We start from the raw sequence: 55,246 nt of genomic DNA, 5'->3' as shown, positions 1-55,246 counted from the left end.
GCCCACGGCATCATGACGCTGAACGACTTCAAGTCGATGGAAGGGGACCGGCGCACGGGCATCCGCTCGCTCCCGGTCCAGCTCGGCGCCGACCGCGCCGCCCGCCTCGCCTGCCTGGTCATGGCGGCGCCGCAGGCGGTGGTGGTGATCCTGCTCTTTGCCTGGGGGGCGCCCTGGCACGCCGCCCTCGTCGCCGCCCTGCTCGCCGGCCAGGGGCTGCTGATGCGCCGCTTCCTCGGCGATCCGCACCGGTGGGCCGCCTGGTACAACGGTACCGGCACCCTCCTCTACGTGCTCGGCATGCTCACCGCGGCGCTCGCCCTGAGTGGGGGTCCCGCATGAGCGGCCCGGCGACCTTCGGCTGGGGCACCATCGTCCGCCTCGGCCTCGTCCAGACCGCGCTCGGCGCCATCGTGGTGCTGATCACCTCGACCCTCAACCGCGTGATGGTGGTGGAGCTGGCACTGCCGGCCGCCCTGCCCGGCGGGCTGGTGGCCCTGCACTACGCCGTGCAGGTGCTGCGCCCGCGCTGGGGCTACGGCTCGGATCTCGGCCGCCGCCGCACGCCCTGGATCGTCGGCGGCATGGCGCTGCTGGCGCTCGGCGGCGCCGGCGCCGCCCTCGGCACGGCGCTCGTCGCGAGCCATCCGGCGGCGGGTTACGGGCTTCTGGTCGTGTCCTTCCTCGCCGTCGGCATCGGGGTCGGGGCGGCGGGCACCTCGCTGCTCGTGCTGCTCTCCACCGGTGTGGCGCCCCATCGCCGGGGGGCCGCCGCGACGATCGTCTGGATCATGATGATCGCCGGCTTTGTCGTCACCGCGCCGACCGCCGGGCACCTGCTCGATCCGTTCTCGGGCTCCCGCCTCGTCGCGGTCTCGAGCGGCGTGTCGCTGATCGCCTTCCTGGTGGCGCTCGGCGCGCTCTGGGGCGTCGAGCCGGCGCGGGCCCCCGCCTCCTCCTCCGCCGGAGACGCGCCGCCGCGGCCCTTCGCGCGCGTGCTCGCCGAGGTCTGGGCCGAGCCGGAGGCGCGGCGCTTCACGGTCTTCGTCTTCCTGGCGATGCTCGCCTACAGCGCGCAGGAGCTGATCCTCGAACCCTTCGCCGGCCTCGTCTTCGCGCTGTCGCCGGGCGCCACCACCAAGCTCTCGGGCCTGCAGAACGGCGGGGTGCTCGTCGGCATGATCGTCGTCGCCCTCGTCACCGCCAACGGGCGCGGGCCGCTCGCCTCCTTGCGCCTGTGGACCGTCACCGGCTGCCTCGGCTCGGCCGCCGCGCTCGCGGCGATCGCGGCCTGCGGCTATGCCGGGCCCGGCGTCCCCTTGCGTCCCTGCGTCGTCGGGCTCGGCCTGTTCAACGGCATCTTCGCGGTGGCGGCGATCGGCCAGATGATGGCGCTCGCCGGCAGCGGCGGCGCGCCCGACGGCGAGAGCCGCCACGGCACCCGCATGGGGGTGTGGGGCGCGGCGCAAGGTGTCGCCTTTGGGCTCGGCGGCTTCCTCGGCGCGGCGGGCGTCGACCTCGCGCGGCTGGCCTTCGGCACCGTGGTGCCGGCCTACGCGACGGTGTTCGTGACGGAGGCCGCGCTGTTCCTGGTCGCCGCCGGGCTGGCCGCCCGGATCGGGCGGCCGGAACGGGATGCGCGGGCGATCGAAAGCCTGTCGGTGCGGCACGCCGTCTAAGAACAGATCCGGCCGGACCCGGCCCGGACAACCCGGAGGCACGGCCATGGACGAGGGAATCGTCGACGCGGTGGTGGTGGGAGGGGGACCGGCCGGGGCGACGGCGGCGACCGATCTCGCGCGGCTCGGACGCCGGGTCGTGCTGCTCGACCGGGCCGGGCGCATCAAGCCCTGCGGCGGCGCGATCCCGCCGCGGCTGATCCGCGACTTCGCCATCCCCGACGAGCTGCTGGTGGCGAAGATCCGCTCCGCCCGCATGGTCTCGCCGCGGGACCGCGCGGTCGACATGCCGGTCGGCGAGGGTTTCGTCGGCATGGTCGACCGGGGGCCGTTCGACGAGTGGCTGCGGGTGCGCGCGGTCCTGGCCGGCGCCGAGCGGGTGACCGGCACCTACCTGCGCCTGGCCCGCACGGAAGACGGTCCGGTCACGGTGCATTACCGGGATGCAGCGGGCGGCGAGGCGACGATCCGCACCCGCCTCGTCATCGGGGCCGACGGCGCCAATTCGGCGGTCGGGCGCCAGGAGATCCCGGCGCACGGCAAGATGCGGCAGGTCTTCGCCTACCACGAGATCGTGCGCACGCCGCCGGCCGGCGCGGGCGCCGTCGAGGCGACGCGCTGCGACGTCTACTACCAGGGCGTCCTGTCGCCGGATTTCTACGCCTGGATCTTCCCGCACGGCGACACGCTCAGCATCGGCACCGGCAGCGCCCGCAAGGGGTTCTCGCTGCGCGGCGCGGTCGGGCGGCTTCGCGCCGCCACCGGACTCGATCTCGGCGAGACGGTCCGCCGCGAGGGCGCGCCGCTGCCGCTCAAGCCGCTCTCCCGCTTCGACAACGGCCGCGACGTGCTGCTCACCGGCGACGCCGCGGGCCTCGTCGCCCCGGCCTCGGGCGAGGGCATCTACTACGCCATGTTCGGCGGGCGCCTCGCCGCGGAAGCAGCCCACGACTTCCTCGCCAGCGGCAAGCCCCGCGCGCTCGCCCAGGCACGGCGCCGCTTCCTCAAGGCGCATGGCCGGGTGTTCTGGATCCTGCGGCTGATGCAGGGCGTCTGGTACCGCAACGACGCGTTGCGCGAGCGCTTCGTCAGCATCTGCCGCGATCCCGACGTGCAGTCGCTCACCTGGGACGCCTACATGAACAAGGAACTGGTGCGGGCCAAACCCGCAGCGCATGCTCGGATCTTCTTCAAGGATCTCGCCCACCTCTTCCGCTGGGTCTCGCCGTGATCGAGAACTTAAGCGGGGGCTGGGGCCCGATCGTGGTGGCGGCGGTCTCGGCCATCGTGGTGGCGGCGGCGGGCGCCTGGCTCACCACGCTGGGTCCCTGGTACCGCTCCTTGCAGGTGCCGTCCTGGAAGCCGCCCGACTGGGCCTTCGGCCCGGTCTGGACCACCATCTTCACGCTCGCGGCAATCGCCGGCGTGCTGGCCTGGAACGCGGCGCCGGAGGGGCCCGAGCGGGTCTGGCTGCTGGCCGCCTTCGCGGTGAACGGCGTCCTCAACATCGCCTGGAGCGGCGTGTTCTTCCGCCTGCAACGGCCGGACTGGGCGCTGATCGAGGTGGCAGCCCTGTGGCTGTCGGTGGCCGTGCTGATCCTGGTGGTGGGGCGGCATACCGGCCTCGGCGCGCTGCTCCTCGTGCCCTACCTCGTCTGGGTCGGGACCGCCGCGATGCTCAACTGGTCGATCGTGCGGCTGAACGGGCCGTTCTGATCCCCCTCACGCAGCATCCGCCGGGATCGGCACAGATCCGACGGACCCGGTACCGCACCCGTTGCTTGGGTCGCAAAAAATTCGATTGTTCTAGACCGGATCTCCGCAGATGCGACATCGTGAACCGTGGGGCGATTTCGGCGAATGCCACCCTATGTCCCGAGTTTGCAGGATTGGACTCCCCCGTCTGCTCGGTAATTTCCACGATCGACTGCGCATCGTCGATGCGGTCAGGAGGATTGACGCGTGCCGGACCTCCTTGCCAGCGGCCACATCGTCGACGCCGCGCTGCTGATCGTCGCCGCGGAGGCCGTCCTGATCGTCCTGTGGCGCCGCCGGGGCGGGCCTAAGCGGGGGGCGCTCCTCGTCAACCTCGCCTCGGGCGCCTGCCTGATGGTGGCCCTGCGCGCCGTGCTCGCGGGCGCGTCCGGATTCTGGCTCGCCGCCGCGCTCGCGGGGGCGGGCGCTGCCCATGTCGCCGATCTCTGGCTGCGGCTGCGCTCCGCCGCCCACTAACCCCGGAGGATTGTTTCATGCGCCGCCAGCCCGTCACCCGTCGTCGCACGCTCACCGCCCTGCTCGGCTCCGGCGCGCTCGCCTTCGCGGCCGGCACGGCGCTGGCGCAGCCGGCCTCCTCCGACCTCGTGGAGAAGGGCCGCTACCTCGCGACGGCCGGCGATTGCGTCGCCTGCCACACCGCGCCGGGCGGCAAGCCCTATGCGGGCGGCCTCACCATCAATTTCCCCGGCGGCATCGGCAAGCTCGCGACGCCGAACATCACCCCGGACAAGCAGACCGGCATCGGCAGCTGGAGCGACGACGACTTCAGACGCGCGATGCACCAGGGCATCACCAAGAACGGCAGCTACCTCTACCCCGCCTTCCCGTTCCCCTGGTACACCCGCCTGTCCGACGAGGACGTGGCGGCGATCAAGGCCTACCTGTTCTCGCTCGAGCCGGTGAACGCGCCGCGCAAGCCCACCGACATCGCCTTCCCGTTCAGCATCCGCGAGGGGCTGCTCGCCTGGCGCCTCGCCTTCTTCACGGAGGGACGCTTCAAGCCCGACCCGAAGGCGAGCGACGAGGTCAATCGCGGCGCCTACCTGGTCGAGGGCCCGGGCCATTGCGGCGCCTGCCACAACGGCAGCAAGCTCGTCGGCGCCTCGCAGTGGAGCGGCTACCTCGAGGGCGGGACGATCGACGGCTGGTACGCCCCGAACCTGTCGGGCGACGACAACCAGGGCCTCGGCAAGTGGAGCGAGGACCAGCTCACGACCTACCTCAAGACCGGCGCCGCCCCGGGCCGCGCCGGCGTCGTCGCCGGGCCGATGCGTCAGGTGATCGAGGAGAGCCTGAGCAAGATGACGGATGCGGACGTGCGCGCCATCGCGATCTACCTCAAGACGCTGGCGCCCAAGCCGACCTACACGCCGGACGTGAAGTCCGACTTCAAGTCGGCCTCCGCGGCGCCGGGCGCCGACACCTACCTCAACCGCTGTGTCGCCTGCCACCGGCCGGACGGCCAGGGCCAGCCGGGCGCGATCCCGCCGCTCGCCGGCAACGGCGCGGTGCTGGCCAAGGGCCCCGAGACGGTGATCCGGGTGATCCTCGGCGGCCTCGACGCCAAGGGCGAGTACGCGGCGATGCCGGCGGTCGGCGTCGGCATGACCGACGCGGAGATCGCCAACGTCACGAACTACGTCCGCCAGACCTTCGGCAACCAGGCCCCGCCGACCGCCGAGCCCGGCCAGGTAGCGAAGCTCCGTGCCGAGACCCAGACGATGCTCGCGGGCAACGCCCCCTGCGAGACGGTGTCGAACCCGACGCTCGCCGAGGCGCTGAAGACCGCGGATGCGGCAGGCCAGCTCAAGGACCTGAAGGCCGAGCAGATGCTGCCCCGCGTCGCGACCCTGCTGCCGGCCGTGCGCCAGGCCGCGCCGCAGGCGAGTTCGGCCGACCTCGTCAACGGGCTGACCGCCACCTTCTGCCAGGTCGCCGACCACGACAAGACCGGGCTCGACTGGCCGACGACGATCGGCAGCTTCTCGGGCGTGGTCTACGGGCAGCTGAAGAGCCCGAGCCGGGCTGAGAAGTAGGCGGCGGGGGAACGGATCTTCCGTCCCGCCACGCTCGTCGCCGGTCTCCGAGAGCCTGACCGGCGCCACGCGAGACGGGACGATCACCCGCCGAGCCGCACCGCCACCTCGTTGCGTCGCAGGAACGGCAGCGCGAAGGGCGGGTCGTACCCCATGAAGAACGGTGGCGCGGCCGGAGACCGGCCGGCGGCGCGCAGCACCTCGGTCAGGATGCGCTCCTGCGCGGCGCGGGCCTCCGGCGTGATGCGGCCGGAGAAGCGCAGCGCCGCGATCCGCTCCGGCGGCACCTTGACGAGGCGCACGCCGGGCTCGGTCGGCTGCGGCGCGCCGGCAGCCGCGACGGCGTGCGGCAGGAAGAACCGCATCGTGCCGCCCGTCCCCTGCTCCACCGGCACCGTCATGGCGATGTGCCGGCCGCCGGCCTCCACCGGCGCGGTCATGACTGGCGCCGTCATGGCGATGCGGTCGCCGGCCTGGTTCGCCCCGGTGATGTAGCGGAAGAGGCGCCCGAACGCCTCGCCGTCGCCCTGGCCGCGCGCGTCGGTCTCGACCGCGAGCCGCGGCTCGTAGTCCCGAATCTCGACGCCGCGATCGAGCCGTTCGACCACCGCGTAGCGGGGCTGGTCGTAGAACGCACGGATCCCGAACACCCCGAGGACCGATTCGATCAGCGTGACGGCGTAGTAGAGGATCTTGTCCATGGCAGCGAATTCTTGCGCGGTCAGAGCGGGAGCGGGAGCGGGTGGTGGATCAGCACGACGGCGCGCCCGACATGGTCGTTGCTCGCGATCTCGCGGGTGATGAACTGCGCCACGTCCGCCCGGGCGATCAGCCCGTTCTTCCACGAGGACGGCCGGTCGAGCACCTGGTAGCGCCCGGTCGCGGGCCCGCCGGTGAGCACGCCGGGGCGCACGAAGGTCCAGTCGAGCCCGCTCTGGCGGATCCGGATCTCCTGGGCGTCCTTGTCGTCGTAGGCGCGGCCGAAGACGAGGCGGAACGGCAGGCGCTGCAGCGGGCCGATCGCCGCGCGGCTGTCGCCGGTGCCGAAGCCGGTGACCGCCACCAGCCGGCGCACGCGCGCCTTCTCCATCGCCGGCACGAGCACGTTGGTGGCGTCCGAGAACAGCCGCACCGGCCCGAACAGGTCGCGGACCGGCACGCCGAGGGCCTGGACCACGGCATCGACCCCGTCGAGCGCGGCCGTGACGTCGGCCGTCGACAGGGCGTCGCCGGGGAAGCGTTCGAGATTCGGATCGGACAGCTCGATCTTGTTCGCGGATCGCGCGAAGGCCCGCACCCTGTGCCCTGCGGCGAGCGCCGCCTTGACCGTCTCCAGGCCGATGCCCTGGCTGGCGCCGATGACGAGGAGATGGGGCATGGATGCGTCCTGGGGGAGCGAGAAAGTCGGTCGACCCTAGGAAGCGTTCGGGCACGCGATGGTTGCTGGCGCTGGGGCAGATTCCGTCACGGGTGCCGCCGTTGCGGCGATAGGACCCGGACGTCAGGCGCTGAGGAATGCCCAGCCCGCATCGCCCCAGCTCCCCCACTCACGACCTCAGGATGAGGGCGCGAGGAGGATGGAGGAATATATTGGGGCCGGCGATCAGGCGCTCCTCGAACTCAGCTTTGCGAGTCACGCAGACGATCAATGATCGATGCAGGTGCTCGACATCGCTCTCTCGATGCCGTTCTCTATTCGAAGCCTGCCCGACTTCTCCAGCCGGGCAGGCGTCGCGATCTCACACCCGCGCTTCCTCGAAGGCCCGCACCCATTCGGCGCAGATCCCCGAGCGCACGATGTCATCCAGGCCGAACTCGACGATCGGGATCGGCATCATCCGGCTCTTGACCAGGTGGATCACCGTGCGAAGCCCCGAGGTCTCGCGCAGGTCGGTCTGGGAGACGTCGCCGTTGATGATGACCTGGGTGTCGTCGCCGATCCGGGTCAGGAACATCTTGATCTCGGCGGGGGTGGTGTTCTGGGCCTCGTCGAGGATCACCAGGCAGTTCTTGAAGGTACGGCCGCGCATCACTTCGAAGGGCACGACCTCGATGTCGCCGGCCTTGACGGCGATCTCGAAGGCGCCCTCGCCCATGCGCTCCTTCATGGTCTCGGTCAGGGGGGCGACCCAGGGGGCGATCTTGTCCTCGAGGGTGCCGGGGAAGAAGCCGAGGGAGCGGCCGGAGGGCACGTTCGGCCGGGTGATGACCACCTTGGCGACCCGGCGCTGGCGCAGCTGGTCGGCGGCGCGGGTGCCGGCGATGTAGGTCTTGCCGGTGCCGGCGGGACCGAGGACGATGACTTGCGGGTGGGACCCGAGGGCTTCCAGATACTCGGCCTGACGGGCCGTCATCGGCTGGATCGGTGGCGGGTTGCGCTCTTCCTCGAAGCGCGTGCGGTGGACGCGGATCGGGCGGTCATCAACCAGTTCAAGTCGTGCGCGTCGTCTCTTCACGGATCAACACTCCCACTGGACTTGCGGTGCCGATATTGGTGTGCCCTCTCGTGTCCCTGATCTCCTGTGTTCTTGTGACGACTCAAAGCCTCGCGGGCTGCAACGGTTCCGGTCGGGGTTGACGCAGGCGGTGGACAAGTCCGCCTGTTTCACCCGACAAGGTAAGCAGTCGATGATGAACGAGCAATTGTCGCGCCGCACCATGCCCCTGCGAAACCGGAGGGGACGCGGATGGGGCGACGGATTGTGATGAAAACCACACAGAGGTGGAGGGGATGGGCGCGGAAGCGGTACGAGCGACGGCGGGGCGGGCGATGAGGACAGGCTTGCCGGATGAGATCGCCACCTGATCGCCGCTCCCGGTTGGCCCGCGGACGGTGCCCGCGGGACCGCTTCAGCCCGGCTGGACGAAGCTGTCGAGGACCATCTTCCGGCCGGCCTTGTCGAAGTCAACGGTGAGCTTGTTGCCGTCGACGGCCGCCACCGAGCCCGGTCCGAATTTGGTGTGGAAGATGCGTGCGCCCGGCTCAAAGGCCGACGGGGTGCCGGTGGATTTGGCCACCAGCGTGCCCTCGATCTGCTGCGGCCCGCGCCGGCCGGGCGAATTGTTCCGCCCTCCCCCGCCGAACCGATCCTGATTGTAGCGATCTTGGCCGGCAGTCTGGGCCTGGGCCCGCTGCCAGCCGGGGGTGGAGTAGGACGAGCCGAAGGCCGGGGCCTGCCGGTCGAAGCGCGAGGGCCCCTGCGAGAAGCTGGCCGGCGCGTCGAGCACCGCGACGCTCGCTTCGGGTAACTCGTCGATGAAGCGGCTCGGCACCGTCGAGGACCACAGGCCGTGGATGCGCCGGTTGACCGCGAAGGAGATCTTGGCGCGCTTGCGCGCCCGGGTCAGGCCGACATGGGCGAGGCGCCGCTCCTCCTCCAGGCCCGCCCGCCCGCTCTCGTCGAGGGCGCGCTGGTTCGGCATCAGGCCGTTCTCCCAGCCGGGCAGGAACACGGTGTCGAATTCCAGGCCCTTCGCCGCGTGGAGCGTCATCAGGCTCACCCGGTCGCCGCCCTCGGCCTCGTTGGCGTCCATGACGAGGGAGACGTGCTCGAGGAAGCCGGCGAGGTCCGGGAACTCCTCCATCGAGCGCACCAGCTCCTTCAGGTTCTCGAGCCGGCCGGCGGCGTCGGCGGTGCGCTCCTTCTGCCACATCTCGGTGTAGCCGGACTCTTCCAGGATCGTCTGCGCCACCTCGGTGTGCGGCTGGTCCTCCAGGAGCTTGGCCCAGCGGGAGAAGCTCTGGCACAGCGCTCGCACGGTGGAGCGGGGCTTGGGCTTCAGCTCCTCGGTCTCGCTCATCATGCGGGCGGCCTGGAGCAGCGGCACCTTGGCGCGGCGGGCGAGCCCGTGCAGAGCCTGGAGCGTCGCGTCGCCCAGGCCGCGCTTCGGCGTGTTGAAGATCCGCTCGAAGGCGAGGTCGTCGGAGCCGTTGGCGACGATGCGAAGATACGCCAGCGCGTCCCGGATCTCGGCCCGCTCGTAGAAGCGCGGGCCGCCGACCACCCGGTAGGGCAGGCCGAGCTGGACGAAGCGGTCCTCGATCTCGCGCATCTGCGCCGAGATGCGCACCAGCACGGCGATCTCGGCGAGCTTGTGGCCCTTGGCCTGCAGGCTCTCGATCTCCTCGCAGACGAGGCGCGCCTCCTCCTCCGAGTCCCAGGCGCCGGTGACCGTGACCTTCTCGCCCTCCGGGCTGTCGGTGCGCAGGGTCTTGCCGAGGCGGCCCTCATTATGGGCGATCAGCACGGAAGCCGCGGCCAGGATGTGGCCGGTCGAGCGGTAGTTGTTCTCCAGCCGAACCACCAGGGCACCCGGAAAATCGTGCTCGAAGCGCAGGATGTTGTCGACCTCGGCGCCGCGCCAGCCGTAGATCGACTGGTCGTCGTCGCCGACGCAGGCGACGTTGCGGTGCCCTTGCGCGAGCAGGCGCAGCCAGAGATACTGGGCGACGTTGGTGTCCTGGTACTCGTCGACCAGGATGTAGCGGAAGCGCTGCTGGTAATTGGTGAGTACGTCCGGATTCTCGCGCCACAGCCGAAGGCAGAGCAGCAGCAGGTCGCCGAAATCGACGGCGTTGAGCGCCCGCAAGCGCTCCTGGTAGGCGGCGTAGAGCCCACCCCCCTTGCCGAAGCCGAAGGCCGAGGCTTCGCCCGCCGGCACCTGCTCGGGGCCGAGGCCGCGATTCTTCCAGCCGTCGATCGTGCCGGCGAGGCTGCGGGCGGGCCAGCGCTTCTCGTCGAGATCGGCCGCGGCGATCACCTGCTTCAAGAGCCGCAGCTGGTCGTCGGTGCCGAGGATCGTGAAGTCGGAGCGCAGGCCGACCAGTTCGGCGTGGCGGCGCAGGATCTTGGTGCCGATGGCGTGGAAGGTGCCGAGCCACGGCATCCCCTCCCCGGCCGGACCGATCAGCGTGCCGATGCGCTCCTTCATCTCCCGGGCGGCCTTGTTGGTGAAGGTCACCGCCAGGATGTCGAAGGGCCGGGCGCGCCCGGTCGAGATCAGGTGGGCGATGCGGGTCGTCAGCACCCGGGTCTTGCCGGTGCCGGCGCCGGCCAGCACCAGCACCGGCCCCTCCGTCGCCTCGACGGCGCGGCGCTGCTCGGGATTGAGCCCCGTGAGGTAGGAGGCGTCCTGCGGCACCACCGCGGCGCGGGCGCGGGCGGAGATCGAGGTGGGGGCAGTCCCGGCCGGGAAGTCGCGAGTCATGCCCGCATCACTGGACCAAAACGCGAACGGCGTCGAGGGTGGGGAGCGCATACGTCTCGGGTGCGAGGCCGGAACCTTGCGAGAGCCCCGGCGTCGTTCCCGCAGCGACCAACCCGACAGGGAAAGGACCCCGATGCGCGCCCACGCCCTTCTCATCCTCGCGCTCGCCGCCGCGCCGCTCCCGGCGCTGGCGCAGAACCAGGTGCCCGCCAACCGCTCCCAGCAGGCCGTCGAGGGGATCAACCGCTCGATCACGTCCGGTGCCGAGACGCGGAGCATCCAGCAGCAGAACCGGTTCGAGACCAACCAGCTCCAGGGGCAGATCCGGAGCCAGCAGGCCACGCCGCCGCCGCCCGCGCCGATCGTGGTCCCGCGGCGCTGACGCGCTACACTGTCGGTTGCGCGGCGCCGACGCGCCACAGTGTTGGTTCCGCGGCGCTGACGCGCCGCCCGGGCCTCAGTGCCTGACCCGCGCCCCGGCGGCTGCGAAGGCGATCGCCTCCGGTCGCGGGTGGCTGCGGTCCGGAATGCCGATCACCCGGCCGAGATCGTCGGGCCGCGGCAGCCGGGCATGCGAGCCGAGCATGACCGAGAGGTTGGCCTGGATGTCCTCCGGGAACGGCGCCACGCGCCGCGTCATCGGGTCGACGTGGAGGGACAGGTTCTCCGAGGTGGCGGCGACCCAGCCCTCGGTGGCGTGGCGGATCTCGGAATAGAAGTGGATCCGCTTCTCGTCGAAGGCGATGAGCTGCAGCGTCACCCGCACCCGATCGTCGAGGACCAGCTCGCGGCGGTAGCGCACGTGGACCTCGGCGGCGAAGGTCGTGCCGCGCCCGGTCTCCATGTAGTCGGGCCCGAGGCCGACCACGCCGAACGCCTCGTCCACCGCCCGGTCGAACAGGACGTGGTAGTAGGCCATGTTCAGGTGGCCGTTGTAGTCGATCCAGCCCGGCTCGATCGCCATCGTGGACGACACGAACGGCGCGAAGAAGAAGACCGAAGCGGGACGGTCGTCAGCCATTGTGGGGCTCCCGGTGAGCGCAAGCGGGATGACAAGGGCGCCCAGGGACGTACCACGCTTGGGCGAGGGATGCATCCCCGGATGCGTTGCACCTTGGGGCAAGGTGTCAGCCCCGGAGCGCACTTCTCCGTGACCGGGCGCCCGGATATGCCGGCCGGGACACGGCTGCTAGAGTGGCCGGCAAAAGGCCGGTCCGCCCGGTCGCCACACCGTCCGGGAGACCCGCCATGAACGCCCCAAGCCCTGTTCCCACCCGCGAGCGCCCGTCCCCGGAGACCGTGGATGCCGTCATCCGCGAGCTGACCTCGCTCTTCGGCAACCGCGTCGTCACCTCGCAGGCGGTGCGCGAGCAGCATGCCAGCACCCTGACCTGGGTGGCCAACCAGCCGCCGGACGCGGTGGTCTACGCCACGAGCACCGAGGACGTGCAGGCGGTGGTGCGCGTCTGCGCCGCCCACAAGATGCCGGTCGTCGCCTTCGGCACCGGCACGTCGCTCGAGGGCCACGTCAACGCGCCGTTCGGCGGCATCTCGATCGACATGAACGGGATGAACAAGGTGCTGGCGGTCCATGCCGAGGACCTCGACTGCGTGGTCCAGCCCGGCGTGACCCGCAAAGCCGTGAACGAGCACCTGCGCGACCAGGGCCTGTTCTTCCCGATCGATCCGGGCGCCGACGCGTCGCTGGGCGGCATGGCGGCGACGCGGGCCTCGGGCACCAACGCGGTGCGCTACGGCACGATGAAGGACAATGTCTTGTCGCTCACCGCCGTGATGCCGAACGGCGACATCGTCCGCACCAGCCCGCGGGCGCGCAAGACCTCCGCCGGCTACGACCTCACCCGGCTGCTGGTGGGCTCCGAGGGCACCTTCGGCATCATCACCGAGCTGACCCTCAAGCTCGCCGGCATCCCGGAGGCGATCTCCGCCGGCGTGTGCCCGTTCCCGAGCATCAAGGCGGCCTGCGACGCGGTCATCGTGACGATCCAGTCCGGCCTGCCGGTGGCGCGGATCGAGCTCCTCGACGAGGTCCAGGTCGCGGCTTGCAACGCTTACTCGAAGCTGACCCTGCCGGAGACCCCGCTGCTGCTGGTCGAGTTCCACGGCACGGATGCCAGCGTGCGCGAGCAGGCCGAGCGCTTCGGCGAGATCGCGGCGGAGTTCGAGGGCGGTCCCTACGAGTGGGCGACGAAGCCGGAGGACCGCACCCGGCTGTGGCAGGCGCGCCACGACGTCTACTGGGCGGCGGTCGGCTTGCGGCCGGGGGCGCGGGTCATCGCCACCGACGTCTGCGTACCGATCTCGCGGCTCGCCGAATGCGTCGACGAGACCAAGCGCGACATCGTCGAGAGCGGCATCACCGCGCCGATCGCGGGCCATGTCGGCGACGGCAACTTCCACACCTCGCCGCTCGTGATGATGGACGATCCCGACGAGATCGCCCGGGTCACCGGCTTCATCGAGCGCCTGGTCGCCCGCGCCATCGCCATGGAGGGCACCTGCACCGGCGAGCACGGCATCGGCCAGAAGAAGATGCGCTTCATGGAGCTGGAGCACGGGCCGGAGGCGCTGAACCTGATGCGGACACTGAAGCGGGCGATCGATCCGGACAACATCATGAACCCGGGGAAGGTCGTGGCGGTGTAGGCGGCCTTCTTTCCACGATGAGATCGAGCTTGTAAGCGGACGTTCGTCACAAGGCTCTCCCTTTCCCGGACGACTGAAACGAAGTGGAAGGAGATCCGGGATCCAGCGCAAAAAGTCGCGAAGCGTCTTTATGTCTGCAACGGTGCAGCATACAGAGCCGCTTCGCGGCACTTCTTCTGCTGGGTCCCGGATCTCCTTCCGCTTCGCTGCAGTCGTCCGGGAGAGGGGTGAGGCGGAAATGCACTTTGTTTAATTGTTCAAGTCGGCTGACAAATCACGCTATTCCGGGTTCATCGTTTCGAACAGCGCGATTTTCCACGCACGGCGCCAATTCTTGAGCGCGTATTCGCGATGTCGGGCATCAACGATGAGTGCATACTGCTCGTGCCAGACCAAGTTTAGTACGCCATAGCGAGTCGTGAATCCGGGCGTATGAGCCTGCTGATGCTCATAGATGCGACGGCACAGATCAGCCGTCGATCCGAGATAGAGCGTGCCGTTGCGCCCGCTCGCCAGCATGTAGACGAAGCCGCCCTTCGCCATGCGCGCACCGCCCTTTCCCGGACGACTGCAGCGTAAGCGGAAGGAGATCCGGGATCCAGCGCGAGAAGTGCCGCGAAGCGGCTCCATCTATCAGCACAACGCCGACACAGCCGCTTCGCATCCGGATAAACCCGAAAGAACGAACCCTACGGCAACACCACCACCTTCGTCCCCACCTTCACGCGATCGTACAGGTCGATCACGTCCCGGTTGGTCATGCGGATGCAGCCCGAGGACACCGCCGCGCCGATCGTCTCCGGCTCGTTCGAGCCGTGGATTCGGTAGAGCGAGGAGCCGAGATAGAGCGCACGCGCCCCGAGCGGGTTGTCGTTGCCGCCGGCCATGTAGCGCGGCAGGTCGGGGCGGCGCTTGATCATCTGCTCCGGCGGGCGCCAGGACGGCCATTCCTTCTTCATCGTCACGGTCTTGGTGCCGGCCCAGGAGAAGCCCTCGCGGCCGACGCCGACGCCGTACTGCACGGCCTCCTGGTTCGGCAGGATGTAGTAGAGCCGGCGCTGGCTGGTCGAGATCACCACCGTGCCGGGCTTGTAGGGGCTGTTCCAGCCGATGGTCTGGCGCGGCACGCCCTGCTGGCGAAACACCGTCAGGAAGTCGGCGATCGGCCCGCGCTCGAGCAGGCCGATGGCGTGGGCCGGCGCCGCGAGGCTCAGCAGGGCTGTCGCCGCCAGGATCGGCCTCAAGCGGCGCCGCGGTGCGGTCAGACGGGTCATGGTCCCCTCCCGTTCGAAAAACATCGAACGGGTTGGCCGCCGGGCTGTGGCGAAAACAGGGCGGAAACAATCGCCGCCCGACCCGTGGTGCTAATCCGCCACAGGCCGCGCGATGACACTGTCGCCTATTCGGCCGCCTGCCGAAGCGGCACGAAGCCGATCGGCTGGCGCTGCGGGCCCTCCTGCTTGAGGGTGCGCAGCATCGTCTCGTAATCCTGCTCCATCTCGGGCGTCACCGAGGCGCGGGTCTCGCGCAACGCCGCGTCGAAATGCGCCTGCGTCACCCGCTCGCTCGCCAGGTTCTCGCGCAACGCCATCAGGCCGGCCCGGCGGGTCAGGTCCTCGAGGTCGGCGCCGGTGAAGCGGGTCGTGCGCTCGGCGAGCCCGTCGAGGTCGACGTCGTCGGCGAGCGGCATCGCGCGGGTGTGGATGCCCAGGATGTGGCGGCGCCCGGCGATGCTCGGCACCGGCACGTAGACGAGCTCGTCGAAGCGGCCGGGGCGCAGCAGGGCCGGATCGACGAGGTTCGGCCGGTTGGTGGCGGCCATCACCACCACGCCCTGCAACTCCTCCAGGCCGTCCATCTCGGCGAGGATGGTGTTGACCACCCGCTCGGTCACCGCGGGCTCGCCGAGGCCGCCGCCGCGGACCGGGGCGAGCGAATCGATCTCGTCGATGAAGATGACCGTCGGGGCGACCTGGCGGGCGCGGGCGAACAGGCGCGAGACCTGCTGCTCGGATTCGCCGTACCATTTCGAGAGCAGGTCCGAGGACTTGGTGGCGACGAAGTTCGCCTGCGCCTCCCGGGCCACCGCCTTGGCGAGCAGGGTCTTGCCGGTGCCGGGCGGTCCGAACAGCAGGAAGCCCTTGGCCGGGCGGATGCCGATGCGGCGAAACGCCTCCGGGTTGCGCAAGGGCAGCTCGACGCCCTCGCGCAGCTTGGTCTGCACGTCGCCGAGGCCCCCGACATCGTCCCAGGTGACGTTCGGGACCTGGATCATGATCTCGCGGAGCGCCGAGGGCTGCACCCGCTTCAACGCGTTCAAGAAATCCTCGCGGCAGACCTGGAGCTGCTCCAGGATCTCGTGCGGGATGCCCTCCTTGAGGTTGATCTGCGGCAGGACGCGGCGCAAGGCGTCCATCGCCGCCTCGCGGGCGAGCGCCGAGAGGTCGGCGCCGACGAAACCGTAGGTGGTCCGCGCGATCTCGTCGAGATCGACGTTGTCGCCGAGCGGCATGCCGCGGGTGTGGATGGTCAGGACCTCGCGCCGGCCGGGCTCGTCGGGCACGCCGATGATGATCTCCCGGTCGAAGCGGCCGGGGCGCCGAAGCGCCTCGTCGATGGCGTCGCGCCGGTTGGTGGCGCCGATCACCACGATATTCTGGCGCGGCTCGAGGCCGTCCATCAGGGTGAGCAATTGCGCCACGATGCGCCGCTCGACCTCGCCGCGGACCTCCTCGCGCTTCGGGGCGATCGAATCGATCTCGTCGATGAAGATGATGGCGGGCGCGTTGCGCTGGGCCTCGGAAAAGATCTGGCGCAGGCGCTGCTCGGATTCGCCGTACTGGCTGCCCATGATCTCCGGGCCGGCGATGTGGAAGAACTGCGCCTCGGTCTCGTTCGCCACGGCGCGGGCGAGCAGCGTCTTGCCGGTGCCGGGGGGCCCGTAGAGCAGCACGCCCTTCGGGGGATCGATGCCGAGGCGCTGAAAGAGCTCGGGATGGCGCAGCGGCAGCTCCACCATCTCCCGCACCTGATCGACGGTGGTGCCCAAGCCGCCGATGTCGTCGTAGGTGACGTCGGCGCGCCGCACCTCCTTCGGCTCCTCGTAGAGCGGGCGCAGCTCGACCTCGGTCTCGGCGGTGACCTGGACGATGCCGCGGGCCGGCTGGGTCGAGACCACGACGAGGCGGATCTCCTGCAGGCCATAGGCCGGCAGGCTGAGCATCTGGCGCAGTTCCTCGGGCACGTCCTCGCGCTTGAAGCGCGAGGGGACCGAGGTCGAGATCACGTCGCCTGAGACCAGCGGCCGGCGGTAGAAGGTGCGGCGCAGGGCCTCGCCCGAGCCTTGCAGGCGCAGGTTCTTCTGGGCCGGGGCCAGCACCACCCGGGTCGCCGGACGCACCTCGGCCTTGCGGATCTCGACGTGGTCGCCGGAGCCGACGCCGGCATTGACGCGCTGGAGGCCGTCGAGCCTGATGATGCTCAGGCCCTCGTCCTCCTGGCCGAGCGCGATGGCAAGCGCCGTGGTGTGGCGCTTGCCGATGATCTCGATCGGCTGGCCCTCCTGAAGCCCGAGGCTCTGGAGCAAGGCTGCGCTGACACGGGCGACGCCCCGGCCTACATCCTCCGCCCGCGCGTTCGCGACCTGCGCTCTGACGTCGCCTGCTTCGTCCGCCATCGGAGTGACCTCGCTCCTCGGGGCCGGGACGCGAAGCCCCGCCGCGGGCGGCCGCGCCGCCTCCCCTGCCGCAACACCGGCGTCCCCTGAAGAGCGGGGGCGCGTCGGCGGGAGAACGTCCGCTCGCCTGAAATGTTGCGGCCGGGTTAGACCTTAGGGATCACGCCTTGAGGGTCAGGGTGCCGAGATCGCCCAGCCCCCCCTCGGGCAGGAGGCCGCGCAAGGTGGCGGTGAGGGCGTAGCCGGTGGCCGTGCGTTCGATCTCGTAGAGGTGGTAGCCGGCGCAGTGCTTGAGCGCGCCGCCGCGGGCCGAGGCCGAGGGGGCGCCGATCACCGGCACGCGCCGCCCGCCGGGCGCCATCAGGAAGGCGACCGAGCCGACATGGTTGTGGCCGTGCAGCACGAGGTCGGCGCCGACCCGGCCGATCATCGCCTCGAAGGCGTGGGCGTCGGTGAGGTTGCGCCCCGCCTTGGCGCCGCCGACATGGGGGGGATGGTGGATCATCACCACCCGGCACGGCCGCTCCGGCTCGGCGGCGAGATCCGCCAGCAGCTTTTCGGCGGCCCGGATCTGCTCGGAGCCGAGGCGCCCGCTCGCCACGAAGGGCGCGGTCGGAATCGCCGAGGACAGGCCGACGAGGGCCAGCGGTCCGCGCCGGCGCAGGTAGGGAAACGTCTTGTCGCGTCCGGCATCGTCCCGGGTCCAGGGCCCGACGGCGTCGAGAAGGCCCCGGAGCGAGCCGCGCACGTAGGCGTCGTGGTTGCCGGGCACGAAGCTGACGAAGCCGGGCTCGCCCAAGGCCTCCATGAAGGTGCGGGCGGTCTCCCACTCGCTCGGCAGGCCGATGTTGCAGAGGTCGCCCGTGCAGGCGATGTGGTCGGGCGCGGCGGCACGCAGGTCGGAGACCAGCGCGGCCAGGATCTCCATGTCGTGGGTGAGCTTGCGGCCGCGGCTCCAGTTGACCCAGCCGGTGGCGCGCTTGCTCATCAGCTGACGCAGGCGCGGGCGGGGCAGCGGCCCGACATGCGGATCGGTGAGATGGGCGAGGCGGAACGTCATGGAGGGCAGGAACGCATGGGATCGGATCGGGTCCATCGCGCCGGGGTCGCGCACGGTTCCCCGTAGCAGCGGACCGGGCCGTCACGCATCCCCTTCGCGCTCATCATCCCCTCCGGCCCGGTGGCACACCACGCAGAGCTTGTTGCCGTCGAGATCGCGGAAGTAGGCGCCGTAATAGGCCGAGTGATAGTGCGGCCGCAGCCCGGGCGGACCCTCGCAGGTGCCGCCCGCCGCCAGCGCCAGGGCGTGGCACCGGTCGACGCTCGCGCGCGAGCGGGCGGTCAGCGCCGTCATGTGCCCGTTGCCCGGATTCGGGGCCTCGCCGTTCCACGGCCGACCGACGATCACGAGGGGCCGGTCGGCGTCCCGCGGCATCCAGCCGGCCCAGCCGTTCGCCGGCTCGTGGAAGCGGAGCTTCAGGCCCAACTCCTCGAACAGGGCGGCGTAGAACGGAACGGCGCGGGCGAGATCGGCGGTGCCGAGGCAGACATGCGAGATGACGCTCATGATCGTCTGGCCGCTCCCTCGATGGTCGATGCCGGATCCTCAGATCCCGGCGTACATCCGCCCCGGGTTGAACAGGCCGGCGGGATCGTGCGCGGCCTTGAGGCCGGCGGTGATCCGCATCAGCGGCTCGGACAGGGGCTCGAAGACCGGCACCGCCGCCCGCACGGCATCGGGCGCGCGCACCAGCGTCGCGTGACCGGCGCCGCCGAGGGCCGCCCGCACGTCGCGCGCGCCTGCATCCCCGGTCGCCGGCGTCGCGAGCCAGACGAGGCCGCCGCCCCAGTCGTAGAACCAGCGCGCCGGACGGGCTGCCGCTACGGCCGCCGCGACGGCGGGGCCGCGGTTCGGCGCGGTCGAGAGGCGCCAGACCGCCTCGTCGCCGCCCGCGAAGGGCAGCACGTCGCGCACCGCGCGCCACAGGGCAGAAGCGGGTTCTCCCTCGATCGCGTCCGGCTTACCGACGCGGCGCAGCAGGCGCGTCAGCTCGCCGAGGCGGTAGTCGACCGAAGCCGAGAAGCCCTCGATGCGCAGGAGCGTGCGCGCCGGGCCGTCGATCCCTTCCGGCAGGTGGGCGGCGCCGGTGATCTCGAACGGCGAGCCGAGGCACAAGCTCATCGCCTCGACGGCGCGGGCATCGTCGAGGCCGGCCAGCACCAGGGTGGCGGTGCGCTCGGGCACCGGCAGCACCTTGAAGGTGACCTCGGTGAGGAAGCCGAGCGTTCCCCAGGAGCCGGCCATCAGCTTCACGAGGTCGAGCCCGGTGACGTTCTTCATCACCCGGCCGCCGGACTTCACCGCCTCGCCGCGCCCGTTGATGAAGCGCACGCCGATCAGGCTGTCGCGAGCGGCGCCCCCGGCGATCCGCCGCGGCCCCGAGATGTTGCCGGCGGCCACCGCCCCGATCGTCGGCGCGCCGGAGGTGCCCAGCAGCGCGCGGTGGTCCATCGGCTCGAAGGGCAGCATCTGGCCGCCCTCGGCCAGCCGCGCCTCGACCTCGGCGAGCGGCGTGCCGGCGAGAGCCGCGATGACGAGCTCGGCCGGCTCGTGGAGGGTGATGCCGGTGAGGCCCGCCGCCGAGAGCGTCGCCTCGTCCTGCGCCGGCCGGCCGATCCCCGCCCGGGTGCCGCCGCCGACGAGCCGCAGCCGCTCGCGCCGCGCCGCCGCCTCACCGATCAGGGTGGCGGCCTCGGCCTCGCTTCCGGGCTGGTAGATGCGCATCGCGGGCTCGCTCGGGCAGGGCCGCGCCGGATGCGCGGGGATCGGGGCGCGGATCATTGCGGGCAACCGGGGCGGGTTGCAAGCGGGGGCGACGGCGTCAGGTGAGGTCGATGCCGAACCGGTCAGCCACGTCGCGCAGCGCATTGGCGTCGGGCAACAGGTCGACCATCAAGTCGATCCTGTGAGCGACGGTTCGGCTCGCGTGAATGCCTTCGGCGGTGAGAACCGCCTTCACGATCTTTTCCGCAGCTTGTGAGCAGAGATATGGTGCATTGCGGGATCGCATGTTCGCGAGAATGCGCGCATCGGCGAGATCGGCTGTCGCGATCCGCAACAGAGCAGCGGCCGCCTTATCGGCTGACATTCAGGCGGATGCCCTCTTGGGCAAGCACATAACCGATCGTGTTCGGCACACCCCAGACCGCGTCGAGATCGCCCCGCGTCGCCGTCAGCACATCCGCTCGAACCCCGCTGTCGCGCTGGAGCCGCTAGCCGAAGATCGGATCGAGCAAGGCTTCGTCGACATCGTCGGGGAGCACGACGAGCAGGTCCCAGTCGCTATCGGCCCGCGCCTCGCCCCGGGCGCGGCTTCCGAACAGCCAGATGACGAGCGGGTCCGCATGGCGGATGATGCGAGAGACGAGCGGCCTCAGAGGCTCCGGGACGTCGGCGCGGCGGGCGATGTCGGTCATGCGATCCTCGTACCCGATCGGGCGACGAGACCGGGTCGGTCGCAAGCCCCTACTCCGCCGGCACGACACGGCCGAATCGCGCCAGCACGGCCGCCCGCAGGCCCGCGATGTCGAAGCACCAGACGAGCGCGCCGTAGACGAGGCCGCCGGTGACGATGCAGGCCGGCAGGGCGAGCCAGGGGGAGAGCCCGCGCAGCGGCAGGATCGCCACCGTCATCGCCCCGGTGGCGAGCAGGACGGCGAGCGGATCGCGCCAGGACATCCGCAGGCGGCCCGGCCCGGTGAGCGCACGGATCCCGAGGAACAGCATGGCGGCGACGAAACCGAGCGACTGCGCGGCGGCGATGCCGTGAGGGCCGTAGGGCCCGGCGAGGGCGAGCGCCGCCACGACGTTGACGAGCGCGCCGATGCCGCCCGCCGCGACGAGGGGCAGCGTGCGGCGGCGGATCTGGAAGATCGGGTTGAGGGCGAAGTTCATCAGCGCCAGGGCGAGGAGGCCCGGCAGCAGCAGCAGCGTGTAGGTCACGAAGTGGCCGCGGAAGGCCTCGGGCACCGCGATCGCCTCGAGCGCCGGGGCCAGCGCCCAGAATCCGGCGGCGCTCGGCAGGATCAGCGCCAGGACCACGGCGCCGTTGCGGGCGACCTGCTCCTCGCCGGCCTCGTGGCCGTGGGTCTCGGCCGCGAGCACGGCGATCTGGAACAGCAGGAGGTCGAGGGCGGCACCGAGCGTGCTGAAGATCCGCCCGCCGATATCCGCCGCCAGCGAGAAGTAGCCGGCCTCGGCGAAGCCCGCCGCCCCCGCGACCGCCCAGCGGTTGGCGAAGGGCATCAGCTGGTAGACGAGGTTGGCGGCGACGATCGGCAGGCCGTAGCCCATGAACAGCCGGAGCGAATCCCGCCGGCGGGCACTCTCGTGGGCGCTCGGCGGGTCCGCGAAGGCGCGCCGGACGAGGAGCGCGGCGAGGAACTGGCTCAAGCCCCCGGCGAGCATCACCGCGGCGGCGTCCGCGGTGGCCCAGGCGGTGCCGACCATCAGCGGCAGGGTCAGGGCGTTCTTGACGAGAACCAGGCGCAGGTAGAGACCGCCGACGAAGCGGGCCCGGGCCAGCGCCGCCGCGTAGTCGAACAGGCCGAGGCCGATCGCGGCCGCCGCCGCGGCCGCGGCGAGCAAGGCCGGATCGCCGACGAGGGGGCGGCCGGCGAGGGCGAGCAGGGCTGCGCCGAGGAGCCCGATCACGGTGGCAAGGTAGGCACGGTCGAGCATGGAGCGGATCCATGGCTCGGCCTGCCGGACGCGCTCGGAGTAGAACCGGGTCGCCGAGAGGCGCAGCCACTCGAACAGCAGCGTGTTGAGGGCCACCGCCCCGGCGGTGCCGAGGGCGAAGCGACCGAAATCCGCCGGCCCCAGGATCTGCGCGATGAGCAGACCGAGGGCCAGGTTCATGACCGCGTTGACCACGAAGGCCGCGATGACCGCCATTGGGGTGGGTGCTCGTTCGGGGGCTGGGTGGGTGTGGCGCGATGCAGGAGGATCTGCGGAAAAAACGGTCTGAGTGTAAAGCGCGGCCCCCCTCCTCTCCCCGCGGGCGGGGAGAGGGCCGAGCCACCGTTCAGGTGGCGCGGCTAGCCCGCAGGGCCAGGGTGAGGGGGTGTTGCCGGAAGAGGCTCATTCGTCGAGACCCGCTCACCCTCGCTCCGGCTGCGTCTCCGCTTGCCGCGGACCCGACGAGGGGCCCGCGGCCCTCTCCCCGCCCACGGGGAGAGGAGAAGTCCGAGCCTCATCGGGAAGCCGAGCTGGAGTTCCTACCCCACCGCCCTCGCACGTGGCGCCACCCGCCCCTCCTGCCCGACGACCTCCCGGTACACCCGCTCCAGCCCGTCGAGATGGCGCTCCAGGGTCAGGGGATCGGCCCAGAACAGGTCGTAGGCGCTCCGGCCCATCCGCATCGCCGTCGCATCGTTGGACAGGTGGCCCATGGCGTCGGCGAGGGAGCGCGGGTCGCTGGAGCGGAACCACAGCCCGCTCTCGCCGTGGCGCACGGACTCGCGACCGGCGCAGACGTCGCTGACGAGGACCGGGGTGCCAAGCGCCAGCGATTCGAGCACCGTGAGGGGCTGGCCCTCGTACCAGACCGAGGGGAACACCAGGGCGCGGGCCCCGCGCAGGACCGCCTTCACCTGGTCGGGGCTCTGCCAGCCGAGGAAATGCGCCTCGGGGAAGCGCGCCTCCAGCTCCGCCCGGACCGGGCCGTCGCCGGCGAAGACCGCCCGCATGCCGGCGAGCCGCGCCGCCTCGGCGAAGATCTGCGGGCCTTTCTCCGGCGAGATCCGGCCGACGAACACGAAGTCCCCCGGCGGGCCCGCCCGGTGGCCCAGCGGCGCGACATCGACCGGGTTCGGCACGTCGTGGTAGCGCATCCCCTCCGGAAGGTACGGCGCCAGCGCCTCGCGCTGCAGCCGGCTGATGGTGATCATCGCGTCGATGCCCTCGACGAGACCGGTGCGGCGCATCAGGGCGTGGCGGGCGGCGCGCATCAGCTTGCGCGGATAGGTGCGCGAATCGCAGTTACGCGTCAGGCAGGCCGGCCCGTTCGGGGTCCGGTGGCAGGTCATGGCGAGCGGATAATCGTAGAAGCCGCCATTCGGGCAGGCGAGGTAGTATTCGTGCGCGGTGTAGACCACCGGCGCGGCCGTGCCCCGCAGCACCGGCCCGATCGAGGGCGAGAGCGCCTTCGCCCAGGCATGGACGTGGATCACCGTGTCGCGCGGATCCGATTCCTCGATGAGGGCGCGAAGCTCGGCCGCGGCGGGCCCGTTCCACAGCCATTGCACGCCGAAGCGCGCGAGCGAGCGGGCCTGCGTCACGTCGGTCTGGTCGAGCAGCACCGTGCGCACCCCGGCCTCGGCGAGGCGCGGATCGGCCGGGCCGACGGCGGCGAACAGCACCACCTCGTGGCCGCGGCGGGCCAGCCCGATCGCGCTCTCGAGCGAGACCTTGGCCTGGCCGCCGTTGATGTAGGCGTGGTCGGCGACGAGGACGATTCTCACGCCTGCTCTCCGCAGGGTGGGCCGGCACCATCGTGCAGCATCGGTCGGGCTCCCTTCGGGCGTGGCGGATCCGGAGCCGACGATGGATCCGACCCCTTAGGAATCGCCTAAGCGCCGCGGAGGCGTCGGCCTTGCGCCACGCCCCTCCCCGAGCCATTCGGCTTAAGACCATGCGTTCCCCCTCCCCCGCCTCCGCGATCCTGCTCGCCGCCCTCGGCATCGGCCTCCTCTCGCTGATGGATGCCACCATCAAGGGCTTGTCCGATCGCTACGGCGTCACCGGCATCGCCTTCGCCCGCTACCTCGTCGGCACCCTCGTGATGGCGGGCGTGCTCGCGGCCTTGCGCCCCGGCTGGCCCTCGGCCGAGACCTGGCGCGCCAACGGTCTCCGCGCGGCGCTGGTCGTCGTGACGGCGCTCTGCTTCTTCCACGGCCTGTCGGTGCTGCCGCTCGCCGAGGCGCTGGCGCTCTCGTTCCTGAGCCCGATCTTCATCGCGCTGTTCGCCGCTTTGCTCCTGCGCGAGCGGGTGCGGCCGCCGGTCTGGGCCGGGCTCGTCGTCGGCTTCGCCGGGGTCGGGATCGTGGTGGCGGGGCAGGTCGGCACCGAGGGGCCGCGGGCGGCGGGCTCCGCCTGGGGCATCGCGGCGATCCTCGCCTCGGCGCTGACCTACGCGCTCTCGATGGTGCTCCTGCGGGCCCGGGCCCGGCACGACCCGGTGGTGACCATCGTGGCGATCCAGAATGCCGGCCCCGCCGCGATGCTGGCGGCGCCTGCGGCCTGGACCTGGAGTCCCGTGGCTGCGCCCGACTGGGCGCTTCTCGTCCTCGTCGGCCTGCTCGGCGTCGCCGGCCACCTCGTGCTCAGCCGCGCCTACGCCAGGGCCGAGGCCTCGCGCCTCGCCGCGATGGAATACACCGCCCTCCTCTGGGCGATCGGCCTCGGCTACGTCGCCTTCGGGGAGGTTCCGGGGGTGGCGACGCTGGCCGGCGCGGGTCTGATCCTGGCCGGGTCGGCGCTGGCCGCGCGGCGGTGAGCGGGGGCCTCGTCGCGTGCCTCGGCGATCCGGACACCCTCCGTGTCATTCCGGGGCCGCGTAGCGGAGCCCGGAATCCAGAACCTCAGTTCGCGCAGGAAATAGCGGCTCGCGCTCCGCCCGATGCTACACCATCAGCGGTTCTGGATCCCGGGCTCCGCTGCGCGGCCCCGGGATGACGCGGAGGGTGGCAGATCGGTCGAGATGATCAGGTGCCGTCGGCCTCAGAACCACCCCTTCAGCTTGAAGTACACCGCCGGGATCAGGGCGCTCGCGGCGATCACCGCGAGCCCGAACGGATAGCCGAACGTCCAGTCCAGCTCCGGCATGTGCTTGAAGTTCATGCCGTAGACCGAGGCCATCAGGGTCGGCGGGATGCCGATCACCGAGACGACCGTGAGCACCCGGAAGGTGTTGTTCTGCTCCATGTTGATCAGGCCGAGCGTCGCGTCGAGCAGGAACTGCACCGTCTCGGACAGCCGGGTCTCGAACTCGTCGAGCGAGGCGACGTCGAGGCGCAGGCTCTCGAAGCGGGCCTTCTCCTCGGCTTTGAGCCAGCCTTCCGCCTCGCCGGCGACGTAAGGCAGGATGCGGCCGAGCCCGAGCAGCGAGGCGCGCAGCTTCGCCAGGGCCTTGCCGCGCCGGCCGATGGCGCGCAGCAGCCGCCGCAGCGCGAGGTCGCGGCGCTTCGGGGCCGAGGCCTCGGTGCGGCCATGGCCGTTGGCGCTGGTGTCGAAGGTGAAGATCCGGGTCGAGAGCGAATCGAGTTCGTCGCTCATCGTCTCGAGGGTGTCGGCGAGGCGGTCGATCAGCTCCTCGACGAGCGCCAGAAAGGTCTCGACGCTGGAGGCAGGCCCGTCCCGCTCGGCCTGGCGCGCCTTCACGGTGTCGAAGGCGGCGAGCGGCTGGAACCGGACGGTGAGCAGCCGCTCCGGCGTCAGCACGAAGCCGAGGGGGCGCAAGGTGAGGTCGTCGTCGCGGAACGAGACCATCGGTGTGCTCAGATAGAAGGCGTCCCGGCGCCGGTTGAGCCGGCGCGAGTTCTGCACCTCGCTCAGCGCCGCGCGGGAGGGCACCCTGAGCCCGGTCGCGGCCTCGGCGAGGGCCGTCTCGGCCTCGCTCGGGTCGTCGAGGTCGAGCCAGGTGCCGTGGGCCGGAAGCGGCGCGGCCGCGCAGGCCTGGCCCTCGGCGACGACCCCATCGGAGCCGTGCAACGTGATCATGAGAGGCAGAGCTCCTGCTCGACGGGTTCGAATGTCCCTCGCCCGTCCATTGTGCCGCGCCAGCCACACGCCAGCGCCTTGACTCGCCCGCGCGGCCCGATTATCTCCACGCCAGCCTTAGCACTCACCTCACGAGAGTGCTAATGCCCGGGTTGGCAGGCGGCTTCGGCGCCAGCACCAACCGCAATGCGTTCTGCGAAGCAAGAGGGCAGCACATGCAATTCCGTCCGCTGCACGACCGTGTCGTCGTCCGTCGCATCGAGAGCGAGGAGAAGACCAAGGGCGGCATCATCATCCCGGACACCGCCAAGGAGAAGCCGCAAGAGGGCGAGATCGTCGCCGTCGGGCCCGGCGCCCGCGACGAGTCCGGCAAGCTGAACCCCCTCGACGTCAAGGCCGGCGACCGCGTCCTGTTCGGCAAGTGGTCGGGCACCGAGGTCAAGATCGACGGCAAGGACCTCCTCATCATGAAGGAGTCCGACATCATGGGCGTGCTGGCCTGACCGCCACCCCCTGATCGCCCTGCAAGCCTGACGGCGGCGCCCCTGTTTCGGGAGCTGACGCCCGAGGGTTTCCCCCCGCAACACCGAGTCACTGAGAGGATTCACCATGGCAGCGAAAGACGTCCGTTTCGCCTCCGACGCCCGCGAGAAGATGCTGCGCGGCGTGGACATCCTGGCGGATGCCGTGAAGGTCACGCTCGGCCCGAAGGGCCGCAACGTCGTGATCGAGAAGAGCTTCGGCGCGCCCCGGATCACCAAGGACGGCGTGACCGTCGCCAAGGAGATCGAGCTCGCCGACAAGTTCGAGAACATGGGCGCCCAGATGGTGCGCGAAGTGGCCTCGAAGACCAACGACATCGCGGGTGACGGCACCACCACCGCGACCGTGCTGGCCCAGGCGATCGTCCGCGAGGGCGCCAAGTACGTCGCCGCCGGCATGAACCCGATGGACCTGAAGCGCGGCATCGACCTCGCCACCCAGGCCGCCGTGAAGGACATCCAGAGCCGCGCCAAGAAGGTGTCGGCCTCGGAGGAGATCGCCCAGGTCGGCACGATCTCGGCCAACGGCGACAAGGACATCGGCGAGATGATCGCCCATGCCATGCAGAAGGTCGGCAACGAGGGCGTGATCACGGTCGAGGAGGCGAAGACCGCCGAGACCGAGCTCGACGTCGTCGAGGGCATGCAGTTCGACCGCGGCTACCTCTCCCCGTACTTCATCACGAATGCGGAGAAGATGATCGCCGAGCTCGAGGATCCCTACATCCTCATCCACGAGAAGAAGCTGTCGTCGCTGCAGGCGATGCTGCCGGTGCTCGAGGCCGTCGTCCAGACCGGCAAGCCGCTGCTGATCGTCGCCGAGGACATCGAGGGCGAGGCGCTCGCCACCCTCGTCGTCAACAAGCTGCGCGGCGGCCTGAAGGTCGCGGCCGTGAAGGCGCCGGGCTTCGGTGACCGTCGCAAGGCCATGCTCGAGGACATCGCGATCCTGACCCAGGGTCAGATGATCGCCGAGGACCTCGGCATCAAGCTCGAGAACGTGACCCTCCCGATGCTCGGCCGCGCCAAGCGCGTCCGCATCGAGAAGGAGAACACCACGATCATCGACGGCGCCGGCGAGAAGGCCGACATCGAGGCCCGCGTCCAGCAGATCAAGGCGCAGATCGAGGAGACCACCTCGGACTACGACCGCGAGAAGCTCCAGGAGCGTCTGGCCAAGCTCGCGGGCGGCGTCGCGGTGATCCGCGTCGGCGGCGCGACCGAGGTCGAGGTCAAGGAGAAGAAGGACCGCGTCGACGACGCCCTCCACGCCACCCGCGCGGCGGTCGAGGAAGGCATCGTTCCCGGCGGCGGCACCGCGCTCCTGCGCGCCAAGAAGGCCGTGGCCGGCCTGTCGAGCGACAACGCCGACGTCCAGGCCGGTATCAAGATCGTCCTGAAGGCCCTTGAGGCCCCGATCCGCCAGATCGCCAGCAACGCCGGCGTCGAGGGCTCGATCGTGGTCGGCAAGATCGGCGACAAGGGCGACTCGGAGACCTACGGCTTCAACGCCCAGACCGAAGAGTACGTCGACATGATCCAGGCCGGCATCGTCGACCCGGCCAAGGTCGTGCGCACCGCCCTGCAGGACGCCGCCTCGGTGGCCGGCCTGCTGGTGACGACCGAGGCGATGGTCGCCGACGCCCCGAAGAAGGACAGCCCCGCTCCGGCCATGCCGGGCGGCGGCATGGGCGGCATGGACTTCTAAGTCCAAGCCAACCAGTCTTCGAGAGACGGGAGGGGGTCGCCGAAAGGCGGCCCCCTTTTCGTTTGTGCCGGCTCACGACGCGCTTGCGGACGCAAAGCCTTCATCACAAATTATGACTATTGTGGTCATAAGAGGATGCGATGCGCGAGATTCAGCTTCGGGATGCCAAGGCGACTCTGTCCGCCGTCATTGACGATGCCGTCCGCGGCGAGCCGAGCGTCATCACCCGTCACGGTAGACCGGAGGCGGTCGTGCTGTCCTACGCCGATTGGCAGCGGCTCTCGACGGTCCCGGATTTCGGCAGGCTCCTCGCCTCGTCGGGATTGCGCGACGGCGACCTGCCGGAGCGCGACCGGACCCCGCTGCGCGACTTCGACGTCTGATGTACCTCGTCGACACCAACATCCTGTCGCAGGGAGCGCCGACGAAGGAGACCGATCTCGCCTTTCGCGATCTGGCCGACTGGCTGGAAGCTGCCGCGGATCACCTGTGGCTCTCGGTCGTGACGGTTGCCGAGGTGATGGCCGGGATCGAGCGGTCGATGATCCGGGGTGAACCGCGGAAGGCGGCACGGCTGCGGGCCTGGCTCGACGTCGTGGAACACCTTTACGGCCCCCGCATCCTGCCCCTCGACCGTGACGCGGCCCGCCTGACCGGGATCCTCTCGGCCCGTGCGCAGATGCGTGGAGCCTCGCCGGGCTTCGCCGATGCGGCTATCGCGGCGACGGCCGAGCTGCGCGGCTTGTGCGTCCTGACGCGCAACGCGAAGGACTTCGCGCCGATGGGCGTCGCGTTCGTCAATCCGTATGAGTCTGGCGTGCCACCGATTCCCGGCTGATCATGAGCGCCACTTCGGGATCTGGCATTCCCTGCATGGTGAGGGCGGTTTCGCCGAAGGCGGCAACGGCACTCCCGATCGCTATCCCGGGCTCGCCGCCGACCCCGCCAGCAATCCCGCCGTCCAGGTTGAGTTCCGCTCCCGTCATGCAGGCGGCCTCGTCCGAGGCGAGCATCGCCGCCACCGCCGCGACCTCCTCCGGCGTGCCGAAACGCTTGAGCGGGGTGTCGGCGACGAGCGCCGCCCTCCGCGCCGCGCGCCCAGGCCCCTCGCCCAGCATCGGCTCCCAGATCGGCGTCAGGATCGCCGCCGGATGGATGGCGTTGCAGCGGATCGCCCAGCCCTGCTGCGCGCAGTAGAGCGCGACCGTCTTTGTGTGGTTGCGGATCGCGGCCTTCGACGAGGCGTAGGCCGCGGCGGCCGGAATGCCGACCAGCCCCGAGCGCGACGAGATGTTGATGATCGAGCCTTTGACGATCGAACCTTGGACGATCGAACCTTGGCCGCGCGCCTTCATCGCGCGGATCGCGTAGCGGCAGCCGAGGAAGGTGCCGTCGAGGTTGACGCGATGGACCGCGCGCCAATCCTCGAGCCTCGCATGCTCGGGGTCGTGGGGGACCGGGCCCTTCTCGAAGCCGGTGATGCCGGCATTGTTCACCACCACGTCGGCGGCCGGGACGGCGTCGGCGAGGTGCAGCCAATCCTCCTCCCGGCCGACATCCAGGCGAATGAACCGCGCACCGATTTCGGAGGCAGTGACAACGCCGGCCGCCTCGTCGACGTCTGTGACGACGACCTCGCCGCCCTCCTGCCGGAAGCGGGCCGCGATGGCACGCCCAATGCCGCGCGCGGCGCCGGTGACGATGCAGGTCTTCCCGGTCAGCCGATGCATGGTGGTCTCGCAGGCGAGGGGAATCTGCGACGTCGATCTGGCACGGACATCGACATTGCTCGACGTCTTCCCGGAACTCGACGAAGTCGAGAACCCGGGATCCATGACCGCCGATGGTGCGGAACGGGGCGGCCAGCGTTCCGCTTCATCGTCGAATGTCAGCGTTTATGGATCCCGGGTTCCGCTGTGCGGCCCCGGGATGACGATGGAGGGCTTCGAGGCCGTCGATACCTCCGAATAGGCTCTCACCCCAGATCCAGCATCCCCTGCCGCCCCCCGAGCCTCACCCCCTCGTGGGCGAGCAGCCATTGCTTGCGATGGAGCCCACCGCCATAGCCGGTGAGGCTGGCATTCGCCCCGATCACCCGGTGGCACGGCACGACGAGGCCGACCGGGTTGGCGCCGTTGGCGAGCCCGACCGCCCGCACCGCCTTGGTCCGGCCGAGGCGCTGCGCGAGCGCGCCGTAGCTCAGGGTAGTGCCGACCGGAATCGTTCGGAGCGCCGCCCAGACCTCGCGCTGGAAGGCGGTCCCGTTGTGACGGACCGCGAGCGCATCGATGGCCGCGAGATCGCCGGCGAAGTAGGCCTCGATCGGGTCACGCAGGGCCGGCGGCGGAGCGGCGTCGCGCAGGGTGAAGGCGGTGCCGTAATGCAGGCGCAGCAGGCGCCGCATCCGCTCCTCATGGTCCGACCAGTCGAGGGCGCGCAACGCGGCGTCCTCGTCGAAGACCAGCAGCATCGTGCCGATCGGCGTCGGAAGCGTGCCGAGGAGGAAGGGGATGGGCGCGGGCATGGCATTCGGACTTTAAGCCGGATGCAGGGCCGCCGGGATCGCCCGGGCCGCCCCGTCCACCGCTCAGTCGAGCCAGCCCTTCAACTCCCGGGCGACGACGTGCTCGATCACCCGCATGCCCTCCGGGCCGTCGTTGAGGCAGGGCAGGTAGGCGAAGTGCGTGCCGCCGCCATCCTCGAAATAGTGCCGGTTCTCGCCGTCGAGTTCCTCGAGCGTCTCGAGGCAGTCGGCCGTGAAGCCCGGCGCCACGATGGCGAGGCGCTTCACCCCTTGCGCCGCCAGTTCCTTCACGGTCTCGTCGGTATAGGGCTTCAGCCATTCCTCGTTGCCGAAGCGCGACTGGAAGGTCGTCCGCATCCGCTCGGGCGAGTAGCCGAGCGCCTCGCGGATCAGCCGGCCGGTCTTCACGCACTGGCAGTGATAGGGATCGCCCTTCAGCAGGTACGATTTCGGCACGCCGTGGAACGAGGTGAGGATCACCTCGGGCTCGAAGTCGAGGGCGGCGAGGTCGCGGCGGATCGCGCTCGCCACCGCCTCGATGTAGACCGGGTCGTCGTGATAGGGCGGCGAGACCCGCACCGTCGGCTGCCAGCGCATCTTCATCAGCGCCCGGAACGCCTGGTCGCAGGCGGTGGCCGAGGTCGCGGCGGCGTATTGCGGATAGAGCGGCACCAGCAGGATGCGGTCGCAGCCCTGGTCGAGCAGGGCCTGGATGCGCTGGTCGACCTCGGGCTTGCCGTAGCGCATCGCCCAGTCGACCACGACACGATCGCCCATCGCCGCCTGCAGCTTCTCGGCCTGGCCGCGGGTGATGGTCTTGAGCGGGCCCTCGTCGCGCTCGGTGTTCCAGACCGAGGCGTAGTCGCGCCCCTTCGGGCCAGGGCGCTTGGTCAGGATCACGAGGTTGAGGAGCGGCCACCAGATCGCGCGCGGCACTTCGATCACCCGCCGGTCGGACAGGAACTCCTTCAGGTAGCGCCGCATCGGCCAGTAGCTCGTGCCCTCCGGCGTGCCGAGATTCATCAGGAGCACGCCGATCCGGCCCCAGCGCACCGGCGGGTGGTCGGCCGGCAAGGTTCCGGCCCCGCCGGCGGACTTGACGGCGGCCTGCCCGGCGGCGCTCGCGCCCGTCTGGCCGACAGGGGTGGCGCCGCGGGCGAGCGCGGCGTTCGGGGTCACCTCGTTCATGGTCGTCCGGTCTGCTGGTCGGCCCGGAGGATGGCGCGCCCGGGCCCGTCTGTTTCGCGTCGGGTGGCCGTCTACATAGCGCAAAGGCCGCCCGAACCAACGTGTCGTGACGCTGCACCGCGGTGCGCGGGCGACATCCAACGGTCAAGATGCCCGTGAGACAAGCACCCCTCGACCAAAACGGGCGCCCTCGCAGCCCGCCGGAGCCCCGCATGACCGCGCCCAGCCGCCGCCAGACCCTCGCCCTCGGCCTCGGGGCCGGCCTAGGTAGTGGTTTCTTGGGTCTGGCGGGGGGCCCTGCCGCCGCGCGGGGGCCGGACGTCGACTTCACCCTGATCCTCGTCAACGACATCTACCGGATGGGCGCGGTCGACGGCCGCGGCGGCTTCCCGAAGCTCGCCGCCGTGGTCAGGGCCGAGCGCGCGAGAACCGAGCGGGGGATTGGCCGGCCGGTCCTGGTCTGCCACGCCGGCGACACCCTCTCGCCCTCGCTGATGTCGGGCATCGACAAGGGGCGCCACATCGTCGAGCTGACCAACCTGATCAAGCCGGACGTGTTCGTGCCGGGCAACCACGAGTTCGATTTCGGCCAGGACGTCTATCTCGAGCGGATGAAAGCCGCGAATTTTCCGGTGTTTGCCGCCAACCTGCGCCGGCCCGACGGCAGCCCGGTGCCGGGCACGAGCGAGTCGACGATCCTGGCCCTCGGGGGGATCAAGGTCGGCGTGGTCGGCATCGCGCTGCCGGAGACGCCAGCCAAGTCGCAATCGGGCGACTGGCGGTTCGGGCCGGCGGTCGCGACGCTCGCCCGCGAGGCGGCGGCCTTGCGCGCGGCGGGCGCCGAGATGGTGCTCGCCGTCTGCCACACCGACCGGGCGACCGACGACGCCCTGGTGGCGAGCCGCCACGCCGACATCGTGCTCTCGGGCCACGACCACGACCTGGCGCTCCGCTACGACGGCCGCACGGTCTTCGCCGAATCCGGCCACGACGCCGAGTACGTCACCGCCATCGACGTGAAGGCGGAGGGGACCGGCAAGGCCCTGACCTGGACCGCCGCCTTCCGCATCCACGACACCGCCGAGATCGAGCCGGATCCGGAGGTGCTGGCGGTGGTCCAGCGCCAGGAGAGCGAGCTTGCCCGCGAGCTCGACGTGCCGCTCGGCCGGGTGACCAACCCCCTCGACACCCGCATCGACGCCGTGCGCCGGCGCGAGACCGTCTTCGGCGACCTGATCGCCGACGCCCTGCGCCACGCCGCCGAGGCCGAGATCGGCCTGATGAACGGCGGCGGCATCCGCGGCAACCGGACCTACCCGGCCGATTCCGAGCTGACCCGCCGCGACGTGCTGACCGAGCTGCCCTTCGGCAACACCTCGGTGCTGGTGAGGATCACCGGCGCGCAGGTGCTCGCCGCCCTGGAGAACGGGTTCTCGGAGCTCGGCCGCTCCGCCGGGCGATTCCCGCAGGTGTCGGGGGTCGCCGTCACGGTCGATTCGGCCGCCGCCGCGGGCAAGCGGGTCGTCGCGGTGACGGTCGGCGGGGCGCCCCTCGACCCGAACCGGACCTATACGGTCGCGGCCAACAACTTCATGCTCGCCGGCGGCAACGATTACGGAATGCTGGCCGAGGGGCGCACCCTCGTCGGCGCCACCGACGGCACGCTCGTCGCCAACGTGGTCATGTCCTACATCCGCGCCAACGCGCCGCTGACGATCGAGACGGGGCGCCTGACCATCCGCTGACCCTCGATCTCGCTTGTGCCAAGGTCCGATGCCGACAGACCAAACCGTCGCGGGCGCCCTCGCCCGCTTCCGCGCCTCCGGGTCGCCGTGGCTCGCCCTGCCGTTCTTCCAGGACGGCAGCGCCGAGCGGGTGGCCGAGGCGGTCGATGCGAGGCGCGAGTCCGGCGCCCGGGTGCTGCCGGCGCCCGAAAACATCTTCAACGCCCTGACCCTGACGCCGCTCGACCGGGTCCGGGCGGTGATCCTCGGCCAGGACCCCTATCCGACGCTGGGCGACGCCCACGGCCTCGCCTTCTCCTATGTCGGCGGGCGCCGGCTGCCGGCCTCGCTGAAGGTGATCCTGGCCGAGATGGCGGAGGAGACCGGTACGAGCGTGCCGACGACCGGCGACCTGAGCCCCTGGGCTCGCCAGGGCGTGCTGCTCCTCAACGCGGCGCTGACCGTCGAGGCCGGCAAGTCCGGCGCGCATATGAAGCTCGGCTGGTCGGCGCTCACCGACCAGGCGGTCTCGGCGGTCTCGGCGGAGCGTCCGGCGGTCGCCTTCCTGCTCTGGGGCGCGCCGGCCCGCCAGCGCGCCGCCCTGATCGACCGGGAGAAGCACCTCGTGCTGGAGGCCGGCCATCCCTCGCCCCTCAACCGCAAGGCGGATTTCCGCGGCAGCCGGCCGTTCGGCCAGGCGAATGCCTGGCTGGCGGAGAAGGGGCTGGAGGCGATCGACTGGCGGCTGACCTAGCAGAATGGCCGTATTCCTGCGGCAATCCTGAAACCCTCCGCGTCATCCCGGGGCCGCGCAGCGGAACCCGGGATCCATAACCTCCGACGGTGCAGGATGAACCGGAACGCCGTTCGCCTCTCCTGTAGACCCCAGCGGTTATGGATCCGGGGTTCTCGCCTGCGGCGAGCCCCGGGATGACGTGGAGAGTTACCGGGCAAGTCTCGGTTTGCGGAGCGACGGAGACAGCGCCCTACGCCCCCTCCCCCGCCACGAAGGCCAGCATCCGCCGGTGGGCCTCCTCGTCCGAAAACTGCTCCGGCGGCGATTTCATCAGCCAGCTCGAAGGGCCGATCAGCGCCCCGCCGATGCCGCGCTCCCGCGCCAGGGCGGCGCAGCGCACCGCGTCGATGACGATGCCGGCGGAGTTCGGCGAGTCCCACACCTCCAGCTTCAGTTCGAGGTTCAGCGGCACCCCGCCGAACGCCGTACCCTCCAGGCGGATATGCGCCCATTTGCGGTCGGTGAGCCACGGCACGTAATCGCTGGGTCCGACATGGATGTCGTCGGGCGGGAGCGCCGTCTCGAGTTGGCTCTGCACTGATTGCGTCTTCGAGATCTTCTTCGATTCGAGCCGCTCGCGCTCCAGCATGTTGCGGAAGTCGGCGTTGCCGCCGAAATTGAGCTGGTAGGTCCGGTCCAGCGTGACGCCGCGTTCGCGGAAGAGATGGGCCAGCGCCCGGTGCACGATGGTCGCGCCGACCTGGCTCTTGATGTCGTCGCCGATGAGCGGCAGCCCGGCCCGCGCGAAGCGCTGGCGCCACTCGGGATGCGAGGCGATGAAGACCGGGATGCAGTTGACGAAGGCGCAGCCCGCCGCCAGCGCGGCCTCCGCGTAGTATTCGGTGGCAGCTTGCGAGCCGACCGGCAGATAGGAGACCAGCACCTCGGCGCCCGAGCGGCGCAAGGACGCCGCCACGTCCACCGGCCGGGCCGGCGATTCCGGCACGATCGCCTCGATGTAGCGGCCGAGCCCGTCGAGGGTAGGCCCGCGCTCGACCGTGACGCCGGTCGGCGCGACCTCGGCGAAGCGGGCGGTGTTGTTGGGCGAGGCCAGGATCGCCTCGGCGACGTCGCGGCCGACCTTGTCCCTCGCGACGTCGAAAGCCGCCACCACGCGTACGTCCGCCACCCGGTAGCCGCCGAGATCGGGGCTCATCAGGCCCGGCACCGCCACGCCGGGGCCGGCCTCCCGGTAATAGGTCAGGCCCTGCACGAAGGAGGAAGCGCAGTTGCCGATTCCCGCGATCGCGACCCGCACGCTCTTCTGGCCCACCGCCCGCCCTCCTCGTCTCAGGAACTTACCCCTGCAACTAGAACACTCCGCCGGAGTATCGACCCCGATCGAGCGTGACCGGACCGGCGAACGAGTCGTAGGGTGCGCGCGACACGGGAGGAGCACGCATGGAGATCTTCGACGGGCCGGAGGCCCTGAAGGCGGCGATCGGTCAGGAGATCGGCGTCGGCGCGTGGGTGACCGTCGACCAGGCGATGATCGACCGCTTCGCCGAGGCGACGGACGACCATCAGTGGATCCATGTCGACCCGGAGCGGGCGGCGCGCGAATCTCCCTACGGCGCCACGGTGGCGCACGGCTATCTTACCCTGTCGCTGGTACCGCGCTTCATCGCCGGGGTGCGCCGCCTGGAGGGCTTGCGCCTCAGCCTGAATTACGGCCTCGACCGGGTGCGATTCCCGGCGCCGGTCATCGTCAATGCCCGCCTGCGCGGCCGGGTGCGGGTGGCGGCGGCCCTCGACGTGCCGCCCCGGGGCCTGCGCACCACCTACGGCGTGACCGTGGAGATCGAGGGCGGCGCGAAGCCGGCCTGCCTCGCCGAGGCGGTGGTGCTGCACCATTGGTGAACCCGGCGCGCCCTGACGGATTGTCGGGGGAGACGTCAGCGGAGCCGCGAGCAAGGGAGCGGGAATGACCTTCGAGACCGAGCGGCGCGCCCTTCAGCGCGTGGTGGCTGTGGCGGGGCTGGTCCCGGTGCTGGGCGGCCTTTACGGCGTGCTGTTCGGCCAGGCCGGCCTCGGTGGCGGCGCCTTCGACATCTCGAGCGACAGCCATTTCCGCTACCTGTCCGGCCTGCTGCTCGGGATCGGCCTGCTGTTCTGGTCGACGGTCCCGGGAATCGAGGCCAAGACCTCGCTGTTCCGCTTCCTGACGATGGTGGTGGTGCTGGGCGGCCTCGCCCGGCTGCTCGGCCTGTGGCTCACCGGCCTGCCCTCGCTCACCATGCTGGCGGCGCTCGGCATGGAGCTGGTGGTCACGCCGCTCCTGTGCCTGTGGCAGATCCGGGTGGCGAACCGGGCGGGGACGCCGGTTCTGTAGGCCTCCCCGCCGGCGGACCGGGGTGGCGTCAGCCCTTCGGCAGCAGGGCCGTCACCTCGATCTCCACCTTCATCTCCGGCCGCAGCAGGCCTGCGACCACCACCAGGGTCGCGGCCGGGCGGATCTCCCGCAGCACCCGGCCGCAGACCGTCAGCACCGCCTCGGCCTCCGCCCGGTCGGTGACGTAGTAGGTGGCGCGCACGACGTGCTCCAGCGACGAGCCCGCCTGATCCAGCACGCCCGCGATGGTGCGCCAGCACGCCTCGGCCTGGGCACCGGCCTCGTCCGGCATCGTCATCGCGGCGTAGTCGTAGCCGGTGGTGCCGGCCACGAACACGAAGCCGTTCTGCACCACCGCGCGGGAATAGCCGTACTCGCGCTCGAAGCTCGAGCCGCCGTCGATCCGCCGCCGCATCCCTGCCCTCCCGATTCGTCCGGGGAGAGCATGGCGCGTCAGCCGAACTCGCTCCAGCCCGCGAAGCCGGCGAGGGGCTCCTGGTCGTAGGCCGCCATCAGGGCCCGCATCGCGCCCTCGTCCCGCAGGCGGTCCTCCGTCGCGAGCGCCGCCAGCCCCTCGAAGAAGCCCTCACGGCGGAGCGCCGGGGTGAAGGTGAGGGTGAAGCGGACCGGCTCGATCCCGCGATTGGCGAAGGCGTGCGGCTCGCCCGGGCGCACCAGCACGAAGCCGCCGGGCCCCACCGTCACGTCGCGATCGTTCAGCCGCAGGGTGAGGGCACCCTCGTGGACCTCGAACGCCTCGGTGAGCCGGGCATGGCGGTGCAGCCCGGCCCCGGGCGAGCGCGGGGCCAGGGTCATGCCGTAGATGCCGATCGCGTCGTGCGTGGCGTCGCTGCGGGCGAGGTAGCGCACCTGCATCCCGCCGATCGTGACGCCGGTGCCGGGCTCGGAGGGCGTATCCATGGCGTGAAGCTCCTCGTGGGCGATTCCCGGGGCAACGCCGGTTCAGGGCTTGAGGATGCGAAGCAGGGTGATCATCGCGCCGGTGATGGCGACGGTCTGCAAGCCGACTGCCCCGATCATCCACTTGGCCAGCTCGGCCCGCGTCTCCGAGAGCTGCGCCTTGAAATCGGAGCGCAAATTCTTTTCCATTCCCTGTAGATCGCTGGCGAGGGCCTTATGGTCAGCCCGAAGGGCAGCGATGTCGGTGCGCAGGCCCGCCTCAACCCCTTTGATCTCGGTGCGCAGGGTTGTCTCGACCTCTTTGATCTCGGCACGCAGGCCGGGCTCAACAGCCTTGATATCGGCGCGAAGAGCCGCTTCGGACGCTTTCAGGTCCGACTTGGTCGCGAGATCACCCTGCACCGCGTCGGAGATCGCCTCGGCGAAGCCTTCCGCCTGATCCGGCGACAGCTTGGCCTTGTCCCGCAGGGTGCGGGCGAGTTTCAGCGTATCGAAGGCGATGGCCGTCATGCGAGGCATCCGGGCACGCGGCCAAGGATATCACCTCGGGATATCACCTCGACGGTTCCGCTTCCATCCTTCCCCAACGTAAAAGCCCCGCCCGGATCGCTCCGGGCGGGGCTCGTCACACGCGAAGCCCTCGACGTCTTGACCTTACTCGGCCGCGACCTTGTGGGCCTGCGAGCCGTCGGTGTAGGTCTCGGCCTTCAGGCGCTGGCCGGGGGCGGCGCGGCCCGGGAGCGGCGGCAGGGCCTTGGCCTTCTCGAGGTCGATGCCCGCTCCTTCCGCGACGCGGCGGCCGTACTCCTCGTCGGCGTGCCAGAAGTGCCAGACCATCCGGAGCTGGATCGCCTCGGGGCACTCCTTCATGTCGCCGACCAGGTTGGCGATCAGGTCCTCGCGCTCCCATTCCTCGAAGGAGCGGTAGCGCTCGCCGGCCTGGGCGTAATCGTCCTCGGTGCGGCTGGTCTGGTAGCGGCCGAGCTTGCCCTCGACCGGCTGGTGGTACTCACGCGCCGGCTTCGGAGCCTCACGGAGGCCCTGGCCGATGGTGCTCGGCTCGTAGTTGATGTGCTTGTTCTCGCCGACCCCGTCGACGTAGAACGTCATCTGGCCGTCGCGCTGGTTGGTCGCGGTCTTCACGCCCGGCGCCGGCGCGTTGATCGGCAGTTGCAGGTAGTTCGGGCCGACGCGGTAGCGCTGGGTGTCCGAGTAGGACAGGGTGCGCCCCTGGAGCATCTTGTCGTCCGAGAAGTCGATCCCGTCGACCAGCACGCCGGTGCCGAAGGCCGATTGCTCGACATCGGCGAAGAAGTTGTCAGGCACCCGGTCGAGCACCATGCGGCCGCACTTCAGCAGCGGGAACTGGTCCTCGGGCCAGCGCTTGGTGTCGTCGAGCGGATCGAACGACAGGTGGTCGTTCGGGCCGTCCGGCATGATCTGCACCGCGAATTCCCACTCCGGAAAATTGCCGGCGGCGATGTTGTCGTACAGGTCCTTGGTCGCGTGGCCGACATCGCGCCCCTGGATCTCTGCGGCCTGGGCCGAGGTCAGGTTGCGGACGCCCTGCTTCGGGATCCAGTGGAACTTGCAGAGGTGGGCGACGCCCTGGTCGTTGACCAGCTTGTAGGTGTTGACGCCCGAGCCTTCCATCTCGCGATAATTGGCCGGGATGCCCCACGGCGACTTCAGCCAGGTCACCATGTGGATCGACTCGGGGTGCGCCGCCACGAAGTCGAAGAAGCGCCAGGCCTCCTGGCGGTTGGTCACCGGGTCGGGCTTGAAGGCGTGGATCATGTCCGGAAACTTGATGGCGTCCCGGATGAAGAAGATCTTCAGGTTGTTGCCGACGAGGTCCCAGTTGCCGTCGACGGTCTTGAACTTCACCGCGAAGCCGCGCGGGTCGCGAGCGGTCTCCGGGCTCTCCTTGGCGCCGGCCACGGTCGAGAAGCGCACGAACATCGGCGTCTTCACGCCGGTCTCGTTGAGGACGCGGGCGCGGGTGTACTTGGAGGCCGGCTCGTCGCCGATCTTGCCGTAGGCCTCGAAATACCCGTGGGCGCCGGCGCCGCGGGCGTGGACCACGCGCTCGGGGATCCGCTCGCGGTCGAAATGGGTGATCTTCTCGATGAACTGGTAGTTCTCGAGGGTCGCCGGGCCACGCTCGCCGACCGTGCGCATGCTCTGATTGTCGCGGACCGGGTGGCCCTGGCGGGTCGTCAGGATCGGGCGTTGGTCGCTCATGGGAACTCCTCTGGCGTGCAGGCGCGGCGTGCCGGGACGGGGACACCGCGCGAGGAACCGCTCACATAGGGGCTCGGTCGCCGGACCGACACCCTGGAACTGCTCTCGCTCGAACCTATGACCGCTGCGTGACCCGAAAACAAATGCATCGTTGCGAAGCACGTGATAGGCACAGCCTATGAACGCCTCCGGCCTGTCCCTGCGCGACCTCGAATACGTCGTGGCCCTGGCGGAGGAGGGCCATTTCGGCCGCGCCGCCGAGCGCTGCGCCGTGAGCCAGCCGACCTTGAGCGTGCAGGTGCGCAAGCTGGAGGAGGCACTCGGTCTCGTCCTGTTCGAGCGCTCGAACCGGCGGGTGCTCCTCACCCCGAGCGGCCAGGCGGTGGTGCGCCAGGCCCGCGCCGTGCTGGCGGAGGCCAAAACCCTGCTGCTGCTCGCCCGCGAGGGGGCCGGCCAGGGCTTACGCGGCCGCCTCGTCCTCGCGGCGATCCAGACGCTCGGGCCCTACCTGTTCCCGCAGGTGCTGCGCGGGCTGCGCCAGGCCTTCCCGGACCTCGCCCTCGCCTTGAGCGAAGGGCGCACGGCGGAGATCCTCGACGCCCTGCGCGAGGGCCGGGCCGACGCGGCGCTGATCTCCCTGCCGATCCCGGAATCGGGCCTGACGGTGTCAGCCCTCTTCGACGAGCCGTTCCTCCTTGCCTGCCCGGCCGAGCACCCCTTCGCGGGTGGGGAGCCGCCGCGCCCGGGCGACCTCGCCGGGCCGGACCTGCTGCTCCTCGACGAGGGCAACTGCCTGCGCGACCAGGCGGTGGCGGCCTGCGGCGCCGGGCCGGCGAGCGGGCGCCACGCCACCAGCCTCGAGACCCTGCGCTCGATGGTGGCGGCGGGCGCCGGCTATACCCTGCTGCCGGCTCTGGCCGCCCCGCCCGGTCCCGATCCCGCCGGGCTCACGATCTGCCGCCGGTTCGGGCCGGACGGCCCGCGCCGCACCATCGCGCTCGCCTGGCGCGCCAGCGATCCGCGGGCCGAGGGGCTCTCGGAACTCGCCGGATTCTTCCGCGCGCATGCGCCGCACGCAACGCTGCCCCTCGGGAAGCCGGCGGAGACCGGCCCCGGTCGCGACACTGGCACGATTCCCGTATAGCGACGCGGCCACCATCAGCTTCCAATCCAGGCCCCGGCTTTCCCCGACCATGGACGCCATGACTCCCGCCGCGATGGATCGCCGTCGCTCGCTCGTCCGCGCGGCGGCCCTGTGGGCGGGCCTCGTCCTCGCCTCGGCGGCGCTCGCGGGCCTGTTCCACCTCGCCGGCCTGCCCGCCGCCCTGCTGCTGGGCCCGATGCTCGCGGCCATCGTGTTCGGGGTCCGCGGGGCGCCGATCCGCGTGCCGAAGCCCGGCTTCCAGGGCGCGCAGGCGCTGATCGGCTGCCTCGTCGCCCACTCGGTCAACGCCTCGATCGCCGCCACGCTGATGCAGGACGGGCTGCTGATCCTCGCCGTGGTCGGCGTCACGGTGGTGGCCGCCGCGATCACCGGCTGGGTGCTCACCCGCATCCGCCTCCTGCCCGGCACCACCGCGGCCTGGGGCTCGTCGCCCGGCGGGGCCTCGGCGATGGTGGCGATGGCGGAGGAGTTCGGCGCCGATCCGCGCCTCGTCGCCTTCATGCAGTACGTCCGGGTCGCCTGCGTGGCGCTGACCGCCTCCGTGGTCGCGCGCTTCCTCGCCGGCGGCAGCGGCGCGGTGCCGGGCGCCGACATGGATCCGGCGCCGCTCGCGGTCCTCGGCACGCTCGCGGTGGCGGGCATCGGCGCCTGGCTCGGCCTGCGCCTGCGCATTCCCGCGGGCGCCCTGATCGGCCCGCTCGCCATCGGGGCGACGCTCCACGCCACCGGACTCGCCGGCATGGCGCTGCCGTCCTGGCTCCTGGCGCTGGCCTATGCGGGCATCGGCTGGACGGTGGGCCTGCGCTTCACCCCCGCCACCGTGCGGGCGACGCTGTTCGCCCTGCCGGGCGTGCTGGTCGCGACCTTCGGGCTGATCGCCCTATGCGGTCTCTGGGCCTGGGGCCTGACCTTCCTGCTGCCGATCGATCTCCTCACCGCCTACCTGGCGACGAGCCCGGGCGGGCTCGATTCGGTGGCGATCATCGCCGTCGGCACCCATTCCGACGTGTCCTTCGTCCTCGCGGTGCAGACCCTGCGCCTCCTCGTGGTCATCATCACCGGCCCGCTGGTGGCGAAGTGGATCTCCCGGAGCGCCGGCGCGGCGCGCTGAGGCGGATCCGCACCAGTCAAGCTCGCATCCGGTGGCGAAACCCGCTATCCCGTCGCTTCCGGCAGTTCCGTCGCCCCTGGCGAGTCCGTCGCCTCCGGCGCGCCGCCCTCGAAACAAGACCGCTTCCGTGCACGACTACATCAAGAAGATCCTCGGCGCCCGCGTCTACGACGTCGCCGTCGAGAGCCCCCTCGATCCGATGCCGCGCCTGTCGCAGCGCATCGGCGCCAAGGTGCTGCTCAAGCGCGAGGACCTGCAGCCGGTCTTCTCGTTCAAGATCCGGGGCGCCTACAACAAGATGGCCGGTTTGAGCCAGGAGGCGCTGGCCCGCGGGGTGATCTGCGCCTCGGCCGGCAACCACGCGCAAGGGGTGGCGCTCGCCGCCGCCCGCCTCGGGATCCCGGCCGTCATCGTGATGCCGCGCACCACCCCGGCGATCAAGGTCGAGGGCGTGAAGTCCCGCGGCGGCCAGGTCGTGCTGCACGGCGACGCCTTCGACGAGGCCTACACCCACGCCAAGGGGCTCGAGGCCGAGCAGGGCCTGACCTTCATCCACCCCTACGACGATCCCGACGTGATCGCCGGCCAGGGCACGATCGGCCTCGAGATCCTGCGCCAGCACGGCGCGCCGATCGAGGCGGTGTTCGTGCCGATCGGCGGCGGCGGCCTGGCGGCGGGCGTCGCCACCTTCATCAAGTTCATGCGGCCCGAGACCAAGGTCATCGGCGTCGAGCCGGCGGATGCCGCCAGCATGAAGGCGGCGATCGAGGCGGACGAGCGGGTGGTGCTCGACACGGTCGGCCTGTTCGCCGACGGCGTCGCGGTGCGCCAGGCCGGGGCCGAGACCTTCCGGCTCTGCCGCGAGCACCTCGACGAGGTCATCACCGTCGACACCGACGCGATCTGCGCCGCGGTCAAGGACGTGTTCGACGACACGAGGGCGATGTCCGAGCCCTCCGGCGCGCTGGCGCTCGCCGGCCTCAAGGAATACGCCGCCCGCGGCAGCGTCGTCGGGGCGGGGGCGCTGGTGGCGATCAACAGCGGCGCCAACCTCAACTTCGACCGCCTGCGCCACATCGCCGAGCGGGCCGAGATCGGCGAGCGCCGCGAGGCCCTGCTCGCCGTCACCATCCCGGAGCGCACCGGCAGCTACCGCGCCTTCATCCGGGCCCTGGGGCGGCGCGCCATCACCGAGTTCAACTACCGCTACGCGCCGGGCGCCGAGGCGCACATCTTCGTCGGCGTCCAGCTCGCCGGCGGCCGGGCGGAGAAGGAGGCCCTGATCGCGGAGCTGCGCGGCCTCGGCTACCCGCTCGTCGACCTCACCGACAACGAGATGGCGAAGCTCCACGTCCGCTACATGGTCGGCGGCCGGGTGCCGGGCCTGTCCGACGAGCGGCTCCTGCGCTTCGAGTTCCCGGAGCGCCCGGGCGCGCTCCTGAAGTTCCTCGACAGCCTCGGCGTCGCCTGGAACATCTCGCTGTTCCACTATCGCAACCACGGCGCCGATCACGGCCGCGTGCTCGCCGGGATCCAGGTGCCCGCGCCCGAGCGGGACCGCTTCGCCGCCGCGCTCGCCGAGCTCGGCTACGAGCACCACGACGAGACCGACAACGCCGCCTACCGGCTCTTCCTCGACGGCCAGCCGCGCGAGGTGCCGCGGACGGTGGCGCCGGCGGCGTGAGGCCGGCCGACCCGCCACCCCCGTGACGAAGCGGAGACCGTTTCGTCACGGAAAAGGCGTCGAGACCGGCGATGGAGGCCGGCGCCCGGCCGGGCGCCGGCTCAAGGGCCGCGTGATCGCGCCTTGACGCCGCCCCGCCACAGGTTCACCTCTCCCGCCCGATGCCTCCGCTCCTCGCCCTGCCCTTCCCCGCCATCGACCCCGTCGCGGTCGCGATCGGGCCGCTGCAGATCAAGTGGTACGCCCTCGCCTACATCGTGGGCCTCGTGGGCGGCTGGTTCTACGCCAAGCGCCTGGTCGCGGCCCCCTCGCTCTGGGGCGCGGTGCGTCGGCCCACGGCCCTCGATATCGACGACCTGATCGTCTGGGTGGCGCTCGGCGTCGTGCTCGGCGGGCGCATCGGCTACGTGCTGTTCTACAATCTCGCCGCCTACCTCTCGCATCCGGCCGAGATCCTGGCGATCTGGCGCGGCGGCATGTCGTTCCACGGCGGCTTCCTCGGCGCGGTGCTGGCCCTGGTGCTGTTCGCCCGCCGTCGCGGCCTCAACGCCTACGCCATGCTCGACCTCGCCGCCGTGGTGGTGCCGATCGGGTTGTTCTTCGGCCGCATCGCCAATTTCGTGAACGGCGAGTTGTGGGGCCGGCCGGCGCCGGACTTTCCGTACGCCATCGTGTTCCCCAATGGCGGGCCGCTACCGCGGCATCCGAGCCAGCTCTACGAGGCCGTCGCCGAGGGGCTGGTCCTGTTCATCCTGATGGCGCTCGCGGTCCGGCGCTTCGGCTTCCGCCGCCCCGGGCTGCTGGGCGGCCTGTTCGTCGTCGGCTACGCCATCGCCCGCACCGCCTGCGAGTTCTTCCGCGAGCCGGACCCGCAGCTCGGCTTCCTGTTCGGCACCCATGTCGGGGCGCTCGGCGGCGGCATCACCATGGGGATGCTGCTCTGCGTGCCGATGCTGATCGTCGGTGCGGTGTTCATCGTGCGGGCCTGGCGCGGAGACACCCGGCCGCGGGCCCGGCTCGAGGCCGAATCGGGAGCCGAAACCGAGTCGCCGGAAGTGAAGTCCGCGTGAGCGAGACGCCGCTGCTCGGCGAATTGCGCCGCCTGATCGCCGTCGAGGGGCCGATCACCATCGAGCGCTACATGGCGCTCTGCCTCGGCCACCCGGTGCACGGCTACTACCGCACCCGCGATCCGCTGGGCGCGGCCGGCGACTTCACCACGGCGCCGGAGATCAGCCAGATCTTCGGCGAACTCCTGGGTTTATGGACGGCGGAGGTCTGGCACGGGCTCGGGCACCCGGCGCCGTTCCGCCTGGTCGAGCTCGGCCCCGGACGCGGCACGCTGATGGCGGACGCGCTGCGCGCGCTGAAGGCCGCGGCGCCCGATTGCCTGGCGGCCGCCGACCTCCACCTCGTCGAGACCAGCCCCACGTTGCGCGCTGCGCAGAAGCAGGCGCTCGCCAATGCGAGCCCTTCCTGGCACGACGCCATCGACACCCTGCCGGGCGGCCCTGCGATTATCCTCGCCAACGAGTTCTTCGACGCCCTGCCGGTGCGCCAGTACCAGCGCACCGAGCGCGGCTGGTGCGAACGCCGGGTCGGCCTCCACGGCGACGCCCTCGCCTTCGGGTTGAGCCCGGACCCGACACCGGAGATCACCCGTGACGCGGCGCCCGGGGCGATCCTGACCCTGCCGGCCGTCGCCCTCGACCTCACACGCCAGCTCGGCCGCCGCCTCGCCCGCGAGGGCGGCGCACTGCTCGCGATCGATTACGGCGACCTCTACGGCGGTACCGCCGACACGCTCCAGGCCGTGGCGCGCCACCGCTTCGCCGATCCCTTGGAAGCCCCGGGCGAGACCGACCTGACTGCGCAGGTGGATTTCGCGGCTCTGGCCCGCGCCGCCGCGGGCGAGGGCGCCGTGGTGCACGGGCCGGTGACCCAAGCCGACTTCCTCCTGGCGCTCGGTCTCGCCCAGCGGGCCGAGCGCCTCGGCGCCCGGGCGAACCCGGTCCAGGCCGCCGCGGTCAAGGCTGGGGCCGACCGTCTGATCGACCGTACTACCCGCGGCATGGGCAGCCTGTTCAAGGTGATGGGCCTGGCCGGTCCCGGCCAGCCACCTCTTCCCGGCATATAATCAGAGTTGCACGGGGCAAATCTGATTAACTTCTTGTTTTTGCGTCATTTTCGCCGCCGAACCGGTGACCGCTTCGGCACCGGACGACGCGGCCGGCGGAATGATGCTCAGATGTTCGACACGATTGTCCGGCGATCCTGCGGGACGCCTTGCCCCAGGATCCCCCCGCGATGTTCATCGAAGCGCCCGAGCTGAGCTCCCATTCCGAGATCCGTCACGCCTTCTTCACCCGGCAGGGCGGCGTGTCGGAAGGCCTCTACGCCTCCCTCAACGGCGGCCTCGGCTCCGGCGACGACCCGGCCCGGGTGCGGGAGAACCGCCGCCGCATGACGGGGCAGCTCGCGCTGCCGCCGGAGAACCTGGTCAGCCTCTACCAGATCCATTCCGCGCAAGCCGTGGTGGTCGAGGCGCCCTTCACTGATCGCCCCCGCGCCGACGCGATGGCGACCCGGGTGCCGGGGCTGGCGCTCGGCATCCTCACCGCCGATTGCGGGCCGATCCTGTTCGCCGATCCGGTCAATCGGGTGGTGGGCGCGGCGCATGCCGGGTGGAAGGGCGCGCTCACCGGCGTGATCGAGGCGACGCTCGGGGCCATGGAGGGGCTCGGCGCCGAGCGCAGCGGCATCGTGGCGGTGCTCGGGCCGACGATCGGCCCCGCGGCCTACGAGGTCGGCCCGGAATTCCGCGAGCGCTTCGAGGCGGCGGCGGCCGACAATGCCCGCTACTTCGCGGCGAGCCCCGAGCGGGAGACCCACAGCCTGTTCGACCTGCCGGCCTACATCGTCGCCCGGCTCGAGGCGTCCGGCATCGGCGAGGTGGCGAATCTCGGCTTGTGCACCTACGCCGATCCGGATCGCTTCTTCAGCTACCGCCGCACCACCCACCGGGCGGAGGGCGATTACGGCAGGCTCGTCTCGGCCATCGCGGTGACCCCGTGACGGGGTCACACGGCCCCGTGAGCCGGCCACACCGGGACGATTCTGCCGCCCGATAGGGCGCCGTTCGGCTTTCGTTAGGATTGCTCCGCCAAGCGTAGCAAAAAAATCGTGTGCGTGAGTGAACCTTGGCCATTGGCGCGCGTTGAGGGGGTAAGGAAGCCAAGGGAATGCTCGCGATGAACAGCCGTTAAGGCCGCGGTGAAACCCACCAGCGTTGTCGCGAGGACACAGCTTTCCCGGAGCTACCGGGGTATGTCGGGGACACTGCTTCGGTTGACCGCTGACCCGCAAACGGGCGCCGTCGCCGCGGCATAGTAGGAAGGACCAGTTCCATGAAGTCGCTTCTCAAGAGCGCTACCGCCCTCGCTGGCATCGTCGTCGCCGGTTCGGCCCTCGCCGCCGACCTGCCGCGCCGCGCCGCCCCGCCGCCGGTCTTCACGCCGGTGCCGGTCTTCACCTGGACGGGCTTCTACGCCGGTTTCAACGCCGGCTACGGCTTCAACACCGCTGACACCCGCGCCCCGACCGTCGTCGGCGTGCCGGCCGGCGCCACCGCCGCCAGCAGCGTGTTCGTCACCGGCGCCGGCGCCCCGACCACCGGCGTGCTCGCCTTCGGCAACCGCAACAGCAACGACGGCTTTGTCGGCGGCGGCCAGATCGGCTACAACTACCAGTTCACCCCGGGCTCGGGCGTGGTCGTCGGCATCGAGGCCGACGCCCAGTACGTCGACTTCGGCCGTGACCGCAACCGCTACGCCTTCGCCACCGCCGCCGGCGGCGGCGTCGCCCCGGGCACCCTGGTGTTCAACCCGAACGGCATCTCGGGCCTGGACTTCTTCGGCACCGTGCGCGGCCGTCTCGGCTACGCCTGGGATCGCACCCTCGTGTACGCCACCGGCGGTTTCGCCTACGGCTCGGGCGGCGGTCGCGACTTCGGCCTGACCAACTCCTCGCGTGACGACTTCCAGACCGGCTGGGTCGTCGGCGGCGGCGTCGAGTACGCTCTGCCCACCGACTCGTTCTTCAACTTCTTCCGCTCGTCGGCGGTGACGCTGAAGGTCGAAGGCCTGTACGTGAACCTGGATCAGGGCAACCGCAACAACGGCGTGTTCGCTCAGACCGCCAACGGCACGCAGTACTCGGTGTTCTCGCCGGGCGTGGTGTCGGTCGGCCCGGCCAACCTGTACCGTCGCGAGACCGAGTTCGCGGTCGTCCGCGCCGGCCTGAACTACAAGTTCAACGGCTTCTAGTCGTCGCACTCCGTCACTCCGACGGAGCGGAGCCCGGCCTCACGGCCGGGCTCTTTTTTGTGCCTCGATGCCTGTTTGCCTTGCTGGGACGGTGCCACGAGGCGCTTCCCTGTCCCACCCACAACCTCATCCTGAGATTGTGGGTGGGATAAGATCTACCGATCAAGCGAAAGGGGTTCTTATACGCCCGTCGGCACCTTCACGCTGAACTTCACCTCGCGCAGCGCGAAGTTCGAGTGGATCTGCTGCACCGCCGGGCAGGAGAACACCGCCTCCTGCAGGAAGCGCTCGTAGTGTTGGGCGTCCCGCACCACGACCCGGAGCAGATAATCGGCCTGGCCGGTGGTGGAGAAGCATTCCAGCACCTCGTCCCGGCGCCCAATCACGCGCTCGAACTCGGCCACGCCGTCCCGGTCGTGCTTGGCGAGCGTCACGTGGGCGAAGACGCACTGGCCGTGGCCGAGTGCCGCGGCATCCACCAGCGCGACGTAGCCGCGGATGATGCCGCGCTCCTCCAGCGCCTTCAGCCGCCGCCAGGTCGGCGAGGTCGACAGCCCGATCCGCTGCGCGAGGTCCTGCACCGAGAGCCGGGCATCGTCCTGCAGCGCGTCCAGGATCGCCCGCTCGAAGCGGTCCGGCGCGTCTCCCCGTTCAGGCATGGGCATGTCCCGTTTCGGCGTTTCCGGCTCCGTTCGTACCTCCGGACCCCGCGACACGGAAGCGAAGAGGCAGGTTTTGCCTGTGCGGGCGGCATAGCCTGACGGCGAGGAGACCCCGCCCGAGGAACCCCCGCCGATGCCCGAGCCCGACCGCGCCTACCGCCTCGACGACCGTTTCGACCGTGCGACCGGCCGGGTCTACATGACCGGCACGCAGGCCCTGGTCCGCCTTCTCCTGGCCCAGAGCCGGATCGACCGCCGCGACGGGCTGAACACCGCCGGCCTCGTCTCGGGCTATCGCGGCTCGCCGCTCGGCGCCGTCGACCAGGAATTGTGGCGGGCGAAGGAGCGGCTGGCCGGGGCCGGGATCCGCTTCCAGCCCGGCATCAACGAGGACCTGGCGGCGGCCGCCCTGCTGGGCAGCCAGCGCGTCGCCCTCGATCCGGCCGCCACCGTCGAGGGCGTGTTCGGCATCTGGTACGGCAAGGGCCCGGGCGTCGACCGCTCCGGCGACGCGCTCAAGCACGGCAACGCCTATGGCAGCAGCCCGAAGGGCGGCGTGCTAGTCGTCGCCGGCGACGACCATGGCTGCGTCTCCTCCTCGATGTCGCACCAGAGCGACCTCGCCCTCGCGGCCTGGCACATGCCGGTGATCCACCCAGGCTCGATCGCCGAGTACGAGGCCTTCGGCCTGTGGGGCTTCGCCGCCTCGCGCTTCTCCGGCGCCTGGGTCGGGTTCAAGGCGATCTCCGAGGTGGTGGAGGGCGCGGCCTCGGTCGCGCTGGCGCCGCTGCCCTCCTTCGCGACCCCCGACTTCACGCCCCCGCAGGGCGGCCTGCACATCCGCTGGCCCGACCTGCCGAGCCTCGCCATCGAGGCGCGCGCGCTCCAGAAGCTCGAGGCGATCCGCGCCTTCGCGCGGGCCAATCCCCTCGACCGGCTGGTGGTGGCGCCGGAGCGCCCCCGCCTCCTCGTCGTCACCGTCGGCAAGGCCCATGGCGACGCGATGGAAGCCTTCCGGCTCCTCGGCCACGATCCGGATTCGCTGAAGGCCGCCGGCGTCGCGGTCATGAAGGTCGGCCTCGTCCACCCCCTCGACGTCGCGGGACTCTCAGGCGTGGCGGCGGGCGTCGAGACCGTGCTGGTGATCGAGGAGAAGGCGCCGCTGGTCGAGCGCCAGCTGCGCGAGGCGCTCTACGACCTGACCCCGGCGCACCGCCCGCGCATCCTCGGCAAGCGCGACGCGGACGGCCGCCCCCTGGTTCCGGAGGTCGAGGAGCTGCGCCCGTCGCGCCTCGTCGGGATCTTGGGCCCATGCCTTCGCGGCCTCGGCCTCGCGGTCGCGGAGCCGCAAGGCCTCTCCGCCCCCGCTCCCTCCGGGCCGCTGCCGGTGCGCACGCCGTATTTCTGCTCCGGCTGCCCGCACAACACCTCGACCCGGGTGCCGGAGGGGTCGCAGGCCCGGGCCGGCATCGGCTGTCATTTCATGGCGAACTGGATGGAGCGCGACACCACCGGCATCGTGCCGATGGGCGCCGAGGGCGTCGACTGGACCGGCCAGGCGCCGTTCACCCGCCAGGCCCACGTCTTCCAGAATCTCGGCGACGGGACCTATTTCCATTCCGGCCACGCGGCGATCCGGCAGGCGGTCGCGAGCGGGGCGAACATCACCTACAAGATCCTCTACAACGACGCGGTGGCGATGACCGGCGGCCAGCCGGTCGACGGCGTGCTCACCGTGCCGCAGATCACCCGCCTGGTCTCGGCCGAGGGCGCGGCCCGCGTCGTGGTGGTGTCGGACGATCCCGAGCGGGTGGCGACGGCCGCCGCGCGCGATCCCCTCGGTCCCGGCGTCACCGTGCATCACCGCGACGACCTCGACGCCGTGCAGCGGGAACTGCGGGAGACGAAGGGCGTCACGGTGCTGGTCTACGACCAGACCTGCGCCACCGAGGCGCGCCGGCGGCGCAAGCGCGGCACGAGCCCGCAGGCCGCCCGGCGGGTCGTCATCAATCCGCTCGTCTGCGAGGGCTGCGGCGATTGCCAGCAGAAATCGAACTGCCTCTCGGTCGTGCCGGTCGAGACCGAGTTCGGCCGCAAGCGTGCCATCGACCAGACCGGTTGCAACAGCGACCTCTCCTGCCTCAAGGGCTTCTGCCCGTCCTTCGTGACCTTGGAGGGTGCGACGCCCCGGCGCCGGCCCGGCGTCGCGGTCGCGCCCGACGCGGTCGCCGCCCGGGCCGCCGCTCTCCCCGAACCCGACACCGCTCTCGGGCCTGCGCCCTACGAGATCCTGGTCGCCGGCGTCGGCGGCACCGGCGTCGTGACGGTGGGCGCTCTCGTCACCATGGCCGCCCATCTCGAAGGGTATGGGGCCAGCGTGCTCGACTTCATGGGCTTCGCCCAGAAGGGCGGCCAGGTGCTCTCCTTCGTGCGGCTCGCCCGGGATCCGGGCGCGCTCCACCAGGTGCGGATCGATCGCGGCCGGGCCGACGCGGTGCTGGCCTGCGACCTCGTGGTGGCGGCGAGCTCGGACGCGGCAGCGGTGATCGATCCCGCCCGCACCCGGATCGTCGCCAACACCCACGAGATCCCGACCGGCGCGACCCTGCGCGATCCCGACGCCCGCATCGACACGCGAATGCTCGAGACCCTCCTCGCCCGCCGGGTCGGGGCCGGGGCGCTCCGCAGCCTCGATGCGCAGGCGATGGCGGCGCGGCTGATCGGCGACGGGCAAGCCGCCAACGTGCTGCTCCTCGGCTTCGCCTGGCAATGCGGGCTGGTGCCGGTCTCGCGCGAGGCCCTCGACCAGGCGGTGGCGCTGAACGGCGTCGCGGTGGCGGGCAACCGCCTGGCGCTCGCCTGGGGCCGCCTGCTCGCCGCCGATCCGGCCTTCGTCGAGACCCACCTCGCCCCGGAGCCTGCGCCGGCGCAGGACCTCGACACCCTGGTGGCGCGCCGGGCCGAGTTTCTCACGGCCTACCAGGACGAACGTTATGCGGCGCGCTACCGCGACCGGGTCGCCGCGGTGCGGGCGCGGGGTGGGGAGGCCCTGGCCGAGGCGGTCGCCCGCTCGCTCTTCAAGCTGATGGCGATCAAGGACGAGTACGAGGTGGCCCGCCTCCAGTCCGATCCGGCCTTCCACGCCTGCCTCGCCGAGGAGTTCGAGGGTCGAGAATCGGGGGGCCGCTTGCGGCCGACCTTCCACCTCGCGCCGCCCTTCCTCGCCCGGACGCGGCCCGGCGAATCCGAGCCGCGCAAGATCGCCTTCGGCCCTTGGCTTCTGCCGGTGCTGCGCGGGCTCGCGGCCATGAAGGGCCTGCGCGGCCGGCGCCTCGATCCGTTGCGGCTGATCGCCGAGCGGCGGGAGGAGCGGGCGGTGCTGGCGGAGTACGAGGCCCAGATCGACGCCGCCCTCGCCCTCGTCGGCCGGGCGGACTCGTCGGCCTTGAAGGACCTCCTCGCCGCCCCCCAGGAGATCCGCGGCTTCGGCCCGGTCAAGGCGCGGGCCATCGCGGCCTGGCGCGCGCGAAGCGACGCGCTGCTGGCCGCCGCCCGGGCCGGCAACGATTCCGGGGCGCCGCTGTCGCGGGCGGGGTAGCGCGTCGTCCACCTGCGTCGGCCGGCCGGATTGCCGTCCGGCGGCCGCTCGCGTAGGCGGGGCTCACGAGACCGCCACCGCCTCAGGGTTGCCCCACCATGCGCCGCCGCACCCGTTCCTTCGTCGGGACGATCGTGATGATCGCCTTCGTGCTGATCTACGCGCCCCTCGCCATGGCGCTCGCCGACAGCCGCATCGCCCAGACGCCGCCGGTCGTGCAATCGGTGCTCTATGCGCTCCTCGGGCTCGCCTGGATCATCCCGCTGATGCCGCTGATCCGCTGGATGGAGCGGCCCGACCGCGACCCGGCCTGACGCCGTCGCGATGCACCGACTGGTGCAGAGGCCGGGTTTTCGCCAAAAAGGTCTGCCAGACGTCCCGGTCGCAGCCTTTCGGCCCGCGCCCTCCCGCTTCGGCACTCCTCGACACCCGCAAGGCAGCCCCAGGCCCATGCGCCACGCGCTCGCGCTCATCCTCCTCCTCGGTCCCCTCGCCGGTGCCGCCCTGGCGCAGGGCGCGCCGCGCTCCGTCGGCGAGTGCGAGCGCATCAAGGGCGACCTCGCCTACAACCAGTGCCTGTCGCTGTTCGGCCCCGCCGCGAAGGGCGTCGCCGCCGCGGCCGCGGCGGTGTCCGCGGCGATCCCGCGCCTGCCCGTCCCCCCTGCCCTCGCCGAGGCGGTGGAGCCCGCGCCCCGCGGCCGCCGCGGCTGGACCCGGCGCCTGCGCGGCGGCCGGCAGAGCGCGAGCTTCGCGGTGATCAGCGGCGGCAGCCGCCACTACCGTCGCGGCCGTCGCCGCTGAACCTCACCCGACATTGAGCCGCCGGAAGCGGTTCCAGGCCAGGAGCGGCACGCCGGAGAGCAGGGCGCGCAGGGCCGCGTCGGTCTGGAAGCAGCCGTTGACCGAGACCCGCGGCAGGGCGTGCAGGTGCGCGGCGTGCTCCGGGAAGAGGTGGCCGGGCCGGGTCGTCACGGCGGTGCGGTAGCCCGCCTCGCGGGCGAGCCCGAATTCCCGCGCGCCCGCCGAGCCCGGATCGCCGACCGGGTAGGAGAAATGCTCCGGCACCCGACCGAGCAGGGCGCCGAGGCGCGCCCGCCCCTCGACGATCTCGCTCCGGGCGGTGGCCGCATCGTGCTTGGCGAGCATCGGGTGGGACAGGGTGTGGGCGGCGAGCGTCACCGCCTCGTCCCGGGCGAGATCCCGCAACTCGCACGGAGACAGGCACAGCTCGCCGGCGATTCTGCCCGCATCGATCCCCGCCTCCCCGCACAGGCGCAGGGTCGCCGCGCGCAAAACCTCCTCCGGTCCGGCCCGCAGGACGCGATAGGCCTGCGCGAAGGCGGCGGATTTCTGCGGGTCGTCGCCCGCGGGCAGATCGAGCCCGGCCTCCGGCAGCCGCACCCGGTCGAGGACCCGGATCGCCCGCTCCAGCTCGATCCACCACAGCCGGCCGGACCCGGTGGCGTAGTCGTGGGTGACGTAGAGCGTCCAGGGCGCGCCGTGGCGGCGCAGGATCGGGGCGGCATGCTCCAGGTTGTCGCGGTAGCCGTCGTCGAAGGTCAGCACCGCGAAGGGCTCTCCCGTCTCCGTCAGACGCCGCGGCAGGTCGGACAGGGGGACGATCGCGAAGCCCCGCTCCCGCAGCGCCGTCAGCGATCGGTCGAGGAAGGACGGGGTGATGGCCAGCAGCCGGTTCGGCGCGTAGGCGCCGGGCGGCGGCTCGTCCGGCCGGACGTGGTGGAAGGTCAGGATCACGCCCCGGCCGCGGGCGGCGGGGGCGAGCCAGCGGTCGGCCCCGGTCGCCGCGATGGTGGCGAAGCCGGCCCGGAACAGGCGATGGCGCGTGGAAGAAACGAGAGCTTTTGGGGAGAGCATGACCGGAGGATGGCGGCGATCGGCCAAAGCTTCGTTACGGCGTTTGGGGATTCTGCACGCTTGCCCGGTAGGCCATCAGCGGAACGTGCGGGGTGGAGCGATGAGCGGTACGATGCAAATCGCGGCGGAGGGCGTGGAGGAGGGCGTGGCGGCCGGCCCGGCGCCGGCGCCCGCCCTGACGCCTGAGATCTTCTCCGGCCTCGCGGCGGCCGAGGCGCCCTGGCGGGCGCTCGAGGCGACGCCCGGCGCGGTGATGACGCCCTATCAGCGCTTCGACTGGGTGGCCGCCTGCGCCCCCCTGCTGCCGGCGGGGGCTCAACCCCGCCCGGTGCTTCTGCGCGATTCCGCCGGGCGGCCCGTCGCGCTCCTGCCGCTGTTCAAGCACCGCGAGGCCGGCATCCGGGTCGCCCGGGTGATCGGCGGCCGGCACGCGAACTTCCACATGCCGCTCTTCTCCGGCCCGGAGGCGATGGCGCTGCCGGCCGACGCCTATGCCCGGGCGCTCCGCCGCGCCGGCGCCGAGGCCGGCCTCGACGTGATCCATCTGCCGGATCAGCCGCGACTGTGGAACGGCGTGGCGAATCCGCTGGCAGCGGGCTCTCCCTCGCCGAGCGACGCCTACGGTCTGGTCCTGGAGGCCGATCCCGACGCCGTGCTGAAGCGCGTCTTGAGCGGCGATGCGCGGCGCAAGCTGCGCCAGAAGGAGAAGTGGCTGATCGCCGCGCACGGCCCCGTCGCCCACCGGGTCGCGGCGGACGTCGCCGAGGGCGAGGAGATCCTCTCGGCCTATCTCGCCCAGAAGGCGGTGCGCTTCGCGAAAGAAGGCATCCGCGACCCGTTCGCCGATCCGGCGGCGCGGGACTTCCTCGCGGCCGCGCACCGGGCCGGCGCCCTGGAGCTGCATGCCCTGCGAACGGAGGGGGGACGCATCCTCGCCACCTTCGTGGGCGCGGTCGATGCCATGCGCTTCAGCGGCATGCTGACCTCGTTCGATCCCGATCCCGCGCTCGCCCGCTTCAGCCC

At 71.2% G+C, this 55,246-nt stretch carries 55 protein-coding genes (2 of these 55 running past the window's edge); 29 read left to right on the top strand and 26 right to left on the bottom strand.

Going from position 1 to position 55,246, the window contains the following annotated elements:
- From chlG to DK412_RS23470, 6 genes are all read left to right on the top strand, one after another.
- A protein-coding gene (gene chlG / locus DK412_RS23495) for a chlorophyll synthase ChlG (protein WP_109973934.1) crosses the window boundary here: on the top strand, nt 1-342 show its final stretch. Its footprint begins 573 nt before the window's first position; 342 of the gene's 915 nt are visible here — the last part of the coding sequence; the start codon falls outside the window, past its left edge; it ends in the stop codon at nt 340-342.
- The gene (locus tag DK412_RS23490) at nt 339-1,679 is read left to right on the top strand and encodes a BCD family MFS transporter (RefSeq protein ID WP_109973933.1); all 1,341 of its coding nucleotides are present in this window, start codon (nt 339-341) and stop codon (nt 1,677-1,679) included. Before chlG ends, DK412_RS23490 begins: the two co-directional genes overlap by 4 nt.
- 46 nt (nt 1,680-1,725) lie before the next feature.
- Nucleotides 1,726-2,910, top strand: coding sequence for a geranylgeranyl diphosphate reductase (locus tag DK412_RS23485; RefSeq protein WP_109973932.1), 1,185 nt, complete (start codon nt 1,726-1,728; stop codon nt 2,908-2,910).
- A complete protein-coding gene (locus tag DK412_RS23480; RefSeq protein WP_109973931.1) occupies nt 2,907-3,395 on the top strand; it encodes a TspO/MBR family protein in 489 nt (162 codons plus the stop codon). Before DK412_RS23485 ends, DK412_RS23480 begins: the two co-directional genes overlap by 4 nt.
- A 246-nt stretch (nt 3,396-3,641) precedes the next feature.
- A complete protein-coding gene (locus DK412_RS23475; protein WP_109973930.1) occupies nt 3,642-3,911 on the top strand; it encodes a hypothetical protein in 270 nt (89 codons plus the stop codon).
- Between the two features lie 17 nt (nt 3,912-3,928).
- Nucleotides 3,929-5,491 carry a cytochrome c gene (locus tag DK412_RS23470; protein WP_109973929.1) on the top strand — a complete coding sequence of 521 codons (1,563 nt, stop codon included), beginning with the start codon at nt 3,929-3,931 and terminating at the stop codon, nt 5,489-5,491.
- An 83-nt stretch (nt 5,492-5,574) separates the two neighbouring features.
- Here the strand turns inward: DK412_RS23470 and DK412_RS23465 are convergent, their stop codons facing one another.
- The 4 genes from DK412_RS23465 to DK412_RS23450 all read right to left on the bottom strand — a co-directional run bounded on the left by DK412_RS23465 (nt 5,575) and on the right by DK412_RS23450 (nt 10,699).
- Nucleotides 5,575-6,192 carry a heme-binding protein gene (locus tag DK412_RS23465; RefSeq protein ID WP_109973928.1) on the bottom strand — a complete coding sequence of 206 codons (618 nt, stop codon included), beginning with the start codon at nt 6,190-6,192 and terminating at the stop codon, nt 5,575-5,577.
- A 20-nt stretch (nt 6,193-6,212) separates the two neighbouring features.
- Complete coding sequence (locus tag DK412_RS23460; RefSeq protein ID WP_109973927.1) at nt 6,213-6,869, bottom strand: SDR family NAD(P)-dependent oxidoreductase; 657 nt, start codon at nt 6,867-6,869, stop codon at nt 6,213-6,215.
- A gap of 361 nt (nt 6,870-7,230) precedes the next feature.
- Entirely contained in the window at nt 7,231-7,947 is a 717-nt protein-coding gene (locus tag DK412_RS23455) for a PhoH family protein (RefSeq protein WP_093570027.1), read from the bottom strand.
- 394 nt (nt 7,948-8,341) lie between these two features.
- Nucleotides 8,342-10,699: a UvrD-helicase domain-containing protein gene (locus tag DK412_RS23450; RefSeq protein ID WP_109973926.1), complete on the bottom strand. Its 2,358-nt coding sequence runs from the start codon at nt 10,697-10,699 to the stop codon at nt 8,342-8,344.
- Nucleotides 10,700-10,832: 133 nt separating this feature from the next.
- On the opposite strand from DK412_RS23450, the gene DK412_RS23445 reads away from it, so the two are divergent.
- The gene (locus DK412_RS23445) at nt 10,833-11,081 is read left to right on the top strand and encodes a hypothetical protein (RefSeq protein ID WP_109973925.1); all 249 of its coding nucleotides are present in this window, start codon (nt 10,833-10,835) and stop codon (nt 11,079-11,081) included.
- A 75-nt stretch (nt 11,082-11,156) separates the two neighbouring features.
- Here DK412_RS23445 and DK412_RS23440 read toward each other — a convergent pair whose 3' ends face one another.
- Nucleotides 11,157-11,720 (bottom strand): thioesterase family protein, encoded by a 564-nt coding sequence (locus DK412_RS23440; RefSeq protein WP_109973924.1) that lies wholly within the window; start codon nt 11,718-11,720, stop codon nt 11,157-11,159.
- A gap of 227 nt (nt 11,721-11,947) precedes the next feature.
- Between DK412_RS23440 and DK412_RS23435 the strand changes: the two genes are divergently transcribed.
- Entirely contained in the window at nt 11,948-13,366 is a 1,419-nt protein-coding gene (locus DK412_RS23435) for an FAD-linked oxidase C-terminal domain-containing protein (protein WP_109973923.1), read from the top strand.
- A 279-nt stretch (nt 13,367-13,645) separates the two neighbouring features.
- Here DK412_RS23435 and DK412_RS23430 read toward each other — a convergent pair whose 3' ends face one another.
- The 10 genes from DK412_RS23430 to DK412_RS23385 form a co-directional block, all read right to left on the bottom strand.
- Entirely contained in the window at nt 13,646-13,909 is a 264-nt protein-coding gene (locus DK412_RS23430) for a GIY-YIG nuclease family protein (RefSeq protein ID WP_109973922.1), read from the bottom strand.
- 146 nt (nt 13,910-14,055) lie between these two features.
- Nucleotides 14,056-14,640: a L,D-transpeptidase gene (locus DK412_RS23425; RefSeq protein ID WP_109973921.1), complete on the bottom strand. Its 585-nt coding sequence runs from the start codon at nt 14,638-14,640 to the stop codon at nt 14,056-14,058.
- A 125-nt stretch (nt 14,641-14,765) separates the two neighbouring features.
- Nucleotides 14,766-17,042 (bottom strand): CDC48 family AAA ATPase, encoded by a 2,277-nt coding sequence (locus tag DK412_RS23420; RefSeq protein ID WP_109973920.1) that lies wholly within the window; start codon nt 17,040-17,042, stop codon nt 14,766-14,768.
- A gap of 160 nt (nt 17,043-17,202) precedes the next feature.
- Complete coding sequence (locus tag DK412_RS23415) at nt 17,203-18,138, bottom strand: metallophosphoesterase (RefSeq protein ID WP_245447207.1); 936 nt, start codon at nt 18,136-18,138, stop codon at nt 17,203-17,205.
- Nucleotides 18,139-18,183: 45 nt separating this feature from the next.
- Complete coding sequence (locus tag DK412_RS23410; protein WP_109973919.1) at nt 18,184-18,609, bottom strand: VOC family protein; 426 nt, start codon at nt 18,607-18,609, stop codon at nt 18,184-18,186.
- A 39-nt stretch (nt 18,610-18,648) separates the two neighbouring features.
- A complete protein-coding gene (locus tag DK412_RS23405; protein ID WP_109973918.1) occupies nt 18,649-19,827 on the bottom strand; it encodes an FAD-binding protein in 1,179 nt (392 codons plus the stop codon).
- A 97-nt stretch (nt 19,828-19,924) separates the two neighbouring features.
- Nucleotides 19,925-20,191, bottom strand: a complete 267-nt coding sequence (locus DK412_RS23400; protein ID WP_109973917.1) for a HEPN domain-containing protein — start codon at nt 20,189-20,191, stop codon at nt 19,925-19,927.
- A 124-nt stretch (nt 20,192-20,315) separates the two neighbouring features.
- The gene (locus DK412_RS23395) at nt 20,316-20,519 is read right to left on the bottom strand and encodes a nucleotidyltransferase domain-containing protein (protein ID WP_109973916.1); all 204 of its coding nucleotides are present in this window, start codon (nt 20,517-20,519) and stop codon (nt 20,316-20,318) included.
- A 49-nt stretch (nt 20,520-20,568) separates the two neighbouring features.
- Nucleotides 20,569-21,999 carry a polysaccharide biosynthesis C-terminal domain-containing protein gene (locus DK412_RS23390; RefSeq protein ID WP_109973915.1) on the bottom strand — a complete coding sequence of 477 codons (1,431 nt, stop codon included), beginning with the start codon at nt 21,997-21,999 and terminating at the stop codon, nt 20,569-20,571.
- Nucleotides 22,000-22,322: 323 nt separating this feature from the next.
- Nucleotides 22,323-23,567 carry a glycosyltransferase family 4 protein gene (locus DK412_RS23385; protein WP_109973914.1) on the bottom strand — a complete coding sequence of 415 codons (1,245 nt, stop codon included), beginning with the start codon at nt 23,565-23,567 and terminating at the stop codon, nt 22,323-22,325.
- Nucleotides 23,568-23,737: 170 nt separating this feature from the next.
- Between DK412_RS23385 and DK412_RS23380 the strand changes: the two genes are divergently transcribed.
- Nucleotides 23,738-24,601, top strand: a complete 864-nt coding sequence (locus DK412_RS23380) for a DMT family transporter (RefSeq protein ID WP_109973913.1) — start codon at nt 23,738-23,740, stop codon at nt 24,599-24,601.
- A 224-nt stretch (nt 24,602-24,825) separates the two neighbouring features.
- On the opposite strand, the gene DK412_RS23375 is transcribed toward DK412_RS23380, so the two are convergent.
- The gene (locus tag DK412_RS23375; protein WP_109973912.1) at nt 24,826-25,824 is read right to left on the bottom strand and encodes a magnesium transporter CorA family protein; all 999 of its coding nucleotides are present in this window, start codon (nt 25,822-25,824) and stop codon (nt 24,826-24,828) included.
- A 215-nt stretch (nt 25,825-26,039) separates the two neighbouring features.
- Here DK412_RS23375 and groES point away from each other — a divergent pair, with 215 nt between their 5' ends.
- The 4 genes from groES to DK412_RS23355 all read left to right on the top strand — a co-directional run bounded on the left by groES (nt 26,040) and on the right by DK412_RS23355 (nt 28,912).
- Entirely contained in the window at nt 26,040-26,327 is a 288-nt protein-coding gene (gene groES / locus DK412_RS23370; RefSeq protein WP_048433003.1) for a co-chaperone GroES, read from the top strand.
- Nucleotides 26,328-26,433: 106 nt separating this feature from the next.
- Nucleotides 26,434-28,074 (top strand): chaperonin GroEL, encoded by a 1,641-nt coding sequence (gene groL / locus DK412_RS23365; protein WP_048433002.1) that lies wholly within the window; start codon nt 26,434-26,436, stop codon nt 28,072-28,074.
- A gap of 140 nt (nt 28,075-28,214) precedes the next feature.
- Nucleotides 28,215-28,457: a type II toxin-antitoxin system Phd/YefM family antitoxin gene (locus tag DK412_RS23360; protein WP_109973911.1), complete on the top strand. Its 243-nt coding sequence runs from the start codon at nt 28,215-28,217 to the stop codon at nt 28,455-28,457.
- Nucleotides 28,457-28,912, top strand: coding sequence for a PIN domain-containing protein (locus DK412_RS23355; protein WP_109973910.1), 456 nt, complete (start codon nt 28,457-28,459; stop codon nt 28,910-28,912). Before DK412_RS23360 ends, DK412_RS23355 begins: the two co-directional genes overlap by 1 nt.
- Here the strand turns inward: DK412_RS23355 and DK412_RS23350 are convergent.
- The gene (locus tag DK412_RS23350) at nt 28,872-29,804 is read right to left on the bottom strand and encodes an SDR family oxidoreductase (protein ID WP_109973909.1); all 933 of its coding nucleotides are present in this window, start codon (nt 29,802-29,804) and stop codon (nt 28,872-28,874) included. The two genes, DK412_RS23355 and DK412_RS23350, sit on opposite strands and share 41 nt — an antisense overlap.
- Between DK412_RS23350 and DK412_RS23345 the strand changes: the two genes are divergently transcribed.
- Nucleotides 29,803-30,045 carry a hypothetical protein gene (locus tag DK412_RS23345; protein WP_109973908.1) on the top strand — a complete coding sequence of 81 codons (243 nt, stop codon included), beginning with the start codon at nt 29,803-29,805 and terminating at the stop codon, nt 30,043-30,045. The genes DK412_RS23350 and DK412_RS23345 overlap by 2 nt on opposite strands.
- A gap of 4 nt (nt 30,046-30,049) precedes the next feature.
- On the opposite strand, the gene ogt is transcribed toward DK412_RS23345, so the two are convergent.
- Nucleotides 30,050-30,598 carry a methylated-DNA--[protein]-cysteine S-methyltransferase gene (gene ogt, locus DK412_RS23340; RefSeq protein ID WP_109973907.1) on the bottom strand — a complete coding sequence of 183 codons (549 nt, stop codon included), beginning with the start codon at nt 30,596-30,598 and terminating at the stop codon, nt 30,050-30,052.
- A 63-nt stretch (nt 30,599-30,661) separates the two neighbouring features.
- Nucleotides 30,662-31,786: a ferrochelatase gene (gene hemH / locus DK412_RS23335; protein ID WP_109973906.1), complete on the bottom strand. Its 1,125-nt coding sequence runs from the start codon at nt 31,784-31,786 to the stop codon at nt 30,662-30,664.
- A 212-nt stretch (nt 31,787-31,998) separates the two neighbouring features.
- On the opposite strand from hemH, the gene DK412_RS23330 reads away from it, so the two are divergent.
- Together DK412_RS23330 and ung are read left to right on the top strand one after the other, a co-directional pair.
- Entirely contained in the window at nt 31,999-33,531 is a 1,533-nt protein-coding gene (locus DK412_RS23330) for a bifunctional UDP-sugar hydrolase/5'-nucleotidase (protein WP_109973905.1), read from the top strand.
- Nucleotides 33,532-33,559: 28 nt separating this feature from the next.
- A complete protein-coding gene (ung, locus tag DK412_RS23325; RefSeq protein WP_109973904.1) occupies nt 33,560-34,264 on the top strand; it encodes a uracil-DNA glycosylase in 705 nt (234 codons plus the stop codon).
- 232 nt (nt 34,265-34,496) lie between these two features.
- Here the strand turns inward: ung and DK412_RS23320 are convergent, their stop codons facing one another.
- Nucleotides 34,497-35,579, bottom strand: a complete 1,083-nt coding sequence (locus DK412_RS23320) for an inositol-3-phosphate synthase (RefSeq protein ID WP_109973903.1) — start codon at nt 35,577-35,579, stop codon at nt 34,497-34,499.
- A gap of 128 nt (nt 35,580-35,707) precedes the next feature.
- On the opposite strand from DK412_RS23320, the gene DK412_RS23315 reads away from it, so the two are divergent.
- Entirely contained in the window at nt 35,708-36,166 is a 459-nt protein-coding gene (locus tag DK412_RS23315; protein ID WP_109973902.1) for a MaoC family dehydratase, read from the top strand.
- A gap of 64 nt (nt 36,167-36,230) precedes the next feature.
- Entirely contained in the window at nt 36,231-36,638 is a 408-nt protein-coding gene (locus DK412_RS23310) for a DUF4345 domain-containing protein (protein WP_109973901.1), read from the top strand.
- Nucleotides 36,639-36,666: 28 nt separating this feature from the next.
- On the opposite strand, the gene DK412_RS23305 is transcribed toward DK412_RS23310, so the two are convergent.
- The 4 genes from DK412_RS23305 to DK412_RS23290 form a co-directional block, all read right to left on the bottom strand.
- Complete coding sequence (locus DK412_RS23305) at nt 36,667-37,053, bottom strand: RidA family protein (protein ID WP_109973900.1); 387 nt, start codon at nt 37,051-37,053, stop codon at nt 36,667-36,669.
- Between the two features lie 38 nt (nt 37,054-37,091).
- Complete coding sequence (locus DK412_RS23300) at nt 37,092-37,559, bottom strand: cupin domain-containing protein (protein WP_109973899.1); 468 nt, start codon at nt 37,557-37,559, stop codon at nt 37,092-37,094.
- A 42-nt stretch (nt 37,560-37,601) separates the two neighbouring features.
- Complete coding sequence (locus DK412_RS23295) at nt 37,602-38,069, bottom strand: DUF1640 domain-containing protein (RefSeq protein WP_109973898.1); 468 nt, start codon at nt 38,067-38,069, stop codon at nt 37,602-37,604.
- 144 nt (nt 38,070-38,213) lie between these two features.
- Entirely contained in the window at nt 38,214-39,803 is a 1,590-nt protein-coding gene (locus tag DK412_RS23290) for a catalase (protein ID WP_109973897.1), read from the bottom strand.
- 178 nt (nt 39,804-39,981) lie between these two features.
- Between DK412_RS23290 and DK412_RS23285 the strand changes: the two genes are divergently transcribed.
- From DK412_RS23285 to DK412_RS23255, 7 genes are all read left to right on the top strand, one after another.
- On the top strand, nt 39,982-40,947 hold the full coding sequence (locus DK412_RS23285) for a LysR substrate-binding domain-containing protein (protein ID WP_109973896.1): 966 nt from the start codon (nt 39,982-39,984) through the stop codon (nt 40,945-40,947).
- A 73-nt stretch (nt 40,948-41,020) separates the two neighbouring features.
- Entirely contained in the window at nt 41,021-42,079 is a 1,059-nt protein-coding gene (locus tag DK412_RS23280; RefSeq protein WP_245447206.1) for an AbrB family transcriptional regulator, read from the top strand.
- Nucleotides 42,080-42,155: 76 nt separating this feature from the next.
- Nucleotides 42,156-43,763, top strand: coding sequence for a threonine ammonia-lyase, biosynthetic (gene ilvA / locus DK412_RS23275; protein WP_109975447.1), 1,608 nt, complete (start codon nt 42,156-42,158; stop codon nt 43,761-43,763).
- A gap of 161 nt (nt 43,764-43,924) precedes the next feature.
- Complete coding sequence (gene lgt / locus DK412_RS23270; RefSeq protein WP_109973895.1) at nt 43,925-44,833, top strand: prolipoprotein diacylglyceryl transferase; 909 nt, start codon at nt 43,925-43,927, stop codon at nt 44,831-44,833.
- Nucleotides 44,830-45,900: an SAM-dependent methyltransferase gene (locus DK412_RS23265; protein ID WP_109973894.1), complete on the top strand. Its 1,071-nt coding sequence runs from the start codon at nt 44,830-44,832 to the stop codon at nt 45,898-45,900. Before lgt ends, DK412_RS23265 begins: the two co-directional genes overlap by 4 nt.
- 170 nt (nt 45,901-46,070) lie before the next feature.
- Nucleotides 46,071-46,838: a peptidoglycan editing factor PgeF gene (gene pgeF, locus DK412_RS23260; protein ID WP_109973893.1), complete on the top strand. Its 768-nt coding sequence runs from the start codon at nt 46,071-46,073 to the stop codon at nt 46,836-46,838.
- 332 nt (nt 46,839-47,170) lie between these two features.
- Nucleotides 47,171-48,088 (top strand): porin, encoded by a 918-nt coding sequence (locus DK412_RS23255; protein ID WP_109973892.1) that lies wholly within the window; start codon nt 47,171-47,173, stop codon nt 48,086-48,088.
- A gap of 179 nt (nt 48,089-48,267) precedes the next feature.
- Here the strand turns inward: DK412_RS23255 and DK412_RS23250 are convergent, their stop codons facing one another.
- Entirely contained in the window at nt 48,268-48,747 is a 480-nt protein-coding gene (locus tag DK412_RS23250; RefSeq protein ID WP_109975446.1) for an Lrp/AsnC family transcriptional regulator, read from the bottom strand.
- 136 nt (nt 48,748-48,883) lie between these two features.
- Between DK412_RS23250 and DK412_RS23245 the strand changes: the two genes are divergently transcribed.
- From DK412_RS23245 to DK412_RS23235, 3 genes are all read left to right on the top strand, one after another.
- On the top strand, nt 48,884-52,348 hold the full coding sequence (locus tag DK412_RS23245; protein ID WP_109973891.1) for an indolepyruvate ferredoxin oxidoreductase family protein: 3,465 nt from the start codon (nt 48,884-48,886) through the stop codon (nt 52,346-52,348).
- Between the two features lie 98 nt (nt 52,349-52,446).
- Nucleotides 52,447-52,662: a DUF2842 domain-containing protein gene (locus DK412_RS23240; RefSeq protein ID WP_109973890.1), complete on the top strand. Its 216-nt coding sequence runs from the start codon at nt 52,447-52,449 to the stop codon at nt 52,660-52,662.
- Between the two features lie 136 nt (nt 52,663-52,798).
- Nucleotides 52,799-53,149: a hypothetical protein gene (locus tag DK412_RS23235; protein WP_109973889.1), complete on the top strand. Its 351-nt coding sequence runs from the start codon at nt 52,799-52,801 to the stop codon at nt 53,147-53,149.
- Between the two features lie 3 nt (nt 53,150-53,152).
- Here the strand turns inward: DK412_RS23235 and DK412_RS23230 are convergent, their stop codons facing one another.
- Nucleotides 53,153-54,223, bottom strand: coding sequence for a polysaccharide deacetylase family protein (locus tag DK412_RS23230; RefSeq protein ID WP_109973888.1), 1,071 nt, complete (start codon nt 54,221-54,223; stop codon nt 53,153-53,155).
- 112 nt (nt 54,224-54,335) lie between these two features.
- On the opposite strand from DK412_RS23230, the gene DK412_RS23225 reads away from it, so the two are divergent.
- Nucleotides 54,336-55,246, top strand: the 5' portion of a protein-coding gene (locus tag DK412_RS23225; protein WP_109973887.1) for a GNAT family N-acetyltransferase. Its footprint extends 271 nt past the window's final position; only the first 911 of its 1,182 coding nucleotides appear in the window; its start codon is at nt 54,336-54,338; its stop codon lies beyond the right edge, outside the window.

Source organism: Methylobacterium sp. 17Sr1-1 (assembly GCF_003173775.1).
Lineage (GTDB): Bacteria > Pseudomonadota > Alphaproteobacteria > Rhizobiales > Beijerinckiaceae > Methylobacterium.
This window is presented reverse-complemented; position numbering and strand designations above follow the sequence as displayed.

Excerpts from the sequence above, each read along its gene's own strand:
- DK412_RS23395 (WP_109973916.1), bottom strand. The coding sequence starts at position 20,519 with ATGACCGACATCGCCCGCCGCGCCGACGTCCCGGAGCCTCTGAGGCCG.
- DK412_RS23440 (WP_109973924.1), bottom strand. The coding sequence starts at position 11,720 with ATGGCTGACGACCGTCCCGCTTCGGTCTTCTTCTTCGCGCCGTTCGTG.
- DK412_RS23460 (WP_109973927.1), bottom strand. The coding sequence starts at position 6,869 with ATGCCCCATCTCCTCGTCATCGGCGCCAGCCAGGGCATCGGCCTGGAG.
- ogt (WP_109973907.1), bottom strand. The coding sequence starts at position 30,598 with ATGCCCGCGCCCATCCCCTTCCTCCTCGGCACGCTTCCGACGCCGATC.
- DK412_RS23295 (WP_109973898.1), bottom strand. The coding sequence starts at position 38,069 with ATGACGGCCATCGCCTTCGATACGCTGAAACTCGCCCGCACCCTGCGG.
- DK412_RS23485 (WP_109973932.1), top strand. The coding sequence starts at position 1,726 with ATGGACGAGGGAATCGTCGACGCGGTGGTGGTGGGAGGGGGACCGGCC.
- DK412_RS23290 (WP_109973897.1), bottom strand. The coding sequence starts at position 39,803 with ATGAGCGACCAACGCCCGATCCTGACGACCCGCCAGGGCCACCCGGTC.
- DK412_RS23445 (WP_109973925.1), top strand. The coding sequence starts at position 10,833 with ATGCGCGCCCACGCCCTTCTCATCCTCGCGCTCGCCGCCGCGCCGCTC.
- lgt (WP_109973895.1), top strand. The coding sequence starts at position 43,925 with ATGCCTCCGCTCCTCGCCCTGCCCTTCCCCGCCATCGACCCCGTCGCG.
- DK412_RS23430 (WP_109973922.1), bottom strand. The coding sequence starts at position 13,909 with ATGGCGAAGGGCGGCTTCGTCTACATGCTGGCGAGCGGGCGCAACGGC.
- DK412_RS23230 (WP_109973888.1), bottom strand. The coding sequence starts at position 54,223 with ATGCTCTCCCCAAAAGCTCTCGTTTCTTCCACGCGCCATCGCCTGTTC.
- groES (WP_048433003.1), top strand. The coding sequence starts at position 26,040 with ATGCAATTCCGTCCGCTGCACGACCGTGTCGTCGTCCGTCGCATCGAG.
- pgeF (WP_109973893.1), top strand. The coding sequence starts at position 46,071 with ATGTTCATCGAAGCGCCCGAGCTGAGCTCCCATTCCGAGATCCGTCAC.
- DK412_RS23315 (WP_109973902.1), top strand. The coding sequence starts at position 35,708 with ATGGAGATCTTCGACGGGCCGGAGGCCCTGAAGGCGGCGATCGGTCAG.
- DK412_RS23435 (WP_109973923.1), top strand. The coding sequence starts at position 11,948 with ATGAACGCCCCAAGCCCTGTTCCCACCCGCGAGCGCCCGTCCCCGGAG.
- groL (WP_048433002.1), top strand. The coding sequence starts at position 26,434 with ATGGCAGCGAAAGACGTCCGTTTCGCCTCCGACGCCCGCGAGAAGATG.
- DK412_RS23420 (WP_109973920.1), bottom strand. The coding sequence starts at position 17,042 with ATGGCGGACGAAGCAGGCGACGTCAGAGCGCAGGTCGCGAACGCGCGG.
- DK412_RS23470 (WP_109973929.1), top strand. The coding sequence starts at position 3,929 with ATGCGCCGCCAGCCCGTCACCCGTCGTCGCACGCTCACCGCCCTGCTC.
- DK412_RS23235 (WP_109973889.1), top strand. The coding sequence starts at position 52,799 with ATGCGCCACGCGCTCGCGCTCATCCTCCTCCTCGGTCCCCTCGCCGGT.
- DK412_RS23330 (WP_109973905.1), top strand. The coding sequence starts at position 31,999 with ATGACCGCGCCCAGCCGCCGCCAGACCCTCGCCCTCGGCCTCGGGGCC.
- DK412_RS23425 (WP_109973921.1), bottom strand. The coding sequence starts at position 14,640 with ATGACCCGTCTGACCGCACCGCGGCGCCGCTTGAGGCCGATCCTGGCG.
- DK412_RS23390 (WP_109973915.1), bottom strand. The coding sequence starts at position 21,999 with ATGGCGGTCATCGCGGCCTTCGTGGTCAACGCGGTCATGAACCTGGCC.
- DK412_RS23310 (WP_109973901.1), top strand. The coding sequence starts at position 36,231 with ATGACCTTCGAGACCGAGCGGCGCGCCCTTCAGCGCGTGGTGGCTGTG.
- DK412_RS23465 (WP_109973928.1), bottom strand. The coding sequence starts at position 6,192 with ATGGACAAGATCCTCTACTACGCCGTCACGCTGATCGAATCGGTCCTC.
- DK412_RS23450 (WP_109973926.1), bottom strand. The coding sequence starts at position 10,699 with ATGACTCGCGACTTCCCGGCCGGGACTGCCCCCACCTCGATCTCCGCC.
- DK412_RS23255 (WP_109973892.1), top strand. The coding sequence starts at position 47,171 with ATGAAGTCGCTTCTCAAGAGCGCTACCGCCCTCGCTGGCATCGTCGTC.
- DK412_RS23280 (WP_245447206.1), top strand. The coding sequence starts at position 41,021 with ATGGATCGCCGTCGCTCGCTCGTCCGCGCGGCGGCCCTGTGGGCGGGC.
- DK412_RS23245 (WP_109973891.1), top strand. The coding sequence starts at position 48,884 with ATGCCCGAGCCCGACCGCGCCTACCGCCTCGACGACCGTTTCGACCGT.
- DK412_RS23305 (WP_109973900.1), bottom strand. The coding sequence starts at position 37,053 with ATGCGGCGGCGGATCGACGGCGGCTCGAGCTTCGAGCGCGAGTACGGC.
- DK412_RS23400 (WP_109973917.1), bottom strand. The coding sequence starts at position 20,191 with ATGTCAGCCGATAAGGCGGCCGCTGCTCTGTTGCGGATCGCGACAGCC.
- DK412_RS23415 (WP_245447207.1), bottom strand. The coding sequence starts at position 18,138 with ATGGACCCGATCCGATCCCATGCGTTCCTGCCCTCCATGACGTTCCGC.
- DK412_RS23405 (WP_109973918.1), bottom strand. The coding sequence starts at position 19,827 with ATGCGCATCTACCAGCCCGGAAGCGAGGCCGAGGCCGCCACCCTGATC.
- DK412_RS23240 (WP_109973890.1), top strand. The coding sequence starts at position 52,447 with ATGCGCCGCCGCACCCGTTCCTTCGTCGGGACGATCGTGATGATCGCC.
- ung (WP_109973904.1), top strand. The coding sequence starts at position 33,560 with ATGCCGACAGACCAAACCGTCGCGGGCGCCCTCGCCCGCTTCCGCGCC.
- hemH (WP_109973906.1), bottom strand. The coding sequence starts at position 31,786 with ATGAACGAGGTGACCCCGAACGCCGCGCTCGCCCGCGGCGCCACCCCT.
- DK412_RS23410 (WP_109973919.1), bottom strand. The coding sequence starts at position 18,609 with ATGAGCGTCATCTCGCATGTCTGCCTCGGCACCGCCGATCTCGCCCGC.
- DK412_RS23490 (WP_109973933.1), top strand. The coding sequence starts at position 339 with ATGAGCGGCCCGGCGACCTTCGGCTGGGGCACCATCGTCCGCCTCGGC.
- DK412_RS23285 (WP_109973896.1), top strand. The coding sequence starts at position 39,982 with ATGAACGCCTCCGGCCTGTCCCTGCGCGACCTCGAATACGTCGTGGCC.
- DK412_RS23345 (WP_109973908.1), top strand. The coding sequence starts at position 29,803 with ATGGTGGTCTCGCAGGCGAGGGGAATCTGCGACGTCGATCTGGCACGG.
- DK412_RS23355 (WP_109973910.1), top strand. The coding sequence starts at position 28,457 with ATGTACCTCGTCGACACCAACATCCTGTCGCAGGGAGCGCCGACGAAG.
- DK412_RS23250 (WP_109975446.1), bottom strand. The coding sequence starts at position 48,747 with ATGCCTGAACGGGGAGACGCGCCGGACCGCTTCGAGCGGGCGATCCTG.
- DK412_RS23350 (WP_109973909.1), bottom strand. The coding sequence starts at position 29,804 with ATGCATCGGCTGACCGGGAAGACCTGCATCGTCACCGGCGCCGCGCGC.
- DK412_RS23360 (WP_109973911.1), top strand. The coding sequence starts at position 28,215 with ATGCGCGAGATTCAGCTTCGGGATGCCAAGGCGACTCTGTCCGCCGTC.
- DK412_RS23300 (WP_109973899.1), bottom strand. The coding sequence starts at position 37,559 with ATGGATACGCCCTCCGAGCCCGGCACCGGCGTCACGATCGGCGGGATG.
- DK412_RS23375 (WP_109973912.1), bottom strand. The coding sequence starts at position 25,824 with ATGATCACGTTGCACGGCTCCGATGGGGTCGTCGCCGAGGGCCAGGCC.
- DK412_RS23380 (WP_109973913.1), top strand. The coding sequence starts at position 23,738 with ATGCGTTCCCCCTCCCCCGCCTCCGCGATCCTGCTCGCCGCCCTCGGC.